This window comes from Luteibacter sp. SVR4-7G, assembly GCF_056755555.1.
Genome location: NZ_JBPGXO010000032.1, coordinates 1 through 52,699, shown reverse-complemented (window position 1 = coordinate 52,699; position 52,699 = coordinate 1). Strand labels below are relative to the sequence as shown.

Annotated in this window: 37 protein-coding genes; 20 read left to right on the top strand and 17 right to left on the bottom strand. The window is 67.1% G+C overall.

What is annotated here, in order from left to right; genetic code table 11:
• Window positions 1-961: 961 nt before the first annotated feature.
• The 3 genes from nagA to ACR9ZH_RS13005 are packed head-to-tail and all read right to left on the bottom strand — an operon-like array spanning window position 962 to window position 3,924.
• Window positions 962-2,107, bottom strand: a complete 1,146-nt coding sequence (gene nagA, locus ACR9ZH_RS13015) for an N-acetylglucosamine-6-phosphate deacetylase (protein WP_481291176.1) — start codon at window positions 2,105-2,107, stop codon at window positions 962-964.
• Window positions 2,108-2,120: 13 nt separating this feature from the next.
• Window positions 2,121-3,155 carry an SIS domain-containing protein gene (locus tag ACR9ZH_RS13010; RefSeq protein ID WP_481291175.1) on the bottom strand — a complete coding sequence of 345 codons (1,035 nt, stop codon included), beginning with the start codon at window positions 3,153-3,155 and terminating at the stop codon, window positions 2,121-2,123.
• Between the two features lie 16 nt (window positions 3,156-3,171).
• Window positions 3,172-3,924: a GntR family transcriptional regulator gene (locus tag ACR9ZH_RS13005; protein ID WP_481291174.1), complete on the bottom strand. Its 753-nt coding sequence runs from the start codon at window positions 3,922-3,924 to the stop codon at window positions 3,172-3,174.
• Between the two features lie 237 nt (window positions 3,925-4,161).
• Here ACR9ZH_RS13005 and zwf point away from each other — a divergent pair, with 237 nt between their 5' ends.
• The 5 genes from zwf to ACR9ZH_RS12980 all read left to right on the top strand — a co-directional run bounded on the left by zwf (window position 4,162) and on the right by ACR9ZH_RS12980 (window position 9,831).
• Window positions 4,162-5,634: a glucose-6-phosphate dehydrogenase gene (zwf, locus tag ACR9ZH_RS13000; protein WP_481291173.1), complete on the top strand. Its 1,473-nt coding sequence runs from the start codon at window positions 4,162-4,164 to the stop codon at window positions 5,632-5,634.
• On the top strand, window positions 5,631-6,332 hold the full coding sequence (gene pgl, locus ACR9ZH_RS12995; RefSeq protein ID WP_481291172.1) for a 6-phosphogluconolactonase: 702 nt from the start codon (window positions 5,631-5,633) through the stop codon (window positions 6,330-6,332). The genes zwf and pgl overlap by 4 nt, the downstream gene beginning before the upstream one ends.
• A 2-nt stretch (window positions 6,333-6,334) precedes the next feature.
• Window positions 6,335-8,146, top strand: coding sequence for a phosphogluconate dehydratase (edd, locus tag ACR9ZH_RS12990; protein WP_481291171.1), 1,812 nt, complete (start codon window positions 6,335-6,337; stop codon window positions 8,144-8,146).
• A 16-nt stretch (window positions 8,147-8,162) separates the two neighbouring features.
• On the top strand, window positions 8,163-8,813 hold the full coding sequence (gene eda, locus ACR9ZH_RS12985; RefSeq protein ID WP_481291170.1) for a bifunctional 4-hydroxy-2-oxoglutarate aldolase/2-dehydro-3-deoxy-phosphogluconate aldolase: 651 nt from the start codon (window positions 8,163-8,165) through the stop codon (window positions 8,811-8,813).
• Window positions 8,814-8,979: 166 nt separating this feature from the next.
• On the top strand, window positions 8,980-9,831 hold the full coding sequence (locus ACR9ZH_RS12980) for an EamA/RhaT family transporter (protein WP_481291169.1): 852 nt from the start codon (window positions 8,980-8,982) through the stop codon (window positions 9,829-9,831).
• 88 nt (window positions 9,832-9,919) lie between these two features.
• Here the strand turns inward: ACR9ZH_RS12980 and ACR9ZH_RS12975 are convergent, their stop codons facing one another.
• Both ACR9ZH_RS12975 and ACR9ZH_RS12970 read right to left on the bottom strand, forming a co-directional pair.
• Window positions 9,920-10,951, bottom strand: a complete 1,032-nt coding sequence (locus tag ACR9ZH_RS12975; protein ID WP_481291168.1) for a LacI family DNA-binding transcriptional regulator — start codon at window positions 10,949-10,951, stop codon at window positions 9,920-9,922.
• Between the two features lie 66 nt (window positions 10,952-11,017).
• Window positions 11,018-12,307 carry a sugar MFS transporter gene (locus tag ACR9ZH_RS12970; RefSeq protein ID WP_481291167.1) on the bottom strand — a complete coding sequence of 430 codons (1,290 nt, stop codon included), beginning with the start codon at window positions 12,305-12,307 and terminating at the stop codon, window positions 11,018-11,020.
• Window positions 12,308-12,654: 347 nt separating this feature from the next.
• Between ACR9ZH_RS12970 and glk the strand changes: the two genes are divergently transcribed.
• The 3 genes from glk to ACR9ZH_RS12955 all read left to right on the top strand — a co-directional run bounded on the left by glk (window position 12,655) and on the right by ACR9ZH_RS12955 (window position 18,937).
• Window positions 12,655-13,683, top strand: coding sequence for a glucokinase (gene glk / locus ACR9ZH_RS12965; protein ID WP_481291166.1), 1,029 nt, complete (start codon window positions 12,655-12,657; stop codon window positions 13,681-13,683).
• A gap of 83 nt (window positions 13,684-13,766) precedes the next feature.
• Complete coding sequence (locus ACR9ZH_RS12960) at window positions 13,767-16,499, top strand: TonB-dependent receptor (protein ID WP_481291165.1); 2,733 nt, start codon at window positions 13,767-13,769, stop codon at window positions 16,497-16,499.
• A 161-nt stretch (window positions 16,500-16,660) separates the two neighbouring features.
• Complete coding sequence (locus ACR9ZH_RS12955; RefSeq protein ID WP_481291164.1) at window positions 16,661-18,937, top strand: family 20 glycosylhydrolase; 2,277 nt, start codon at window positions 16,661-16,663, stop codon at window positions 18,935-18,937.
• 135 nt (window positions 18,938-19,072) lie between these two features.
• Here the strand turns inward: ACR9ZH_RS12955 and ACR9ZH_RS12950 are convergent, their stop codons facing one another.
• Together ACR9ZH_RS12950 and ACR9ZH_RS12945 are read right to left on the bottom strand one after the other, a co-directional pair.
• Complete coding sequence (locus ACR9ZH_RS12950) at window positions 19,073-23,350, bottom strand: DEAD/DEAH box helicase (RefSeq protein WP_481291179.1); 4,278 nt, start codon at window positions 23,348-23,350, stop codon at window positions 19,073-19,075.
• 79 nt (window positions 23,351-23,429) lie between these two features.
• Window positions 23,430-25,349: a c-type cytochrome gene (locus ACR9ZH_RS12945; RefSeq protein WP_481291163.1), complete on the bottom strand. Its 1,920-nt coding sequence runs from the start codon at window positions 25,347-25,349 to the stop codon at window positions 23,430-23,432.
• Between the two features lie 172 nt (window positions 25,350-25,521).
• On the opposite strand from ACR9ZH_RS12945, the gene ACR9ZH_RS12940 reads away from it, so the two are divergent.
• Both ACR9ZH_RS12940 and ACR9ZH_RS12935 read left to right on the top strand, forming a co-directional pair.
• Complete coding sequence (locus ACR9ZH_RS12940; RefSeq protein WP_481291162.1) at window positions 25,522-27,729, top strand: glycoside hydrolase family 3 C-terminal domain-containing protein; 2,208 nt, start codon at window positions 25,522-25,524, stop codon at window positions 27,727-27,729.
• A gap of 60 nt (window positions 27,730-27,789) precedes the next feature.
• Entirely contained in the window at window positions 27,790-28,560 is a 771-nt protein-coding gene (locus tag ACR9ZH_RS12935) for a transporter (protein WP_481291161.1), read from the top strand.
• 613 nt (window positions 28,561-29,173) lie between these two features.
• On the opposite strand, the gene ACR9ZH_RS12930 is transcribed toward ACR9ZH_RS12935, so the two are convergent.
• Together ACR9ZH_RS12930 and mprF are read right to left on the bottom strand one after the other, a co-directional pair.
• Window positions 29,174-29,980, bottom strand: a complete 807-nt coding sequence (locus ACR9ZH_RS12930) for a virulence factor family protein (RefSeq protein ID WP_481291160.1) — start codon at window positions 29,978-29,980, stop codon at window positions 29,174-29,176.
• Entirely contained in the window at window positions 29,977-32,481 is a 2,505-nt protein-coding gene (gene mprF / locus ACR9ZH_RS12925; RefSeq protein ID WP_481291178.1) for a bifunctional lysylphosphatidylglycerol flippase/synthetase MprF, read from the bottom strand. Before mprF ends, ACR9ZH_RS12930 begins: the two co-directional genes overlap by 4 nt.
• 297 nt (window positions 32,482-32,778) lie before the next feature.
• On the opposite strand from mprF, the gene ACR9ZH_RS12920 reads away from it, so the two are divergent.
• A complete protein-coding gene (locus ACR9ZH_RS12920) occupies window positions 32,779-34,743 on the top strand; it encodes an LTA synthase family protein (RefSeq protein WP_481291159.1) in 1,965 nt (654 codons plus the stop codon).
• 125 nt (window positions 34,744-34,868) lie between these two features.
• On the opposite strand, the gene ACR9ZH_RS12915 is transcribed toward ACR9ZH_RS12920, so the two are convergent.
• A complete protein-coding gene (locus ACR9ZH_RS12915; RefSeq protein ID WP_481291158.1) occupies window positions 34,869-36,305 on the bottom strand; it encodes a nicotinate phosphoribosyltransferase in 1,437 nt (478 codons plus the stop codon).
• A gap of 34 nt (window positions 36,306-36,339) precedes the next feature.
• The gene (locus tag ACR9ZH_RS12910; RefSeq protein ID WP_481291157.1) at window positions 36,340-37,041 is read right to left on the bottom strand and encodes a pirin family protein; all 702 of its coding nucleotides are present in this window, start codon (window positions 37,039-37,041) and stop codon (window positions 36,340-36,342) included.
• Window positions 37,042-37,189: 148 nt separating this feature from the next.
• On the opposite strand from ACR9ZH_RS12910, the gene ACR9ZH_RS12905 reads away from it, so the two are divergent.
• A complete protein-coding gene (locus ACR9ZH_RS12905; RefSeq protein ID WP_481291156.1) occupies window positions 37,190-38,185 on the top strand; it encodes an LLM class flavin-dependent oxidoreductase in 996 nt (331 codons plus the stop codon).
• A gap of 4 nt (window positions 38,186-38,189) precedes the next feature.
• Entirely contained in the window at window positions 38,190-38,609 is a 420-nt protein-coding gene (locus tag ACR9ZH_RS12900) for a putative toxin-antitoxin system toxin component, PIN family (RefSeq protein ID WP_481291155.1), read from the top strand.
• 135 nt (window positions 38,610-38,744) lie between these two features.
• Here ACR9ZH_RS12900 and ACR9ZH_RS12895 read toward each other — a convergent pair whose 3' ends face one another.
• Window positions 38,745-39,392 (bottom strand): DUF6348 family protein, encoded by a 648-nt coding sequence (locus ACR9ZH_RS12895; protein WP_481291154.1) that lies wholly within the window; start codon window positions 39,390-39,392, stop codon window positions 38,745-38,747.
• A gap of 27 nt (window positions 39,393-39,419) precedes the next feature.
• Window positions 39,420-40,250 (bottom strand): DUF72 domain-containing protein, encoded by an 831-nt coding sequence (locus ACR9ZH_RS12890; RefSeq protein WP_481291153.1) that lies wholly within the window; start codon window positions 40,248-40,250, stop codon window positions 39,420-39,422.
• Window positions 40,251-40,348: 98 nt separating this feature from the next.
• Between ACR9ZH_RS12890 and ACR9ZH_RS12885 the strand changes: the two genes are divergently transcribed.
• Window positions 40,349-40,969, top strand: coding sequence for a response regulator (locus ACR9ZH_RS12885; protein ID WP_481291152.1), 621 nt, complete (start codon window positions 40,349-40,351; stop codon window positions 40,967-40,969).
• 3 nt (window positions 40,970-40,972) lie between these two features.
• Here ACR9ZH_RS12885 and ACR9ZH_RS12880 read toward each other — a convergent pair whose 3' ends face one another.
• On the bottom strand, window positions 40,973-41,470 hold the full coding sequence (locus ACR9ZH_RS12880) for a hypothetical protein (protein ID WP_481291177.1): 498 nt from the start codon (window positions 41,468-41,470) through the stop codon (window positions 40,973-40,975).
• Window positions 41,471-41,541: 71 nt separating this feature from the next.
• Entirely contained in the window at window positions 41,542-42,516 is a 975-nt protein-coding gene (locus tag ACR9ZH_RS12875; protein ID WP_481291151.1) for a GlxA family transcriptional regulator, read from the bottom strand.
• Between the two features lie 98 nt (window positions 42,517-42,614).
• Here ACR9ZH_RS12875 and ACR9ZH_RS12870 point away from each other — a divergent pair, with 98 nt between their 5' ends.
• The 4 genes from ACR9ZH_RS12870 (at window position 42,615) to bla (ending at window position 47,498) form a co-directional block, all read left to right on the top strand.
• Complete coding sequence (locus ACR9ZH_RS12870) at window positions 42,615-43,262, top strand: HD domain-containing protein (RefSeq protein WP_481291150.1); 648 nt, start codon at window positions 42,615-42,617, stop codon at window positions 43,260-43,262.
• 73 nt (window positions 43,263-43,335) lie between these two features.
• Window positions 43,336-45,549, top strand: a complete 2,214-nt coding sequence (locus ACR9ZH_RS12865) for a TonB-dependent receptor family protein (protein WP_481291149.1) — start codon at window positions 43,336-43,338, stop codon at window positions 45,547-45,549.
• Window position 45,550: 1 nt separating this feature from the next.
• On the top strand, window positions 45,551-46,654 hold the full coding sequence (locus tag ACR9ZH_RS12860; RefSeq protein ID WP_481291148.1) for a PepSY-associated TM helix domain-containing protein: 1,104 nt from the start codon (window positions 45,551-45,553) through the stop codon (window positions 46,652-46,654).
• Window positions 46,655-46,703: 49 nt separating this feature from the next.
• The gene (bla, locus tag ACR9ZH_RS12855) at window positions 46,704-47,498 is read left to right on the top strand and encodes a subclass B3 metallo-beta-lactamase (protein WP_481291147.1); all 795 of its coding nucleotides are present in this window, start codon (window positions 46,704-46,706) and stop codon (window positions 47,496-47,498) included.
• A 106-nt stretch (window positions 47,499-47,604) separates the two neighbouring features.
• Here the strand turns inward: bla and ACR9ZH_RS12850 are convergent, their stop codons facing one another.
• Both ACR9ZH_RS12850 and ligD read right to left on the bottom strand, forming a co-directional pair.
• Window positions 47,605-48,495 carry an acyltransferase gene (locus ACR9ZH_RS12850; protein ID WP_481291146.1) on the bottom strand — a complete coding sequence of 297 codons (891 nt, stop codon included), beginning with the start codon at window positions 48,493-48,495 and terminating at the stop codon, window positions 47,605-47,607.
• 17 nt (window positions 48,496-48,512) lie between these two features.
• Window positions 48,513-51,083, bottom strand: a complete 2,571-nt coding sequence (gene ligD, locus ACR9ZH_RS12845) for a DNA ligase D (RefSeq protein WP_481291145.1) — start codon at window positions 51,081-51,083, stop codon at window positions 48,513-48,515.
• A gap of 136 nt (window positions 51,084-51,219) precedes the next feature.
• On the opposite strand from ligD, the gene ACR9ZH_RS12840 reads away from it, so the two are divergent.
• Both ACR9ZH_RS12840 and ACR9ZH_RS12835 read left to right on the top strand, forming a co-directional pair.
• A complete protein-coding gene (locus ACR9ZH_RS12840) occupies window positions 51,220-52,185 on the top strand; it encodes a fimbrial protein (protein ID WP_481291144.1) in 966 nt (321 codons plus the stop codon).
• A gap of 98 nt (window positions 52,186-52,283) precedes the next feature.
• Window positions 52,284-52,699 (top strand): multicopper oxidase domain-containing protein (locus ACR9ZH_RS12835; RefSeq protein WP_481291143.1); only part of this gene is annotated, 416 nt, incomplete at its 3' end.

Below are 52,699 nucleotides of genomic sequence, written 5' to 3'. Positions count from 1 at the left end.
GAGGCGATGAGCTGCGGACTCGCGGGATCACCGGCAGCCCGTGACCGGGCGCCGGACGGTTCGATTGTCGAAGTGGATCGGCGGCCGCGCCGGTCCCTTTCGCCGCGCGCGCGCGAACGCGCCGGGTCGCACGGCAGGGCGAAAGATGAGAAACGTCTTAGGACCGGCGGGGCCGCCGGTTCGTTAACCGGATCGACAGAAGGTGTCGAAGGCCCGGTAACCGGTGAAGGTGCCGCCGGCGGGGAACCGGCGGGCGAGCGAGTGATTTACCATGGCTGCAGCCTCATCAACTGGGTCTTAGTTGGTTAGGTCAGCGGCCCCTGGGTGTTACTAGCACCCTTGGGCCGCGCTCTCACCGCTTCGATGCGATGGTTGCCTGCGACGCCTTTTGATCAGAAGCTCAGGCAACAGCCCGAACATAGCAAATCGATTTGGGCTTGTCTGTACGACGGAACTCAAACGACGCGCGCGTGTGCGCACGCGCTGCGGGAATCGCCCGCGACGCGCGGCTTGCAACGCGAAGCGCGACCTGCAAGATGTCGCCTCCCTTCCTACCCGTCGCTCCCGCGGAGGCGGGAGCCTAGTAACTCTTACTGCAGGGTTGCGAAAACGCTCAGTGCGTGGAGGTGGTCGCGAGAAGATGTCGCGCGCAGGGCGCGCTCCTACAGGACGGCGTGCGTTGGGGAGCGAGCGGGCGAGGCGCTGCTCTGGCTTTTGCCGCATGCGACCGCAGTGTTGGGAGGAGCCGGTGGCTGCCGTTTTTGGAGCGATTCCGCAGGGAGGCGTAGGCCGGACGAGGACTTAGCGAAAAAAATGGGAGCCGCCGGCGACCCGCCGCCACGCCAACGCAAAACGCGATGGCGAAGCCGAGCCGGGCGCGACGCTCCATGCGGCGAAGCCGCTTAAAGCACGGGCCCGCGCAAGCGGGCCAACCGATACGAAAGCACCTTCTGCGCGGCAATCAACCGAAGACGCGGTTTCCACCGATCCAGGTTTCGACCACGTGCTGGGTCGCGTCCATCACCACGAAGTCTGCGCGGTAGCCCGCAGCTATGTGGCCGTGGGTGGTGCCGAGGCCAAGGAAGGCTGCTGGATAGGTCGAGGCCATGCGCGCGGCTTCGTCGTAGGCGACGCCGACCATGTGCACGGTGTTGCGCACGGCGGTGGCCATGTCGAGCGCGGAGCCCGCGATGGTGCCGTCGGCCGTGCGAACCACACCCTCGTGCACTGTGATGGTCTCGCCCTTGAGCACGAAACTGGGGTTATCCGAGCCCACCGGCGGCATCGCGTCCGTCACCAGCATCATCTTTTCGCGCGCCTTTGCGGCGATCGCGACGCGCAGCGAGGCCGGATGCACGTGATGGCCGTCGACGATCAGGCCGCACCAGCTGCCCGCGTCTTCCAGCGCGGCGCCGACCACGCCGGGCTCGCGGCTCGTGAACGGCGTCATCGCGTTGAACAGGTGGGTGAAACCGCGCACGCCAGCCGCCAGTGCATTGCGCGTGGTGTCGTAATCGGCGGCGGTGTGTCCCGCGGCGACGATGACGCCATTGGCAACAAGTTGCGCGAGCACGTCGGGCGAGGTGCGCTCCGGCGCGAGCGTGAGCAGGGTGACGCCGCCGTGCCGGCGCGCCACCATCGCGATGTCGTCGGCACCGGCGATGCGGAACTTCGCCGGATCGTGCACGCCCTTGCGCTCGGGCGCGATGAACGGACCTTCGAGATGGATGCCGAGGACGCCCGGAACGCCCTGCTCCACCGCGGCGTTCACGGCGTCGATGGCCTTCGCCATCACATCGGCATCGTCGCTGATCAACGTCGGCAGGAAGCCGGTGGTGCCGAACCTCGCGTGTGCTTCGCCGATGCGGCGGATCGTATCGACCGTCGGCGCATCGTTGAACAGTACGCCGCCGCCGCCGTTGACCTGGCAATCGATGAAGCCGGGCAGCAGCGTGCGTCCGCCGAGGTCGTGGCGTTTCGCCGCACGTACGCGCGGATCGGACGGCAGGGCGAGGCCGGTGATCGTGCCGCCATCGACGAGCACGGCGAAACCGCCCTGGAATCCGTTATCGGTAAGTACGCGGCCGTTGACGAGCGCGATGGTCATAGTGGGAAAGTCCTTAAACGGTTTCGGTGACCTTGTTGAGGTGCGGCGGGACGTCCGGATCGAAGCCCCGCTTCAATGCCAGCGCGGCAGTGGCGCGATAGAAACTCTGCACCACGACGAGGGGCGCGCTGATCGGCGCCGTGGCGACCAGGGGCAGCATGCCCTCGCCCTTCGCGCCCGGTGCCGCGATCCATACCTTGGCGCCGCGCTTGCGGAACTCGTCCGCCACCTCGAGCATGCCGGGCAGCGTGTCGTCGTCCTGCGCGAAGAACAGCACGGGGAAATCGGGCCCCACGAGGGCCATCGGGCCGTGCTTCACTTCGGCGGAGCTGAACGCTTCTGCGTGCAGGCCGGAGGTTTCCTTGAATTTCAGTGCCGCCTCGAGTGCGCCGGCGAAACCGAAGCCGCGGCCGACGACGAAGAGGTTATGGGCATCGACGAGGCCGTCGGTAAGTTCGGACCAGTCGGCCTCCCACCCCTCGCGCAGCTGCGCAGGCAGCGCGGCAAGCGCCTCGCCGATGGCGGCGTTGCCGCTCCAGCGCGCGGCAATGTGCAGGATGGCCGCGAGCGCGCCCAGATAGCTCTTGGTGGCGGCGACGCTCTTCTCCGGGCCCGCGTGCAGCGGCACCACGACATCCGCGCAGGCAGCCAGCGGCGAATCCACCACGTTGACCAGGGTGACGACGTACGCGCCGGCGCGCTTCGCCGCCTCGGCGTTCCGCACCAGGTCGGGACTCTTGCCCGACTGCGACACGGCGATATAAAGCGCGCCCTCGAGGTTCTGCTTCGCGTGGTAGATCGAGGTGACCGAAGGCGACGCCGAGGCGGTGACCACGCCGAGCTGGGTCTCGAACACGTACTTCGCGTATGTGGCCGCATGGTCGGAACTGCCGCGCGCGCAGGTGATCACCATGCGCGGCGGGTTCGCGCGCAGGCGTTCGGCCAGTGCGCTCACGACGGCTTCGTTCTCGGAAAGCTGGCGCTCCACGATCCCGGCGGTTTCGTGCGCTTCGCGGAACATCAGGGTGTCTTGCGGAAGTTTCGGCATGTCGGGATCCGGCGGGTCAGTCGCTCTGCAGCTCGGCGACGAAATCGTAGATATCGCCGCGGTACCAGGAGCAGGTGAATTCGACGATGCGGCCGTCCTCGAGGAAGCTGCGCCGCTCGATGTTGAGCCCCGCGCTACCCGCGCCGAGGCGGAGCAATCGCGTCTGTGCCGGGCCGAGCACCACTGCGCGCAGGCGCTGCAGGGCGCGCAGGGGACGGTTGCCGAGCTTGTCGAGCGCTTCGTAGAGCGAGTCCACCACGAGGCTCGGATCGGGAAGGAGATCCAGCGGCACCGCGCTGCGTTCGATGGCCAGCGGCTCGTCGCCCGCGTAGCGCAGGCGGTGCAGGCGGACCACCTGGGTGCCCGGCGACAGGTTCATCGCCATCGCCTCTTCGGGCGTGACCTCGCCGATGCCGCGTTCGAAGAACTCCGACCGCGGGTTGAGACCGCGGGCGCGGAGGTCTTCGGTGAAGCTGGTCATGCGCGACAGGGGCTTCACGATGCGCTCGGAAACGAAGGTACCGGCTCCATGGCGCTGGGTAAGCAGCCCGTCCTCGACGAGGCCGCCGATGGCCTTGCGCACGGTGACCCGGGACAGGGTGAGGGCCCTGGCCAGGTCGCGTTCGCTGGGCAGCGCATGGCCAACCTGGACCTCGCCGTTCTCGATCACGTTGCGGATGGCGCGGCGCAGGCGCATGTACGCCAGCGGCTGCCGGGCCGCCGGATCGTGTTGCAGACGCTGGTATTCGGCGACGAGGGCGCTTTCCATTCCACGAAGATACCAATCCACGACCACTGAGGCAAGGCTGTGCCACTCGCGCCATACCAGCGGCACCCTCGAACGGTCGTTTGCACGATTTAAATTTCATTGGAAACGTTTCCAAACCGTTTCCGGCCCGTGAAGAGGCGCGAATCGTCGCAGCGATTGGTACGGGGCTGGTACGTCCTGGTATGTCACTGGTACGATCCGAAGGCATCCATCCCGATCCCTCAAGAGGCCTCTGTCGTGAGCGCTCCCCTCCTGCCGATCGAACCGTTCGATCTGGTCATTTTCGGCGGCACCGGCGATCTCGCCGTCCGCAAGCTCCTGCCCGCCATGTACCACCGCTTCGCCGACGGCCAGATCCAGGCCAGCAGCCGGATCATCGGCGTGGCCCGCGAAGGACTGGATGACGACGCCTATCGGCAGCAGGTACGCGCCGCGGTGGAGAAGGGCGTGTCGCACATCGTTCCCGCGCAACTCGACGCCTTCATCCGCATGATCGGCTACCGCTCGCTCGATGCGCGCAAGGCCGACGGATGGGACGAGTTCGCGGCGCTGATGGCGGCGGAGCCCACCCACATCCGCGTCTTCTACCTGTCGACCTCGCCGGACATCTTCACCGACATCTGCCAGCGGCTCGGCGCCCTGAACCTCAACGGCGAACGCTCGCGCGTGGTGCTGGAAAAGCCGATCGGCCGCGACCTGGAGAGCGCCAACGCGATCAACGACGCGGTGGCCCGGGTGTTCGGCGAATCGCAGACCTATCGCATCGATCACTACCTCGGCAAGGAAACGGTGCAGAACCTGTTGGCGCTGCGCTTCGGCAACGCCCTGTTCGAACCGTTGTGGAACGCCCAGCACATCGACCACGTACAGATCACCGTGGCCGAAACCGTGGGCGTCGGCCATCGCGCCGGCTACTACGACCGCGCCGGCGCGCTGCGCGACATGGTCCAGAACCATATCCTGCAGCTCCTCTGCATGCTCGCCATGGAGCCGCCTTCGTCCCTGGCGCCCGACGCCGTGCGCGACGAGAAGCTCAAGGTGCTGCGTTCGCTCCGTCCGATCGACGATGGCAACGCGGCCCAGCTCACCGTGCGCGGCCAGTACCGCGCCGGTGCGGCGGAAGGCCAGGGCGTCCCGGGTTACCTGGACGAACTCGGCAGCGACCAGTCCAGGACCGAAACCTTCGTCGCCCTCAAGGCGGAGATCGGCAACTGGCGCTGGGCCGGCGTGCCGTTCTACCTGCGCACGGGCAAGCGCTTGCCCAACCGCGTCTCGGAGATCGTGGTGACGTTCCGAGCGTTGCCGCACTCGATCTTCGATCCCACCAGCGGTCCGCTCCTGCCCAACCGCCTCACGCTGCGCCTGCAGCCGGATGAAGGCGTGAAGCTGTGGCTGACCATCAAGCATCCGGGTCCGGGCGGCCTGCGCCTGCGCCACGTGCCGCTCGACATGAGCTTCGCGGCGGCGTTCGGCGTGCAGCAGCCCGATGCCTACGAGCGGCTCATCCTCGATGTCGTGCGTGGCAACCCGACCCTGTTCATGCGCCGCGACGAGGTCGAGGCCGCATGGAAGTGGGCCGGCCCCATCCTCGACGCGTGGGAGGCCAGCGGCGACATGCCGAAGCCGTATACCGCGGGCACCTGGGGTCCGAGCGCCGCCGTGGCGCTCATCGAACGCGATGGCCGAACCTGGGCCGAGGACGCCGCATGAACGCCAAGATCAACCGCCACGAATTCACCGACCGCCTGACCCTCGCCGACAAGCTGGCGCGGGATGTGGCCTCGAAACTGGAAGCCGCGATCAAGCAGCGCGGCAAGGCCACCCTCGTCGTGTCCGGCGGCAGCACGCCGAAGACCATGTTCGCCGTGCTCGCCGAGCAGGAGATCGACTGGTCGAAGGTGACCGTGACCCTGGTGGACGAGCGCTGGGTGGATACCGACAGCGAACGTTCCAACGCGCGCATGGTGGCCGAGCACCTGTTCCATCATGAATCGCATACGGCAAGCTTCGTGCCGCTGTTCGATCGCGCGCACAAGGACAACGTGGACGAGGCGCTCGACGACGTGGGCGCGCGCATCGACGCGCTCGGCCTGCCGTTCGACGTGGTGTTGCTGGGCATGGGCTCCGACGGCCATACGGCATCGTTCTTTCCCGGCGGCGACAGCCTTGCCGCGGCGCTCGATCCGAACGGCAAGCGCACGGTCGTCTCGATGCGCGCCGAAGGTGCCGGCGAGCCGCGCATCACGCTAAGCCTGCCGCGCGTGCTCGATACCCGCGCGCTCTACCTGCACATCGAAGGCGACGACAAGAAGGACGTGCTCGGCAAGGCACTGGCCGGCGGGGACTATCCGATCGCGGCCGTGCTGACGCAGGATCGCGTGCCCGTGGACGTCTACTGGGCTCCTTAAGCATGACCATCCATCCCATCCTCGCCGAGGTCACCCAGCGCATCGTCGAGCGCAGCCGCGCCTCGCGTGCGGCCTACCTCGCCAAGATCGACGCCGCGCGCGGCAAGGGCGCGAAGCGCCACCACCTGTCCTGCGGCAACCTGGCCCACGGCTTCGCCGCCTGCGCGGAAAGCGACAAGGACGCCTTGCGCAACGGCCACGCGGCGAACCTCGCCATCGTCACCTCGTACAACGACATGCTCTCGGCCCACCAGCCGTACGAGCGCTATCCGGAACTAATCCGCCAGACCGCGCGCCTGCTTGGCGCCACCGCACAGGTGGCCGGCGGCGTGCCGGCGATGTGCGACGGCGTGACCCAGGGCCGTCCCGGCATGGAACTGTCGCTGTTCTCGCGCGACCTCATCGCCATGGCCACGGCGGTGTCGCTGTCGCACGACATGTACGAGGGCGCGCTATACCTCGGCATCTGCGACAAGATCGTGCCCGGCATGCTGATCGGCGCGTTGAGCTTCGGCCATCTCGCGGGCGCCTTCGTGCCCTCGGGCCCGATGCCTTCCGGCATTCCGAACGAAGAGAAATCGAAGGTGCGCCAGGCCTTCGCCGCGGGCAAGGCGTCGCGCGCGGAGCTGCTCGAGGCCGAGGCGCGTTCATACCACGGTGCCGGCACCTGCACCTTCTACGGCACCGCGAACTCGAACCAGATGCTCATGGAGATCATGGGCCTGCACCTGCCGGGCGCGAGTTTCGAAGCCCCTGACACGCCGTTGCGCGATGCGCTCACCCGCGCCACCGTGCAGCGTGTGCTCGCCATCGACACGCTGGGCGAGCATTACCTGCCGCTGGGCCGCATCGTCGACGAGCGCGCCATCGTCAACGGTGTCGTAGGCCTGCATGCGACCGGCGGTTCCACGAACCACCTGCTCCACCTTGTCGCCATCGCGCGCGCGGCCGGCGTGGAATTGCGTTGGGACGACTTCGACGCGCTCTCCGCCGTCGTGCCGCTGCTGGCCCGCGTATATCCGAACGGCTATGCCGACGTGAATCATTTCCACGAAGCCGGCGGCATGGGCTTCCTGATCGACCAGCTGCTCGATGCCGGCCTGCTCCACGACAACGTGAACACCATCATGGGGCCGGGCCTGCATCATTACCGCAAGGCGCCGGTGCTCGAAGGCGCCGCGCTGGTCTGGAAGCCGGTATCGAAGGAAAGCGGCAATCGCGGGGTGCTGCGCTCGATCGACGAGCCGTTCCGCCAGGACGGCGGACTGCGCATGCTCAAGGGCAACCTCGGCCGCGGCGTCATCAAGGTGTCCTCGGTGCCGGACGATCGCATGGTCGTGGAAGCGCCCGCCATCGTCTTCGACGAACAGGACGACGTGAAGGCGGCCTTCGATCGCGGCGAACTGAATCGCGACTTCGTCGCCGTCGTGCGCTTCCAGGGGCCGCGTGCGCGCGGCATGCCCGAGCTGCACAAGCTCACGCCCACGCTCAGCCTGCTGCAAGACCGCGGCCACCGCGTGGCGCTCGTCACCGACGGCCGCATGTCCGGTGCCTCGGGGCGTGTGCCTGCCGCCATCCATGTCACGCCGGAAGCGGAGTCGGGCGGTCCCATCGCGCGCGTGCGCACCGGCGATCTCGTTCGCGTCGATGCCGTTGCCGGCACGATCGAAGTGCTGGTCGACGCACAGGACTGGAATACGCGGACGCCTGACGCCGCCGACCTTGCCGCGCACCACAGCGGCATGGGCCGCGAACTTTTCGCCATGTTCCGCCAGTCCGCCGTCACGGCCGACCTGGGCGCGGGCGTGTTCTGATCCATTCGGAGTCGAGATGAGCAACGAAGCCAAGCAACAGCGTGTCGAGTCAACCCTGCGCCTTGCGCCGGTCGTGCCGGTGGTGATCATCGAGGATGCCTCGAAGGCCGTGGGCATGGCGCGTGCGCTGGTCGCCGGCGGTGTCCCCGCGATCGAAGTGACCTTGCGCACGCCGGCTGCACTCGACGCCGTGCGCGCCATCGCCGCGGAAGTCGAAGGCGCCTTCGTCGGCGTGGGCACGGTGCTCACGGCGCGCGATCTCGCGAACGCGTACAAGGCCGGCGCGAAGTTCGCCGTGTCGCCGGGCGCCGCGCCGCGCCTGCTCGACGCCGCCGACGATTCCGAGCTTCCGCTGCTGCCCGGTGCGGCGACCTCCAGCGAGGCGATGGAACTGCTGGAGCGCGGATATCGCTTCCAGAAGTTCTTCCCGGCCGTGCCGGCCGGCGGAGCGAAACTGCTCGGCGCGTGGGCCAGCCCCTTGCCGCAGATCCGTTTCTGCCCCACCGGCGGCATCAGCCTCGCGACGGCCCCGGAGTTCCTCGCCCTGCCGAACGTCGCATGCGTCGGCGGCTCGTGGCTGACGCCGGCGGACAAGCTGGCTGCCTCCGACTGGGCAGGCATCGAGGCACTGGCACGCGAAGCCGCGCAACTGCCCCGGAAGATGTAGGAGCGCGCGACGCGCGCGACAGCCTTTGAGGCCTTGAGCAGCAGGCCCTGCTGCCTTTCGCGAAAAGCTCAGCGCGCGCCAGGCGCGCTCCTACAATGGTTTGCGTGGCGCTGGACGTGCCTGCTTGTGCGATCCTTCGCACCCCGTCCGCGTCGTCGAGACTTGCATGACTTACATCCTCCTGGCGGTCGTCTTCAGCGTGGCCGTCTCGGCCCTGCTCAAGGTTGCCCGTAAGCACCGCATCGATATTCCGCAGGCCGTGGCCACGAACTACGTCGTGGCCGCCTTGCTCGCCGCGCTGCTGCTCGGCGCCACGCCGCAGGCAGCGATCGGGGCGAAGGCGACCTACGTTCCGCTGGCGCTGCTCGGCATCCTGCTGCCCGCGATCTTCCTCGTGCTGGCCCGCTCGGTCCGTACCGCGGGTATCGTGCGTACCGACGTGGCCCAGCGCCTGTCGCTGTTCCTCTCGCTCGTGGCCGCCTTCGCCTTCCTCGGTGACACGCTCACGGGCTCGAAATCGCTGGGCATCGCGCTCGCCTTCGCCGCGGTGCTGTGCGTGCTCTGGCGCAAGGAGCGCGGCCCGGCGGAACGCGGCGGCTGGCTCGCGCCGCTGGCGGTGTTCGCGGGCTTCGGTGCGATCGACATCTGCTTCAAGCTGGTCGCACAGGTCGGCGCGCCGTTCGCGAGTGCCCTGCTCGCCTCCTTCCTGATCGCAATGGTGCTGTGCTGGATAGCCGTGCTCGCGCGCGCGGCGACGCGCGCTGCCCCGGTCACCCTGCGCAGCCTCGGCTTCGGCGTGCTGCTGGGTGTGGCCAACTTCGCCAACATCCTCTTCTACGTGCGCGGCCATCAGGCCTTGCCGAAGGACCCGTCGCTGGTCTTCGCCTCGATGAACGTGGGCGTGGTGGTGCTCGGCACGCTCGTCGGCGCGTTCGGTTTCAGGGAGCGCCTGGCGATCGTGAACTGGCTGGGCATCGCACTGGCGATCGGGGCGATAGCCGTCATGGCCTACGCGTAGGAGCGCGCCTTGCGCGCGACAGCTTTTCGCTATTAGCAGCAGGCCCTGTTGCGCACGGCCACAAAACATGTCGCGCGCAGGCGCGCTCCTACAGAGGGCGTCGCGGGGCCGTGGAGCCGCGTACGACCAGGTCGGGGCTGAAGCCCTCGTTCTCGATGACGTGATCGTCGCCTTCGCGGTTGAGTTCCGCGATCAGCCGTTGTGCCGCGTGGCGGCCGATTTCCTCGGTGTTCTGGCGCGCGGTGGTGAGTGCGGGCCAGGACTGCTTCGAGAACGGGCTGTCCTCGAAGCCGGCGATGGAGAGTTCCCACGGTACGTCGACGCCACCCGAGCGGGCGGCGGCCAGCACGCCGGCCGCGATCTCGTCGTTGGAGCCGAAGATCGCGGTAGGCGGCTCCTTCAGCGCGAGCAGCTTGCGCGCGCCGCGGAAGCCATCGTCGAAGGAGTAGTCGCCTTCCACCACCAGGCGCTTGTCCACGGCGATGCCGTACTCGCGCAAGGCGTCCTCGTAACCCTGGTAGCGCTCCGGGCTGGACCGATGCCCCTTGCCGCCCCAGAGGAAGCCGATGCGGTGGTGACCGAGCTGGATCAGGTGCTCGGTGATCGCATAGGCCGCATCGCGGTCGTCCACGAACACGCAGGGCCAGCCGTCTTTCGGGTCCTGCCGCGCGGAAATGATCCGGACGAAGGGAATCTTCTGCTCGGTCAGCGCGGCGAGCAGGCGCGGTTGTTCGGACATGGGCGGGCAGAGCACGAGGCCGGCCAGCCGGTTGCGCCTGACGAGGTCGGCCAGCTGGTCCGCGAGTTTGGGCGCCGACGAATCGCAGGGATGGATCTGCAGGCCGAAGCCGCGCTCGCGGCACACCGAGAGCACGCCGTTCTGCATGGCGATGACGTAGTGCGCGTTCGGATTGTCGTAGACCAGGCCGAGGGCATAGGTGCGGGAACTGCGCAGGCTCCGCGCCGCCTGGTCGGGCTGGTAGTCGAGCGCCTCGATGGCCCGCTGGACCTTGTCCCGGGTACGCGCATGCACCGACGGTTCGTGGTTGATGACGCGGGAGACGGTCTTCAGCGAGACGCCGGCGCGTTCGGCCACGTCCTTGATGGTAGGGCTACGCAATCTACGACCCTCGATAGCAGGACGGCCATCCTAGCGGATGGCCGTCACGGAGCGAAGACGGAAGACTCAGTCGCGCACGTGCTGGCCGACCCGGTGTCCGGCCGCGCCGTAGTACAGGATGTACAGGTAACACGGCACCACCAGGCAGACGAACACAGCCTGGAAGTCGAAATGCTGCTTCAGGTGCGCGAACAGCACCGGAATGACGGCGCCGCCGGCGATGCCCATGATCAGGAAGGCCGATCCGAATTCGGTGAGCCGGCCGAGCCCCTTGATGGCGAGCGGGAAGATCGCCGGCCACATCATGGCGTTCGCGAAGCCGAGCGCGGCCACGAAGGCCACCGACACGTAGCCGCTGGTGACGTAGGTGCCGATCGAGAAGGCCACGCCGAGGATCGCCGAGAAGGCGAGGTAGCGCTGCTGCGAGACGAAGCGGGGTATCAGCAGCAGGCCGGCGACGTAACCGACCAGCATCGCGATCAGCGTGTAGGACGTGAAGTGGCTGGTTTCGGCGGGCGACATGCCGAAGCCCTGGCCATAGGTGCCGATGGCATCGCCTGCCATCACCTCGACGCCAACGTAGACGAACAGACAGAGCACGCCCAGCCACAGGTGCGGGAAGCTGAAGAGGCTGCCCTTGTCGTGGCCGATGGCGCGCTCGGAGTTGTCGCTGGACGGCTTGATCTCCGGCAGCGAGGAACGCACTACCCAGATCGCGAGCACGACGAGCAAACCGGCCATCACAAGGTAAGGCACGTGCACTTTCGAAGCGAAGGCGGCGAGCAGGGCGTCTTTCTCCGCCGGTGACGCGGCGGCTGCGATCTGCTTGTCGAGGCCGTCGATGTTGCTCATCACCAGCGCACCGAAGACGAACGGCGCCAGCGCGCCGGCCACCTTGTTGCAGATGCCCATGAAGGCGATGCGCTGCGCGCCGCTCTCGATGGGACCGAGGATGGAGATGTACGGATTGGATGCTGTCTGCAGCAGCGAAAGGCCGGCACCGATCACGAACAGGCCGGTGAGTGCGCCGGGATAGACGCGCATCGTGACGAACTGGCCGAACATCGCCGCGCCGATCGCCATGACGAAGAGGCCGAGGCCCATGCCCTTCTTCATGCCGGTCTTCTTCAGGATGAAGGAGGAGGGCAGGGCGAGGAAGAAGTACGACAGGTAGAACGCCATCGGCACCAGGAAGGCGTTCACGTCGTCGAGGTTGAAGGCAAGCTTGACGAAGGTGATCAGCGGCCCGTTGAGCCACGTGACGAAGCCGAAGATGAAGAACAGGACGCCGATGATGATCATCGGGACCAGGCTGGAATGGCGCGTCGCGTTAACCGCGGCCGTGGTGGACGACATGGATGCTTCCCTCTCGCAGGGGCCGGACCCGCCCCGATCCGGTCTTTATCGGCTTCCCTGCCCAACGTTGTCAATCGCGCCACGACGGTCCTGCGCGGCTCGTCGCACGCCGGGACACTTTCGATGCCGCGCCGCGTCAAGTGGCTTGTTCAGGCTAGACATCGGCATTTCCCGTTGCAACAGCGGGTTACGACCGAGATCCGCCAGTACGAACGCAAACGTTTCCTGCTGCAACGCGTTATGAAAAGTCGCCTGTCCTGCCCATTTGTCCTGTTGACAACGTTGTCAACGGGAGCCAAGACTCGCCGCCATAACGGGGTTGTCACGAAAGTTTAAAGGGGTAGGGCGTGGTTGAATCGGCCAAACAGCGGGAAGTGCCGCGTTCGTCGCCAGCGGGGGCGTTCCTGGCCGCCGACGTCGGCGGTACGCACGCCCGCATCGGGCTGGTTCGCAGCACGGACGCATCCTCCACGGTCATCGACGTGCTCCGCTACGAGCGCTATGCCTGCGCCGACTGGCCCAGCCTGACGGCCGTGCTGCAGGACTTCGTCGGCCGGCTGGATGGCGAGGTGGCGGTGGAACACTGCGCCGTGGCGAGCGCCGGCTACGTGCTGGGCGATGCCATCGTGAACGAGAATCTTCCATGGCCCGTGTCGATCGGCGACATCCGCCAGACCCTGGGTCTCTCCGGTCTTGCGGTGGTCAACGATTTCGAGGCCGTCGCCTATGCCTGCCAGTTCCTGCAGAGGCATGAGACGACGGCGATCATCGAGACGGATGCCGCGGCGACCGAAGGCCCGATCCTCGTGATGGGACCCGGCACGGGCCTGGGCTCCGCCGTGCTGCTGCCCGGCCGTCCGCACGCGACCGTGCTGCCGACCGAGGCCGGCCAGATTTCGCTGGCGCCGGGCAACGCGCGCGAGGTCGCCATCCTCGGCGAGCTGGCCCGCGACCGCGATTACGTTTCCTACGAGACGGCGCTCTCCGGCCCGGGTCTCGTCCATCTTTATGAAGCCGTTTCCAGGCTGCGCGGCACGCCCGCGACGCTGGCCGAACCCGCCGCCGTCACCGGCGCCGCCCTCGATGGCAGCGATGCTGCCGCGTCGGAAGCGCTGGACGTGTTCTGCGGGCTGTTGGGCAGCTTCGTCGGCGACCTCGCCCTGCTGTATGGCGCGCGCGGCGGCGTCTACCTCGCCGGAGGCATCCTGCCGCAGGTGCGCGAGCGCCTGCTCGCCAGCAGCTTCACCACCAGGTTCTTCAACAAGGGCGTCATGCGCGCCTTTCTCCAGCAAGTGCCGGTACGTCTGATGGACCACGGACAGTTGGGTGTGATCGGTGCCGCCGGTCTCTACCTGCACGGTTCGACCGCTCATTGAAGAGCGGGAAAGGAACGCAGGCTTAGTTCAAAAAGCGGGCCGCAAGGCCCATCGTCGATTACATCCTCTGAGGGGAGGACACCATGTCGCATCGTAAGAACCTGCTGACGGCGAGCATCATCGCCGGGCTTTGCTGTCTCACCGGAACCGTGGCCGCACAGGACACGACCGCACCGGCGAGACCGCAGACCGCACAGGAAAAAGCCGACGCCGCCAAGGCGGCCCAGCTGGAAGGCATCACCGTCACCGGCATCCGCGCCAGCCTCGAGAAGTCGCTCGACACCAAGCGCAACGCCGACGCCGTGGTGGAGGCGGTCACTGCCGAGGACATCGGCAAGTTCCCGAACACCAACGTCGCCGAAGCGATGACCCAGATCCCGGGCGTCGTCATCGATCGCCAGTTCGGCCAGGGCGACCGCGTGTCGATCGACGGTACGGACCCCAGCCTCAACCTCACCTTCCTCAACGGCCAGCCGATTTCGCAGACGCCGTGGCAGTACGGCGCGCAGCCGAACCGCGGCTTCGACTTCACCATGCTCGCCCCGGAAATCATCGGTCGGCTGGAAGTCTACAAGTCTCCCGAAGCACGCCTGCCGGAAGGCAGCCTGGGCGGTACCATCCTGCTGCACACGCTGCAGCCGCTGGACCTTCCGGCCAACACGATCCGCGGCTCGTTCGGCCTGAACTACAACGACCAGGCCACCCCGGGCACGCGTCCGAACGCTTCGGCACTGTATAGCTGGAAGAACAGCAGCAACACGTTCGGCGTGATCGGCTCCGTGCAGCACTATGAGGAAAAGATCGACCGCCAGGGCTTCGAGATATTCAGCTACAGCCCGGTGTCGAAGTGGGCCTCGAGCCCCGCCGTAGCGGCCGGCATCGCCGACGGCTCGCTCGATCCGAACGCGAAGGTGCCCGATGAGGTGAACTCCGCGTGGTTCCAGCAGAAGCGCAAGCGCGATACCGCGACCCTGGGCTTCCAGATCCGTCCGACGGACAACTGGGACATCGACATCAACAACCTGTTCGTCCGCGAGAACTTCGACAACTGGAACCAATCGCTGTATCCGTTCACCGGCGCCACGCCGGGTAACGTGACCAGCTTCAACCAGGGGCCGAACGGCGTGGTCACCGGCGGCCATGTCTGCGGCAACGACTCGGTCGGCTGCCCGGCGATTGCGCAAGGCACGTTCGACAGCAACATCCGCAAGTCGGTGGTGCGCACCTCGGCTTTCGACCTGAAGTCGACCTACCGAGGCGACGGCTGGAAACTGGCCGGCGCCGCCGGCTACAGCAAGGCGGTGAACAACAACATCTCGCAGGCCGTGATGGAGCCGGTTTACGCCGGCGGCTACACCTGGGACATCAACAAGGGCTTCGCCTTCGACAATCCCGCCGCCGCGCGCGATCCGGCCAACTGGCACATGGGCGACGTGGACGGCCTCGGTGGCTGGCCCGGCAACTATGGCGACTATTCGGCACAGGCGCGCGACACGTACGCCCAGCTCGATTTCTCCAAGTACTTCGACTCGTTCTTCAATGAACTCGCCTTCGGCTACCGCTGGAACCGCCACGAGGAAGGCATGCAGGCGCATGTCTACGGCGGGAACGCACCGACCAACCTCGCTGCTCTCGGCTTCGGCGGCTTCACCGATACCCTGGACGCTTTCGACGGCGCGCTGGACGGATCGTCGAGCCACGTGATGCCGGACCGCGACGCGCAGTATGCGTGGGTCCGTAACACCAACGGCGGCAACGAAGATCCGGGCACCTATCTCAACGGCACCTACAAGCTCGTCGAGAAGACCAACGCGGCCTACCTGCAGGCGAACTTCGCCGGCGGCGACTTCCACGGCAACGTGGGCATCCGCTACGTGGACACCAAGACCGACGGTACCGGCTTCAACTACAGCGGCGCCCCGGTCCTTCCGGCACCTCCGGGTTCGTGGCAGACCTCGTCGAAGACCACGAAGAACTGGCTGCCGAGCCTGAACATCGCCTACGACCTGGCCGAAGACGTGGTGCTGCGCCTGGCCGCCGCCAAGGTGATCGCGCGTCCGCCGTACAACATGCAGGTGAACAACCTGTTCCTCAACGATTCGGTGCTCACCGGCTCCGGCGGCAATCCCGACCTGAAGCCGTACGAATCGAAGAACTTCTCGCTCTCCGGCGAGTGGTACTTCGCGCCGCAGTCGTACATCGCGCTGACCGGCTTCTACAAGAAGATCGAGAATTACACGTTTGTCGATTCGGCCCCGGAGACGCAGTTCAACTCGGGCCTCTTCACTGACCCGACCACCTTCGCGCGCCAGGTCGCACAGGGTCTCTGCACGCCGGACGGCTTCTGCACCTATAGCATCAGCCGGCCCCGCGACACGGGCTCGGGCAAGGTGCGCGGCGGCAGCCTGAGCTATCAGCAGGCCTTCTGGGATACCGGCTTCGGCGTCACGGCGAACTACACCTATGCCAAGGGCACGCTCGATTCCGGTGGTTCGCTGCCTTACAACTCGAAGAACTCGTATTCGGTGAGCCCGTACTACGAAATGGGCCCGTTCAGCGCCCGCATCACCTACAACTGGCGCAGCAAGTACCTCGCCGGCGGCTATATCGCCGGTGCGCCGCCGGCCACCACGGCCGACTACGGCGATCTTGGCGCGACGCTCGGCTGGAAGCTCAACCAGCAGGTCTCGTTCACCCTCGCGGGCATGAACCTGACCAACGAGAAGTACAAGCAGTACATCGGCATCACCGCGATGCCGGTAGCCAAGTACACCACCGGCCGCCGCTACATGGCCTCGGTGCACTTCGACCTCTGATAAAGCGTCATGGATGCGCGGCCACGGACGGCCGCAAACGCAGCCCTCGAAGCTCCATTCCCCTCGGGTCCGTCAATTCCTCGATTGGGCCCGTTTTTTTGCCCGTGAAAAGAGCTTCCCACATACAATCGAACGACTGCCCGATACGACAGGAGCCCTCGATGCGCCGTTTCCTTCTCCTCGCGATGGCCGCCGGCCTCAGCGCCTGCGCAAGTCAACCGAGGCACGAAGCCGGTCCCATCGACCAGACGCCGCTCTCGCTCATCCCGATGCCCGCGCAATTGCAGCGCGCGCCGGGACACTTCCGGATGGACGCCCTGACGAAGATCGCGGTGACGCCGGGCGACACGCAGGCCAGGCGCGTAGCCAGCCAGTTGCAGGGATGGATCCGCCAGGCGCGCGGCACCGCGCCGGAGATCGTCGAAGGCAAGGCGGGGACCGAATCCATCGCGCTGGTGACGCAGGCAAACATTAAGGGCCGCGAGGCCTATACGCTCGACGTGAGCGCCGACGGCGTGCGCATCGCGGCGAATGACGAAACCGGCCTGTTCTATGGCGCGGTCACGTTCTGGCAGCTGCTGACCGACCCCAATGCGCGCAACGGCGTGCCGGGGCTGCACATCGCCGATGCGCCGCGCTTCGAATGGCGCGGGCTCATGCTGGATTCGAGCCGGCACTTCCAGTCGGTGAGCGAGATCGAGCACCTGCTCGACCAGATGGCGATGCACAAGCTCAACACCTTCCACTGGCATCTCACCGATGACCAGGGCTGGCGCCTGCAGATCGAGAAGTACCCGAAGCTCACCGAGACGGGCGCCTGCCGCAAGGCCGTCGGTCCCGATACCGCGCTCAGCGGCGGCGACGACAAGCCGTATTGCGGCTTCTACACCCAGGAGGAAGCGAAGCAGATCGTCGCCTACGCAGCCGAACGTCACATCACGGTGGTGCCCGAGATCGAGATGCCGGGTCATGCGCAGGCTGCGGTGGCGTCCTATCCCAAGGTTGGTGCGAGCGGAAAGAAGCTCGCGGTATCCTCGGACTGGGGCGTGAATACCGCGCTCTACAACGTCGACGACGGCACGTTCACCTTCCTGCAGGACGTGCTGGACGAAGTGATGGCCATCTTTCCGTCGACCTACATCCACGTGGGCGGCGATGAGGCGGCCAAGGACGAATGGGAGCGGTCGAAGACGGTGCAGGCGAAGATGAAGTCGCTGGGCATCGACGACGAGGAGAAGATGCAGGGCTGGTTCATCGCCCGCATCGGCGACTACCTCGAACGCCACGGCCGCCGGCTGATCGGCTGGGACGAGATCCTCGACGGCAAGGTGCCGGCGAGCGCCACGGTCATGTCGTGGCGTGGCACCGAGGGTGCGATCAAGGCCGCGAATGCAGGGCACGACGTCGTGCTGGCGCCGTCGCCGACACTGTACCTCGACCGCCTGCAATCCACGCTGCCCGACGAGCCGCCGGGCCGCCCGTCCGCGCAGACGATGAAGACGATCTACGACTTCGATCCGGTGCCCTCCGCCATCGCGGCCGACAAGGCGCGGCACGTGCTCGGCGCCGAGGTCACGGTCTTCACCGAATACCTGCCGAACTGGTACCGCACGCAGCACGCGATCTTCCCGCGCATCGCCGCCCTGGCGGAGCGCACCTGGTCGCCGAAGGCGGACTGGAACGGTTTCCTCGCGCGCATGCCCGTGCAGATGTCGCGTTACCGTGCCGCGGGCATCGTGCCTTCCGATGGTGCGTTCGCCGTGGCCATCGCGGCGGAGTCCGCCGACGGCGGCAACGCGAAGGTCACGCTCTCGAACCAGACGGGTTACGGCACGCTGCGCTACACGACGGACGGTTCGGCGCCCACCGCGCAGTCGACGGCGTATACGGGGCCCTTCGATGTCGCGCTGCCGGCCACGGTGCGTGCGAATGCGTTCGACGGCGGCTTCGGGCTCGCCGGGCCGCGCGATCGCGCGATCGACGCGAAGTCGCTGCTGCGGCGGACCAGCGACGAACTGGATACGTGCAGCGACAAGCTCGTGCTCAGGCTGGAGTCGCCGGACACGGTGGATGGCCAGCGGCCCGTGTACAAGGTGGACATCATGGACACCTGCTGGCTGTGGAAGGGCGTGAAGCTCGACGGCCGCTATGGCGTCGCCGTCACCGTCGACCGCCTGCCGTACAACTACGCCCTGTGGAAGGACGCGAAGAACGTCGTCTCGCGCAAGGCGCGCTCGGCGGCCGGGGAACTGGAAGTGCGCCAGGACACCTGCGACGGACCGAAGCTGGCGACGATTCCACTGGCGAAGGCGAAGGATGGCCGCGCCACGCTGGACGGCATCCTGCCCAAGCGCGAAGGCACGCACGATCTCTGCTTCGTGATCACCGGCAAGCCGGGGCCGAAGATGTGGGTCCTCGGCGACGTGCAGCTACGCTGACTCAGCATTGTAGGAGCGCGCTTGCGCGCGACAGTCTTTCGCGACGTGGCAACAGGTCCTGCGGCTCCTCGCGAAAAGCTGTCGCGCGCGGGGCGCGCTCCTACAGGCGCGCGGTGTCCGTGTCAGGTGGCGGGGTCAGGCGGTCTGGAAGGTCGCTTTGCGCTGCAACGAGCTTCGCGCCTCGCGCTCCTCGTCGCCTTCCAGCGGCATCAGCGTTACGAACTTCCCGGCGACCATTGCGGCCAGCGGCAGGCCGTCGCGGATCGCGATGCGGTTGCCGAGGGTGGCCGGGACCTTCGTTCCGGCCATGATCGTGCCGACGAGGTTCAAGGGATCGGTGCCGGCGATGCAGACGATCTCGCCGTCGTGCGCGCGGTGCCGGATCTGCCGCAGCGCCGGCAGAGCCTCCGGCAGCGCGAACTGTTCGCCTACCAGCCCGTCGACGAAGCGGCCGCCGCGGATCTCGCCACGCGCTTCGAGCCGGTGGTAGACGCGGCGCAATTCGCGCCACGGCGGTAACCACGCGGCCTCGCGTTCCAGGATGCGCCAGCTGACCACGCCGTAACGGCGCAGCAGCGTGCGTGCGATGTGCTCCAGGCCGTCGGCATCGTTGCGCTGTTCGCTTGGGCGGCGGGCGAGCGCCCAGCGGCCGGCATCCTCGATGCCGCTCAGCATGTGCCGCCGCGTGCGCCGGTGACGGCTGCCGTTGCGTTTCGAGGCAGGCAGGAGGAGGGCGCGCAGGCCGGCGAAGCTGTCCGCGGTGACGCGGCCGGCGGCTACCAGTTCGCCCAGCGCATCCTCGAGTTCGGTGCGCAGCAGGCGCGTGGCGGAGGCGAGTTCGTCGAAGAACAGTGCGCCTTCGTCGCGCAGCGTTTCCGCCACGGCCTGGGCGCGCGACGACAGCGAGGCTTCCTCGTTGGCCGCCGGTGCCGCCGCCGACCATACGGCCAGCTGGCGTCGCGGCAGGAGCACGATAGGCGTCGAGCGCACGGGACCACCGCTGCCGGTGCCCAGGCGCAGGCGGCTCCAAACCACGCGGCCGGCGCGGCAAAGGTCGTCCAGCCAGCCGATGCCGTAGTCGTTGACGCGCGCCGGCAGCAGTTCGGCCTCCCACGCGCCTGCGGCGGCCTCGTAACCCTCGAGCTGGCCGATCACGCCGGCCAGCGCGTCGGGTCCCGATACCTGGGTGGCCCGGGTCAGGTGTTGCCAGTCGAGCAGGAAGCGGTAGAAGTCGCGCCGCGTTACCGGCTCGATCTCGCGCCGCAGGCGGCCGATGGTGTAGCGATGGATGCGCGCGAGCAGGTGCCGCTCGCACCATTCGGTCTCCGTCGTGCCCGGCGAGAACGGGCCGCGCATGACATAGCCTTCGCTTTCCAGCGTCGTCAGCGCGAGATCGACGTCCGGAAGCGCGACGCCGAGCGACGCGGCCAGCGTCGCGGCAGGCACGGGGCCGAGCCCGCCCAGGCGTCCACGCACGATCTCGACCAGCGCCGCTTCGGCCGTCCATGCCTGCGCCTCGAATTCGGCCGGCGCAACGATGGCAGGAGCCATCGACAGGCCAGGCCGCAGCGCACGCCATACCGGCAGACGTTCGGCAGCAACCCAGAGCGGCACAGCATCGCCGCCCAGCAAGGTCGCACGCGCATCCTTCGCCAACGCGCCGAGCAGCTTTGCCCAGCCCGCGTTGTCGCGAACCTCGTCAAGCGTGACGGCACCGAGCTGAACCAGCGCCTCGTGCATTTCATCGGCGCTGCGTGCCTCGGGCCAGGCTTCCCCGCGTACCGCGTCGATCGCCTCCGCGTCCAGCCGGCCGAGGTCGTCCGCGCTTTCGGCATCGTTCCAGCGTCGCGACTGCACCGCCTGCGTACGGCGCTCTTCCAATGGCGCGTCGTCGAGGAAGGCGTAAGGCGCGGCGTTGAGGATCTCCGAGGCGAGCGGCGACGGCGTGGCGAGGTCGCGTGCGTGCATGGTGATGGCGCCCGACTCCAGGCCGCGCAGGACCTCCAGCAGGCCTTCGCAGTCCATCGCCTCGTGCAGGCAGTCGTCGAGCGTCTGCTTTACCAGCGGATGCTCGGGCACCTCGCGTTCGCCCGCGAGGTTTTCCGCGCAGGCCACCTGGTCGGGAAACACGGTGGCGAGGAGGTCCTCGCTCTTCATGCGCTGCAATTGCGGCGCCACCTTCCGTCCGCCGGAGAAACGCGGCAGGGCAAGCGCGGTCGTGGCGTTCCAGCGCCAGCGCACGCCGAACAGCGGCGCGTCCAGCAGCGCCTGGATCAGCACATGCTCGGCGGAATTCGAATGCAGGTAGCGCGCTACTTCGTCCAGCGGAAAGCTGTGGCTCGTGGACAGTGAGAGGACGATCGCGTCTTCGGTGGCCGCCGCCTGCAGTTCGAAATTGAACTTGCGGCAGAAGCGCTTGCGCAGGGCAAGGCCCCACGCGCGATTGATGCGGCTGCCGAATGGCGTGTGGATGATGAGCTGCGTGCCGCCGGACTCGTCGAAGAAGCGTTCCATCACCAGCGTCTCGCGGGTCGGCAGGGCACCGAGGGCGGCGCGCGCGCGGAACAGGTAATCCACGATCTGCTCCGCCGCAGCCTCGATCAATCCCACCACGTCCACCAGGTGTGCAAGTGCGGCCTCGCGGCCCCCCTCGTCGAATGCCGCGGAGATCTCCGTACGCAGGCGCGAGACGCCCATCGACAGCTCGTTCGTGCGTCCCGGCGCTTCGCCCAGCCAGAACGGGATGTTCGGCGGCGCCCCCTGGGCATCCTCCACGCGCAGGCGTCCCATTTCCACGCGGAGGATGCGGTAGGAACGATTGCCGAGCTGGAAGATGTCGCCGGCCAGGCTTTCCACGGCGAAATCTTCGTTCACCGTACCGACGACGGTCGCCTGCGGTTCGAGCACGACGTTGTAATCGCCGGTATCGGGAATGGTGCCGCCCGAGGTCACCGCCGTAAGGCGCGCGCCGCGCCGTTCGCGCAGGCGGCGGTTCACCGCATCGCGGTGGATGTAGGAGCCGCGCGGACCGACGCGCGTGGTGAAGCCATCGGCCAGCATGCGCACCGTCTCGTCGAAGGTCTCGCGCTTCAGGTGGCGGAAGGGATAGGCGCGGCGGACGAGGTCGTAGAGCGCGTCCTCGTCCCATTCCTGGGAGGCGACCTCGGCGACGATCTGCTGGGCCAGCACGTCCAGCGGCGCCTCGGGAATGACCAGCGTGTCGAGTTCGCCGCGCCGCACGCAGTCGAGCAGGGCTGCGCATTCCACCAGGTCGTCGCGCGAGATGGGGAACAGGCGCGCCTTCGGCGTACCGCCCACGGCGTGACCCGCCCGGCCGGCGCGCTGCAGGAAGGCGGCGATGGAACGCGGCGAGGCGATCTGGCAAACCAGGTCGACGTCGCCGATGTCGATGCCCAGCTCGAGCGACGCCGTGGCGACCAGCGCGCGCAGCTCGCCGCGCTTGAGGCGCTGCTCGGCGTCGAGGCGCTGCTCGCGCGACAGGCTGCCGTGGTGCGCGGTGACGGCCTCCTTGCCGAGCCTCTCGGAGAGGTGCCGAGCGACGCGTTCCGCCATGCGCCGCGTGTTGACGAAGACCAGCGTGGTCCGGTGTTGTTCGACGAGGTTGCCGAGGCGGTTGTAGACCAGCTCCCACATGTCGTTCGACATCACCGGCTCGAGCGGCACCGGCGGCAGCTCGAGGGCGAGGTCGCGACGGCGCGTATGGCCGATGTCGACGATGGCGCAGTCCTCGCGCTCGTTGCCGGTGAGGAAGGCGGCCACCTTCTCGATGGGCTTCTGCGTCGCGGAAAGGCCGATGCGCGTGATGCGCCGCTGTGCGATGGATTCCAGGCGTTCCAGCGACACGGCCAGGTGGCTGCCGCGCTTGCTGGAGGCGACGGCGTGGATCTCGTCCACGATCACTTCGCGGATATCGCTCAGGATGGCCCGGCCGGATTCCGAGCCGAGCAGCACGTAGAGCGACTCCGGCGTGGTGACGAGGATATGCGGCGGACGGCGCTTCATCCGCTCGCGGTCCGCCGACGGCGTGTCGCCCGTGCGGACGGCGGTGCGGATTTCCAGGTCCGGCAGGCCGAGCTTGCGCAGCTCCTCGCGGATGCCGGCCAGGGGCGCCTCCAGGTTGATCCGGATGTCGTTCGACAAGGCCTTCAGCGGCGACACGTAGAGGATCGTGGTGCGATCACGCAGGCCGCCCTGTTCCACGCCCTCGCGCACGAGCACGTCGATGGCCGAGAGGAAGGCCGTAAGGGTCTTGCCCGAGCCGGTCGGCGCGGCCACCAGCGTGTGCCGCCCCGAGCGGATGGCCGGCCACGCGGCCACCTGCGCCTCGGTGGGCGCGGGGAACGCGTTCGCGAACCAGGCGGCGACGGCGGGATGGAAGGCGGCGAGCGGCATCGACTTTTGTGAATTCATTGAATCACTTAAGTGGGGGCCGGCGGCCCCGATGGCAAGCCGGAAGAGTACTCCCTTGCCGTCACAGGGTCTTCAGATACTCGATGATCGCCGCCCGCTCCGCATCGGTCAGCACGTCGGTGAACTCGTGCCCCTTGTTGGACTGGCTATACATCCGCGTGTTGTACATCTTGCGGTCTTCCACCTGCCCGTTGGTGAACGCCGGGGCCAGTATCGTGCCGAGGAGGTTCCAGCTGAGCGAACCGTTGGCGAACAGCAGCGACAGTGCGGCGCGGACCAGGGGTGTGTCGAAAGGGTCGGCCGGAAAGCAACGCTGGTAAGGCGACAGGCTGCTCGCCCCGCACGCGAGGGTGTCGTATTTCCAACCCAGCCTCACCGGATCGTAGCCTCGTGCGAGGTCGGTCTCGAAACCCATGACGAATCCTGGCTGGGCAGGCTTGGACAGGCGCCGCCAGAAGGTGGGCCGTTCCGACGATTTGAGTACGGCCTCCACGGTGGGGACGGAGCCGTTGTGGAAGTACGGCGCCGAAGCCCAGACTCCGTATAGCGGCTGCGCGAGATAGCCGATGGCGTTGTACTCCTCGGCACAGCCCGGCTTGCCGTCGTAGCCGAAAAAGCTGACCTGCATCTGCGCCTCCACCGCGGCGCTGTTGGCATCCATGCGCGCGGGATCGGTCTGGATGATGTCGATGGGCGTCACGTAGCCCGCCATGCCTTCGAGCAGCGGTGTCGCGAGGAACGCCGGATCGTCCACATAGCGCTTCGCATACGCGCCATGGCAGCTCGCACACGAGCCATTGCCCGCTTCCGGCCGGCGCACCGGGTTATGTCTTTCCGGGGCCCACAGGTCCAGCGTGTGGAAAAGCACCGCACCCTCTTCCGCCAGCGCATCGTCGACAGGCAAAGGATAGGTCGGCGCCTTGAGGCCGAGCAGCCAGGTATTGACGGCCGCTTCGTGTTCCAGGATCCAGTCGAAGCCCAGCTGGTATTGGGGCATCGCAGCGTACGGCATATACCAGGATAGTTCGATCCGGGTGGAGTCCGCGCTCATTCCCGCGTCGAAGAATTTGGCCGGGCGATGGCCGAGATTCCACCAGTTCGGTGCGTCTTCGCTGCCGCTCGAGCCGGAAATCCAGAAGCCGGGATTGAAGATCGCGGGCCACGTGCCGGTGTCGAACAGCGTGAGCAAGGCGAACATCTGGAAGTTCGTGATGTTGCCGCTGCCGCGGACCCGGTTGAGGCTGAGCAGGCTGAAGCCATGGTTTGCGTTCCCCCATTCGCTCAGCAGGAGGTTTACGTCGGTCAGCCCGGCATTCCCCTGTATTGGCCCCAGCCCCGGGCCGTCGGCAGGCTTGCCCACTTCGCCGCTGTGGCACACCGCGCAGGTGAGGCCGATCTGCCCGCTCCAGCGACCGTCGGGAAGGCGCGTCTGCGTCATGGCGATGGGCAGTTGCCCACTGCCGCCGTTGGTGAGGTTAGGGTCCTCGCCCGGCAACGGGTACGGATTGCGTGTGCTGCCCAGCGGCGTGCCGTATCGTTCGGCCAGCATCCGGTCGTAGTTCGCAGGCCGCGTTAGCCGGCCCCAGCGCAGCCAGAGCAGGTTGTATTGCGCCGCCGAAATGGAAAACGGCCCCGAGGCCTGCCCGCTGCCGAACTGCCAGCCAGCCTCGGGATCGCCGTTGCCGACCACGATGCGCGCGCCTTGCGCGGCCTCTGCCCGCAAGGCGCCGCACGTGGCGGGCTGGTGGGCCAGGCACGCGTGCCAGCCGACGTTGAAGGCCACGGCGCGATCGTTCGTGGGAATCACGAGCGACCTTGGATCGCCCGGTAGAGGAGCGGCGTCGGGCTTGCCTTCGCAATAGTCGAACCAGTAATGGCCGCCATGCGAACTGCCAAGCAGATCGGAGGATGGCGCAGCAGGCGCGGCGAGACCAAGAAATGCACCCGCCATCCATGCAAGCGATCGTCGATGCGTACTCATGAGGACCTCCATGTCCCGGTATCCCCCATCCATTTCCTGGCGAAACATGCGCCGCGGAAGGTTTCGTCGTCGTGAAACGATCATGTCGTGCCCGTAAAAGGCGAAGGGTGGGCTTGCACTGGGAGCGTTACTTGGCGATGGTGAGGCATTCCCCCGAACCGCAGCCGTGACCATGTCCGAGATCGCACGTTTCCGTATCCTCGCCGTTGCCGTCGCCGCCGGCATGGCCGGGTCCACCCACGCCGCGGCGCCCGCCGCGCATCCCTGGATGGACCGCTCGCTGTCGCCCGACCGCCGCGCGGAGCTGATCGTCGCGGCGATGACCGACGACGAAAAATTCCGGATGATCCGTGCCGACTTCGGCCAGGTGAAGGAGAAAGGTCCCAATCCTCCGGGCGCCTTGAACGGCGCAGGCTTCGTTCCGGCGTTTCCGCGCCTTGGCCTGCCCTTCCTCAACGAAACCGATGCCGGCCTGGGCGTCACCCGTGACGGCAACGACGGCAAGGGAGCGATCTCGCTGCCTGCCGGTCTCGCCACGGCGGCGAGCTTCGATCCCGCCGTCGCCCACGCCGGCGGCCGCATGATCGGCGGCGAGGCCCGGGGCAAGGGTTATGGCGTGCTGCTTGCCGGTGGCCTCAACCTGACCCGCGATCCGCGCAACGGCCGCAATTTCGAATACGCCGGCGAAGACCCGTTGCTGGCCGGCACGATCGTCGGCGCTACGGTGAAGGGCGTCCAGGAACGCAAGGTGGTCGCCACGGTGAAACACTTCGTCATCAACGACCTGGAATCCGGCCGCAACACACTCAGTTCCGACATCGATCCGGTGGCCTTGCGCGAATCCGACCTGCTCGCCTTCCAGCTCGCGATCGCCAAGGGCGATCCCGGTTCGGTCATGTCGTCGTATAACCGGGTCAACGGTACGTACGCCGGCGAGCACGACTGGCTGCTCAACCAGGTGCTGAAGCAGGAATGGGGCTTCAAGGGCTACGTCATGTCCGACTGGGGCGGCGTTCACAGCGGCGCGAAGGCCGCGTTGGCCGGGCTCGACCAGGAATCCGCCGGCGAAGCCTTCGACAAGGAGGTGTACTTCGACAAGCCGTTGCGTGCGGCCCTCGCCTCGGGCGAATTCCCGAAGGCGCGGCTGGACGACATGGTGAAGCGCATCATGCGGACGCTGTTCGCCCACGGCGTGATCGACGAGCCGATGAAGAAGGGTAACGTGCCTTACGACGCCGACCGTATCGTCGCGCGCGATACGCTGGAAGCCGGCGCGGTGCTCCTGCGCAACGAAGGCGGCCTGCTGCCGCTATCGAAGAACCAGTCGGTGGCGGTCATCGGCGGTCACGCCGACAAGGGCGTGTTCGCCGGCGGCGGCTCCTCGCTGGTGCGCGACGTGGCGGGTGACCCGGTGCCCGGCTTGCAGCCGCAGGCCTGGCCCGGCCCGATGATGTACCACCCCTCGGCGCCGCTTACCTTCATGCAGAAGCTCGGCGGCAAGGTGAGTTTCGATCCGGGTACCGATCCCGCCGCCGCGGCAAAGGCGGCGGCAGGCGCGGACGTGGCCGTCGTCTTCGTCACCAAGTGGGCGGCGGAATCCTTCGACGCGCCGGACCTCGCCCTGCCCGACGGCCAGGACGCGCTCATCGAAGCGGTGGCGAAGGCGAATCCGAAGACGGTGGTGATCCTCGAGACCAACGGCCCGGTAAAGATGCCGTGGCTCGAGCGCGTGGACGCGGCGATGGAGGCCTGGTATCCGGGCTCGGGCGGCGGCGAAGCGATCGCGCGCCTGCTTTACGGCGTCAGCGCACCGTCCGGCCGCCTGCCGCTGAGCTGGCCGAAGGACGAATCGCAGCTGCCGCGCGCCACGATCGAAGGCGCCGGGCTCTATTCGAAAGCCAAGCCGGCCGACAACGTGGATTACAACATCGAAGGCGCGGACGTCGGTTACCGTTGGTACGAGAAGACGAAGCGCGAACCGCTGTTCGTGTTCGGCTACGGCCTGACGTACACCAGCTTTGCGTACAGCGGCTTCGGCGTGGACAAGGATGCGAAGGGCAACCCCGTTGCTCATGTCACGGTGAAGAACACCGGCAAGGCCGCCGGTGCCGACGTACCGCAGATCTATGTCACCGCACCGGGCGCGGCCACGCGCCGCCTCGCGGGCTGGACGAAGGTCGCGTTGAAGCCGGGCGAAAGCCGTCGCGTGGACATCGCGCTGGAACCGCTGGCGCTCGCGCGTTACGACGACAAGGCCAGGCGATGGCGCGTCGCGGCGGGCACCTATGCGGTGAAGCTGTCGCGCTCGGCGTCCGATGTCGTGGAAGAGAAGAGCGTGTCGCTCGCCGAAAGCTTCCCGGTAGTGAAGGCACCGCAGTGACGAACCACACGGAAGCGGCCCGTGCACGGTATCGCGACATGCAGCGGGCACAATGCGCGCATGAATCCTCGCATCGCACTCGCCACCGCCCTCTTGCTCTCCTCCGCACCGGTCTTCGCGGATCCTCCGGATTTCGATCGTCCCGGTGCCGGTTTCGCCACCACCGTGCTTCCCGCGGGCACGTTCGCGCTGGAACAGGGCTTGCCCACCTACGAGAGGCAGCGTGAGGACGGCTACCTCGATCGCACGTATACCGCCGATAGCCTGATCCGCGTTGGCGTCGGTGGGCCGCTCGAACTCCAGGTCGCGGGTTCGGCCTGGAACCGGCTGGAAGAACGCGGGATGGGCTCGCGGCGCCACGCCGTTGGCCACGGCGACACGAGTGTCGGCATGAAGTGGGCATCGCCCGGATCAGGCGATGCGGGCAGCTTCAGCTGGGCGGCCCTCGGCAAGGTGACCTTCGCCAACGGCGACGAGGATTTCGGCAACGGCGCGCGCGAGGTGAGCCTTGGCAGCACGATGCAATGGAAGCCCGACGACATCCACCAGGACACGCTGTACGCGAACCTGGACCGCCTCAAGGGCAGGAACACCTGGACCCTGGCCCCCACCTTCGGACGCAAGTTCGGGAAGAACCTGCTTGGCTACCTCGAGGCCGACGCGATCCACGACGCGGAAGACGGCAACGAATTGCAAGTTGGCGGAGGCCTTGCCTACGACATCGGGGACCACGTCCAGCTCGACGCATACGCGCTGCATCGCATCGGCAGGCACGGCCCGTCCGTGCTGGCAGGACTGGGGGTCTCGATGTTCTTCGGCAACAAGGGTTAGCAAAAAAACATGGCCCTCGCGCTCACGCGGAGGGCCATGGCGACCGTCCCTGGGTCCAGTGGCCTGGGCCACCCGACGCGGCCCGGCAGAGCCGGCGCGGCGCCACCGCCGATGAAGGGGGGATCGATCCTCGAACTTAGGGACGGACGGCATCCTGCCGTCGGATCGGTCATCGGCGATTTCTTCGCCTCGCCCGAGGTGACCGGGGAGGCTTAGACCTCATCTTGCGTAGGTCGGCCGCCGACGGATATAGGAGAATTCTTAAATTTGCCGAGGATTTACCTTATTTCGCGGAAAGAAGGCCCGCGATCAGGCTGGCGTGCGGTTATCGTGCGGCTCACGGCGGCGCTCAGGTTGCGCGCGCTCCGGATGGACCTGCCGGCGTGGCGGCTTGGTCGGCTGGGGAACGATCACTCCCCGGCTGGCAAGGCTGCGCAGGTACGCACAGTCGAAGGAGCCGTAATCCCGTTTACCCGGTTGTCGTTGCATCGCCGTTCTCCTGCCGCACTTTCCCGCCCGGACCTTAAGCGTGGGCGCGGGAAGAGAAATTTTGAGTGGCACCCCGGTGAAGATCTCGTGACAGCTCTTCACATTCGTGGAGACGCTAACAGCGTTAAGGGCGCGTGGAGGCGCCGGGTGGCTTACCCGGCATGCGGCGGATGAGTTCCGTCGCCAGTTCCTCGTAGTTCTCGTCGAAGTGATGCGAGCCGGGTTTCCGGAAAACCTCAACAAAACGGGGCAGCTTCGGATCGGTGCACCCGCTATCGTCCGCATCCTCCGCGCCGTAGTAGCAGGCCACCGGGGGCTTGCCACCCAGGGCGGCGATAGGCGGCATGGCATCCGTGTGCACCACGGGATTCAGCCACTGCAGGAAGTTGTGCGTGTGCGTGGTCCACCAGCCCTGCTGCATGTACCCCTCGAGTTCGATCTCGAAGTTCACGTCGCGGCTCGCCGAAAGCAGCACGAGCTGGCTGAGGCGGTCCCGGTTGGCAGGCTTCAGTTTTCCGACGATGGTCGGAAGCACGTCCGCGCCGAACGAATAGCCGATCAGCAGCACGCGGCTCTTGTTCCACTGCCGCGTGTAGCGGTCCAGCAGGCCGTCCAGGTCGTGCGCCGATTCCTCGGGCGAACGGTAGCGCCAGAAATACTTGAACGTGCTGACCCCCGCGACGGGAATGCCACGCTCCGTGAACACGGCACCGAGGCGCTGGTCCAGGTCCCACCAGCCGCCATCGCCGGAATAGATGACGACCAGCAGGTCTTCCTCGCCTGGCGGCGCGGATTTCAGGGCGGGCAGCTCGACGGTGGATTTTTCCATCGACGCATGGGTCCACGGGTGCCACGCGAGCACGCCAAGGACCAGCACGGCGAGGCCGGACCACAGCACGTAGCGGAGCGCTTTCTTCGCGGCCGGCTTCATCGACGCACGACTCCGCCGATGCCGCCCGAGATCAGGCTGGCGACGTTGGCCAGCGCGAGCGGGAGGGCGATGCCGCCGGGCACCGCGATGTAGCGCGGCTCCCACTCGGGATCGAACTTGTCCTTGTAGCGGTGCAGCCCGCGGAAGTTGTAGAAGCGCTCGCCACGGCCGAACACGATGGCGCCGAAGCGGCTCCACAGCGGCGCGGCGCGGCGGTTCTGCAAGCCGGAAAGCGGCGCCATGCCGAGGTTGAACCAGCGATAGCCTTCGGCCTTCGCCCAGACCATCAGTTCGATGAACAGGAAATCCATGATGCCGGAAGGGCCCTCGGGAAGATGGCGCATGAGGTCGACGGAGGCTTCTTCCTTGTTCGCCGTGACGAAGATGTTGGCGAACGCCACCGGCTCGTCGCCCTGCCAGACGACCGCCATCGGCGTGCGGGAAAGATAGCGCTCGTCGAAGAGGCCGAGCGAGAAGCGTTTCTCGCGCACTTTCTTGTCGCGCATCCACGCATCGGAAATGGCCTTCAACCGCGGGAGCAATGCGGGTACGTCCTCCGCCGGCACGATCTCCATGCGCAGGCCTTCGCGGGAAAGCTTGTTGACGGTGCCGCGCAGGGTCTTCTTCGACTTGCCGTCGAGGTTGAAGTCGGCCAGGCGCACGCGCGCTTCCTCGCCGACCTTGAGCAGAGTCATGCCCACTTCGAGGTAAAGGTCCAGGTCGCGCGGCCTCACCTGGTAGAACAGCGGCCAGCCGCCGGCGCGCTCGCAACCCTCGCGGAACGCCCATACGAGCTCGCGCCGGGCTTCTTCGTCCGTGCCTACGGGATCGCCCATGGCGACCCAGCTGCGGCCTTCCACGTCGTACATGATGAAGGCGCGGTCGCCGGGCGCGAACATCAGCATCTTGTCGCCGACCAGGGCGAGGTGCGCCTGCGCCGAATCGAAGCTCTTCACCAGGGGCAGGGCCCGCGCCAGTTCGGCTTCCCCCGGCAGCGCGCGGCGCGGCCGCGCCGGACGGATGAGGTTCGCCAGGGCGAACAGCATCACCACCGCGGTGGCGCCGACCAGGGCGCGCAGGGCGCGAGGGGCGCCACCGTGGCGGAAGCTGAACTCCCACCAGAGGTTGCTGCTGTACTCGACGTGCTTGAAGCTGAAGAACACCAGCCAGGTGGCACATGCCAGCACGGAGGCGATGGCCAGCACCCAGCCGGGCGAGAACGTGGCGCGGAACAACGAGGCGCGACGGTAGAAGTGCTTGTGCGCCGGTGCCAGCGCGAGCGCGAGCAGGGACAGCAGGCCCGCCTCCTCGTAATCGATGCCCTTGAGCAGCGAGAAGATCGCACCGAGGACCAGGAGCACCAGCGTCAGTACGTAGGCCGCATCCAGCCTTCGCTGCAGCCCGCGGGCGAGGATCAGCAGGAGCATGCCCACCACGCTGGACAGGAAGTGCGACACCTCCACCAGCGGCAGCGGCACGAAGCCGCGCAGGATCTCCATGCGGCCCGGAATCGCGAGCGTGGCGCCGGAGAACAGCAGGACGGCGCCGCAGACCAGGGTCAGGCCGGCGAAGAACGGCGGCAGCAGGCTGCTGAACCACGGGGTGACCAGCGCGGCATGGCGCAGCGCGCGCACTTCCCTCCAGATCACCAGCAGCGTAGCCACGCCCAGCGGCAACAGGTAATAGATCAGACGGTAGGCGGCGAGGGAGCCGAGGATGGGCGCTTCCAGGCCATGGTTGCCGGTGGCGCCGAAGCCCGCGAGCATCACCGCCTCGAAGACGCCCAGCCCGCCGGGGACATGGCTGATCAGCCCGGCCATCTGGGCCACCACGAAGATCGCCAGGAAATGTCCGAACCCGCCCGCGATGGCCTCCGGCATCAGCAGGTAGAGCACGCCCGCGGCAAGGCCCCAGTCGAGCGCGCCGATCACGATCTGGCGTGCCGCGACGGCGGGCGTCGGCGCGTGGATCGACCAGCGCCAGATCCGCAGGGGCCGGCGTACCGCCAGCGCGATGACGAACCAGGCCAGCGGAACCAGGACGAGTACCGCGGCGAGCGGAAGGCGCAGGCCCGAGAGCGGGACCTCCGCGGGAATCGGCACCAGCAGCAGGGTGACGCCGGTGAGGGCGGCCAGTCCCAGCCAGAAGCTCAGCGTGGTGTAGAGGACCACGCGCGCCACTTCGCCCGTGGTGAGCCCGGCCTGGACATAGAAGCGGTAGCGGATCGAGCCGGAGATCAGCAGCGACATCCCCAACGCATTGGAGAACGCGTAGCTGATGAAGGAAATGAAGCCCACGCGGGGCGCCGGCAGGCGCTTCCCGACGGTGGCCAGGCCAAACCAGTCGTAGAGGGTCATCACCCCGAAGCCGGCCGCGGTGAGCAGCACGGCAAGGGCCAAGTCGGCGTTCGGCAGCGAGTGGACGTAGCCCGCGATCTGCCGGTAGGTAACCTCGCTGGCCATGGCGTGCAGGGCCCACAGCGCCAGGCAGAGCAGGAGCACAGACAGCAAGGGGCCGCCCGCGCGCCGCAGGAGGGTCGCGTAGAGGGCTCGCCGGGTGCTTGAAGGGTCGGTCGACGGGAGCTCCGTCCGGGTCTCGTGCTCCACGTCAGCCGTGGCTCCGCATTGCTGTGTCGTAAGGTCGTGTAGGTTGCCACATGACGCGCGCTGACGGCATAGCGCATTTTTCTGCGGGACGAAAGCTTACGCTAAGCATCGGGAAAGCCCGATGTAAGCAGGGCTACTTACCCTGCGAGTATGCCGCGCTCCTTTCCGGAGCCGGTCCGCTCGCGAGGTTTCATGCAATCCGTTTCCCCGGCCCCCGGCGCCCTGCGTCAGCGCTTCAGGCCCCTCCTCTGGTTCGGCGTCCTCTTCGTGGGCGTCGCCTTCCTGGTCCGGCTGATTCTCCTGGTCAAGACGCGCCACGAGGTGCCGTTCGACCTGGGACAGTGGGCGTACCTGTTCGCCGTCGGCTTCGGCTACGACCTGATCACCTTCATCTATTTCGCCTGGCCCCTGCTGCTGGTGCTCTGGCTGCTGCCCCGCCGCGCCTATCTGTCGCGTTGGGGGCACGGGGCCTTCTTCGCCCTGTGCAGCGTGCTGGCCTTCGCCGTGCTTTACCTCGGCGCGGCGGAACTCGTGTTCTGGGGCGAATTCAGCGCGCGCTTCAACTTCATCGCGGTGGACTACCTGGTCTACACGCACGAGGTGGTCGGCAACATCCGCGAGTCCTACCCGATCGCCACCTGGACGGCCTTGCTGCTCGTGGCCACCTTCGTGGTGATGCGCTTCAGCCGCCGGTCGCTGGCGGCCCGTGACGACGGCTCCCGCTTCCTGGCCCGCAGCGGCGTGGTCGGGGTATGGCTCGTGCTGACCGTGGCGGTCAGCTTCGCCGTCAGCGGGTCCATGAAGGACCGCTCCAGCAACAACTACGTCAACGAGCTCGCCGGCAACGGCATCTACCAGTTCTTCGCCGCCTTCCGCGAGAACGAGCTCGATTACGCGAAGTACTACCCCACCCTGCCCGACGACCAGGCCTTCGCCAACCTGCGCAGCCTGCTGAAGACACCCGACGCCACCTTCACCAGCAGCGACCCGCAGGACATCACGCGCACGATCACGGCGGACAGGCCGGAGCGCAAGCTCAACGTGGTGCTGATCAGCGTCGAGAGCCTGTCCGGCGATTACGTGGAAGGGCTCGATGTCAGCAAGCACAAGCACCTGATGCCGAACCTCGACGCGCTCGCCGCGAAGAGCCTCTTCTTCACCCAGCTGTATGCCAACGGCACGCGCACCGTGCGCGGCCTCGAGGCGCTGGCGTTGTCCGTGCCACCGACCCCCGGCGAGTCGATCGTGAAGCGGCCGGACAACGAGAACCTCTGGTCGCTGGCCGACGTGTTCAACGCGAAGGGCTACGCGTCCGAGTTCGTGTACGGTGGCTACGGCTACTTCGACAACATGAACCACTTCTTCGCCAGCAACGGCTATACGGCGGTGGATCGCAACGCCATCGCCGACAAGGACATCCATGCCGAGAACGTGTGGGGTGTCGCCGACGAGGACCTCTACACGCTGGTGATGAAGCGCATGGATGCCGCTTATGCGCAAGGCAAGCCGTACTTCGGCCATGTGATGACCACCTCGAACCACCGGCCGTTCACCTTTCCGGCGGGCCGGGTGAAGCTGCCCCAGGGTTCGCGCCGCGCCGCCGTGCAGTACACCGACTGGGCGATCGCGGATTTCCTGAAGCGCGCTTCCACCAAACCGTGGTTCGACGACACGATCTTCGTGATCACCGCCGACCATTGCGCCACCAGCGCGGGCAAGACCAGCCTGCCGGTGGACCGTTACCACATCCCCCTGTTCATCTACTCGCCGAAGCACGTGCAGCCCGGCCGCGTGGACCGGCTGATGAGCCAGATCGACATCCCGCCGACCGTGCTGGGCATGCTCGGCTTCAGTTACACCTCGCGGTTCTACGGCTACGACCTGTTCCGCCTGGAGCCGGGCCGCGAACGCGCCTTCCTCAGCACGTACCAGGAACTCGGCTACCTGCACGGTGACCGTCTCACCTCCCTGGTTCCGCGGATGCCGGTGAAACAGATGCTGCCGGAGCGTTCGACGGGCGACGCCACGCCGGTGGATCACCCCGATCCGGTGGATGCGAAGGACGCGATCACCTACTACCAGACGGCCGCGTACCTCTTCACCAAGGGCCTGATGAAGCGCTCAACCCCCGCCGCTCCCGCGAAGGCAGGACCGTAGCGACTCACACCCCCGTCGTTCCTGCGCAGGCAGGAACCCAGCGACTTGACGCCCGACGAAGCAGTCACTGGATCCCTGCCTGCACCGCGACGACGTTCCGGCCCTTGCAGGAATGAGGTATTCCTTCAGCGTCCGGCAGCAGCACGCTCGCGCACGTCCGCGAACGACCAGTCCCGCTTCAGCTCGCCGTCCTCCCACACGGTAACCATGGCTTCCTCCCAGCCGGGCTCGATCGCTTCGGCGGGAAGGGAGATGGCATCGTCCGGCAGCGGCACGGTGCGATAGCTGCCGTACTCACGATGGCGCAACAAGGTCATGCGCCCGCGCTTGGACATCTTGCCCTGGTCCGTGACCGGATCCTTCCACACATCCCGCCACTGCCCGTCGACGCGCGCGGCAGAGCACTTCAATGCGAACTTCTGCGTGTCGCGCGTGAGCTTCTGCAGCAGCGCGCCGCCCATGCCGAAGGCGAGGTTGTCCGCCGAATAGCCTGCACACGTGATGCGCTCGAGGATCGCGCGGATACTTTCCGGATTGACGCCGTCGCCTTGGATGACCCGGACATGGTTCAGCACGCGATAGCCCCTGGCATTGATCGTACTGCCGAAGGCTTCGTCGAGCAGGCTCACGCAGCGGTGCACGACCTCGACCGGATCGCCCGAGTCGGGCCGCACGACGACGGTGGCGCCCGAAGCGATCACTTCCTCGCGCAGCGTCTTCCCCCAGTGCTCCGAGATGGCGTGGAAGATGTCGTAACTGTCCGACACCACGGCGACCAGCGAACCGGGCCGCGCGAAGCGCTTCAGCATGTTGCGATAGGCATCGACCTCGTGCTCGCGGCCCCAGCTGGTGATCGTGCTGTGTTCGGCCGCGGGAATGGAAAAGCCCGCCATGGGCTCGCCGTAGTAGGCGCGCGCCGCGAGCACGCCGGAAACCGTGTCGGTGCCCATGAAATTGACCAGGTGCGCCATGCCGCCCAGCCCGGCGGATTCCGCGCTGGACACGCCGCGTGCGCCGAAGTCGTGCAATTTGAAGGCAATCTGGCCAGCGGGGTCGTCAGAGCTGCGCTCGAGGTACTGGAGGATCGTGCGCCGTACCTGCCAGCTGATCGTGGACACCGTCACCGGATACCAGAGGCGAAGCAGGAGGGTCTCGAGATAGGACGGCAGCCAGTACGCCTTCGGATCGGTGGACTCGATGGTGAGCAAGGCCTGGTGGGTGGGCACCACGCTGCCTTCGGGAACGGCCCGCACGCGTACCGGCAGGCGGCCGGCGTGCGCATCGACGATGTGGCGCCAGCCTTCCTCGTTGAAGGGTTCGCCGTGCCCGGCGAAGAAATCGCGCGCCTCGTCCACGTGGGCGTGGGTGACGGGATGTCCGAGGCGCGACTTCAGGATGGCCTGGAGGCCGAAGAACACCGTGCTTTCGTAGCTGCCGCCGCGCGACTCCACGTAGAAGAACGTGGCGTCCGTGCGCGGCGGGTATTGCAGCCAGTGACTGGCTTTGTAGCTGTCGGTGTCGAGGATCGGGTTATCGAGATGAGGTGTGCCGTGGGTCGTCATGACCCACAGCATACCCCCGCGTACCGCTGGACCATCAGGCGGCCGTGTCGACGAGTACCAGTTCCGCGTCGGCGCTCGCAGTGACGCGCAGTACGGTCTCATCGCGGATCGCGGCGCCGTCGCCCTTGTTCAGGGTAACGCCGTTCACTTCCACGGAACCCGCGGCGGGCACCATGTACGCGTAGCGTCCCGGGGCGAGCGTGTACTCCACCGTCTCGCCGGCCTTCACGCTCGCACCGAGCACGCGGGCATCGGTACGGATCGGCAGGGCATCCTCGTCGCCGGCGATGCCGCTGGCGAGGGTCACGAAGCGACCCGAGCGTTCACCCTTCGGGAACGGACGGGTGCCCCAGGCAGGAGCCTTCCGTTCGCCGTCGGGAATGATCCAGATCTGGAAGATCCGGGTCGCCTCCGGCTCCGCGTTGTACTCCGCGTGGCGGATGCCCGTCCCCGCGCTCATCACCTGCACGTCGCCCGCTTCGGTGCGGCCCTTGTTGCCAAGGCTGTCCTCATGGGTGATCGCGCCTTCGCGAACGTAGGTGATGATTTCCATGTCGGAATGCGGGTGCGGCGGGAAGCCGGTACCGGCGGCGATGGTGTCGTCGTTCCACACCCGCAGCGCGCCCCAACCCATGCGCTTGGGGTCGTGGTACGAGGCGAACGAGAAGTGGTGCTTGGCATCGAGCCAACCGTGGTTGGCACCGCCCAGGCTGTCGAAACGTCGGACGTCGATCATGTGGTGCTCCCCCGGGATTACCGGACTGGGTGAGTTGATGGGTGTATTTTCCTCCTCTTGTCCGGCCGTGGAGCATCGTTCGCCGGAACGGATTGTTTCCCCCAGGCACCGGTCCCATGTGGGACGGATTCCCCAAAGGTATTCCGCGATGATCCCTTTCTCGGTGCTCGACCTGTCCCCCGTCGTCCGCGGCGCCACGCCCGGCGACGCCTTGCGCAACTCGCGCGACCTCGCGATCCACGCCGAGGCGCTGGGCTTCCACCGCTACTGGCTGGCCGAGCACCACAACATGACCGGCATCGCCAGCGCGGCCACGTCCATCGTGATCGGTTACATCGCCGAGGCGACGAAGACGATCCGCGTCGGCTCCGGCGGCATCATGCTGCCCAACCATGCGCCGCTGGTGATCGCGGAACAGTTCGGCACGCTCGCTTCGTTGTATCCCGGCCGCATCGACCTCGGCCTGGGCCGCGCGCCGGGAACCGACCAGGGCACCGCCCGCGCCTTGCGCCGCGCGCTCGGGCCCAGCGACGACCGTTTCCCCGACGACGTGCAGGAACTGCAGTTCTTCCTGGGGCCCCAGCAGCCCGGGCAGACCGTCCGCGCCGTGCCGGGCATGGATACGAACGTGCCGATCTGGCTGCTCGGCTCGAGCCTGTTCAGCGCGCGCCTCGCCGCGGAACTAGGCCTGCCTTTCGCCTTCGCGTCGCATTTCGCGCCCGACCTGATGATGAAGGCGCTCGAGGTCTACCGCACGATGTTCCGGCCTTCCGATGTGCTGGCAAAGCCGTACGCGATGCTCGGCATCAACGTCGTCGCCGCGGAGTCGGACGAAGAAGCTCGCCGCCTGTTCACTTCGCAGCAGCAGGCGTTCTGGAACCTGCGCCGCGGCGCGCCGGGCCAACTGCCGCCGCCGGTGAATTCGATGGACGGCGTGTGGACGCCGATGGAGAAGGCGCAGGTGGACCATGCGCTGTCGTGCGCAGTCGTCGGTTCGCCGGACACGGTACGCAGCGGACTTGCCGCCTTCATCGAGCGTACCGGTGCGGACGAACTCATCATCACCGCGCAGATCTTCGACCACGAGGCGCGCAAGCGCTCGTACAGCATCGTGGCCGAACAGCACGCGAAGCTGGCCGCCTGATCCAGTGCGGGTCGTCCTCGACACCAACGTGTGCCTGGACGCGTTCGTCTTCGGCGACCCGCGCGCCGAGGCACTCGTCGCGGCGCTGGAATCAGGCGCCGTGCAGGCGGTGACGCGGGAGGACTGTCGCGACGAGTGGCTGGCGGTGCTGGGCTATCCGCTGCTGAAGCTGGACGATGCGCGCCGCGCGGTGGCGACAGCGCGGTTCGACGCACTGGTCGCCGTGCTGCCGACGGCGGAGCCGGCGGTAAGACCGCCGCGCTGCCGCGACCGCGACGATCAGAAGTTCCTGGACCTCGCCGCGGCCTCCGGAGCATCTGTGCTGTTCTCGCGCGACGCCGAAGTGCTGCGGCTCGGCCGCCGTACGCTGCGCGATGGCCTCTTCGCGATCATGACGCCCGAAGACTGGCCCGACACCCTGTAGGAGCGCGCCTGCGCGCGACATGTTTTGAGGCTGTGCCTGCGAGCTGGCGCGTGAGCTTAGGGACCGGCGCGAAAAGATGTCGCGCGCGAGGCGCGCTCCTACAGTGGGCAACCGGGGTGGTGCGGCCCGCGGTATTCAGTCCGAGGGAACCAGCGCAATGAAATTGCGCAGGCTGTAGTAGCGCTCGTGCTGGGGCCAGTCCACCGAGGCGATGGCCTTGTGTCCTGCCGCCCAGGGCTCGTTGTCGAGTAATACTTCGACCTGGGTCTTGCCATTGCCCACGTTGCCGTAGAACACACGGATCCAGTGCACGTCGGCGGTGAGCGGGGCGGTGGCGATGGCTGCCTCGAGTGCCGACAGGCCGTCCTCGGGAATTTCCATCGGCGCATCCTTTTCGCCGCGCAGCGTGAAGTGGCCGATATAAGCGGTGAAGCGCTGTCCGCCCGCGGTGATATCACGTTCCGCAAGCTTGCGGCCGTTCACGACGTGCCAGCACGCCGCCAGCACCACGTGGAAATCGTTACGCGCGAAACTGTCGAGCGCGTCGCGGCATCCTTCCTTGCCTGCGCCGATGCCGCCGAAGCTTTCCTCGATGGTGCGCTCTTCGTCGAGCACGATATCGATGTCGAGGCGGCCCATGCCGCCGTCCTTGCCTTCGTGCCAGATGCCGCGAATGGCAGGGAAATCCTCGCCTTCGGTGAGCAGCCAGTCCTCGTCGGGTTCGAGGGCGACGCTGTTGTCGGCGAAGAGATCGATCAGGTAATTCTGGATGAGGCGGTCCATGGATCGTCCGGTCGGGAAGAAGGGTAATTATGCGTTGCCGACGAGCTTGGCAAGCGCGACCGCGGCGGCCGGGTTTCGTTCCTTCGCCGCGGAGATGAAGTAGATGAACACGTCTTTCGGCGGCCCCGCGCGCTGGACCGCACCGGTGTGCGGCAGCTCGGCGGGGTCGCCGCCTTCCGCCCACGTTTTCGCGCGCGCAGCCCATTTCTTCAGCTCCGCCGCCGGGTAGCCATGGATTTCCGGGGACACGCTGCGCATCAGCCGCGCGTAGACGAAGGGTCCGGTGAGATCGGCCAGCGAGGGATACTTCGGCGAATCGGTGAATACGGTCGCGACGCCGCGCTCGCTGGCGAGCTCCAGCCAGCGCTCGTCCATGAAGCTCTCGTGGCGCACTTCCACCGCGTGGCGCAGCGCCACGCCGCCGTGCTTTTCGGGCAGGAGATCGAGAAAGGCGGCCACATCGTCCGGATCGAACTTGCGCGTGGGCATGAACTGCCAAAGCAGCGGGCCCAGCCGCGCGCCGAGGGCAGCTGCCCCGTCGAGGAAGCTGCGCACGCGCGGGCCGGTGCCGGCAAGCGAGCGCGCCTGCACGATGAGACGGGGCGCCTTCACCGAAAAGATGAAGCCTTCCGGCGTCTGCGCCGCCCACTTTTCATACGTGGACGCATCCGGCGCGCGGTAGTAGGTACCGTTGATCTCGATCGCGCCGACCTTCTGGCTCGCATACTCGAGTTCGCGCTTCTGCACCAGGCCTTCCGGATAGAAGACGCCGCGCCAGGGCGGGAAAACCCACCCGCCCATGCCGGTGCGGATCTCCCCTGTCGCCCGGTCGTTGCTTCGAACGTGTTTCGTCGCCATGGTCGCGATGCTCGCAAGAGTGGAGTGGAGGGTGTGTACAAGCGGCCCGTGGAATCTTTGCGCGATACTCGCCGTTCCGAGTTTCCCGTCCAGCGACCATGCCGTCCATCCGTATCCTGACCGTCGACGACCACCCCCTGCTGCGAGAAGGCATCGCCGCGGTCATCGAAGGGCACGACGGGCTCCAATTGGTTGCAGAAGCAAGCACCGGCGAGGAGGCGATCGAGCGTTACCGCGAGCACCTGCCCGACCTTACCCTGATGGACCTGCAAATGCCGGGCATGGGTGGCATTGCGGCGATCGAAGCCATCCGCTCGGAGTTTCCCGACGCGCGGATCCTGGTGCTCACCACCTATCGCGGCGACGTGCAGGCCTTGCGCGCGTTCCGTGCCGGCGCGCAGGGCTACCTGCTGAAGAGCGAGCTGCGCAGGGACATGCTGGCGACGATCCAGCAGATCATGCAGGGCAAGAAACGCATACCGGAAGAGATCGCGCAGCAGATAGCCGTCCATGCCGACGACGACGAACTCACGCCGCGCGAAACCCAGGTGCTGACTCATGTGGCCCGCGGCGAGGCCAATCGCGACGTCGCCAACGCGCTCGGTATCGCCGAGGAAACGGTGAAGGCGCATATGAAGAGCATCCTGTCGAAGCTCCAGGCCAAGGACCGCACCCACGCCGTGGCCATCGCTCTCCGCCGGGGCATCATCGAGCTTTGAAGATCAGCTGAGGGCCGTCGGCTGCTCGAACGGAAGCGCAATGGCCCCCGTGGCCAGGATGGCCGCATCTGCACGCAGCCCCGTCTCGCCCTCGCCGTCAACGACGACCAGGATGCGGCCGGCCTCGATTTCTCCCTCGAATTTCTGCCGGACAGGGTCCGGCGCCGCGGAGCCGGTCAGGGCCCCGACCCACCCTCCCATCACCGCCGCGGCAGCCGTGACGCCCAGGGCTCCGGCGACGGTGATGCCCAGGGGCGGGATCATGACGGCGACCAGGCCGGCGAGCAGGCCGGTGGCGCCGCCTTGGGCGACCCCGCGCACGGCGGCCGGCATGAAGTCGGTGTGCTCGTCCTTGCGGCTTTCCGGGATGGCTTCCAGTTCGATCTCGTGTTTGGCGATCAACGAGAGGTCTTCGTCGGCCACACCCGCCTTGCGGGCGGCCGCCAGCGCCTGGCGGGCCTGGGGCAGATCGGGCGTGCTGTAGACGCGGCGGGTTTTCATCGCGGCTCCTTCGGCGGGTTCCATCCGCATGGTTTCCCTGGGCCGGTCGACCGGGTGTGAACGGGCGGAACTCAGGCGCGGGCGTGTGCGTGTCGCTTGCGGTATTCGGCCGGGGTGACGCCCACCCGGCGCATGAATGCACGACGCAGGCCGTTCGCGTCTGCGTAGCCGAGCCGCGAGGCCACCCGCTTCGGCGTCTCGTGCCCGTCCTCGAGCAGGCGGCGAGCCGCTTCCACCCGCATGGCCTCCACGAAGTCCGCCGGTGTCATGCCGACGTCGTGGCGGAAGATGCGGGCAAAGTGGCGGGCGCTCATGCCTACCCGCTCGGCCATCGACGCCACCGAATGGTCCTCGCCCGGGTGCGCCGCCACGTAACGCTGCAATTCCTGGAGGGCAACGCGCCCGGCGGGCGCGGCTTCGCCCTGGCGGCTGAACTGCATCTGCCCGCCGGGACGACGGAAGAACACCACCAGCTCGGCGGCCACGGCCATGGCGACGTCCCGCCCCAGGTCCTCCTCGACGAGGGCAATGGCGAGGTCCATGCCGGCGGTCACGCCGGCCGCGGTGCACACCGGGCCGTCGCGGACGACGAAAGCATCCGCTTCGACGGTCAGGGAGGGATGCAGCCCGGCCAGCCGTTGCGCGACCTTCCAATGGGTGGTGACGCGGCGCCCGTCGAGCAGGCCGGTGCGGGCGAACAGCAGGGCGCCGCTGCAGATCGAGCCATAGCGCCGCGCACGGCCCGCGTGACGCTGCATCCAGGCCACGACGCTCAGGTCGACCGCCGCGGTCGCAATATCGGGTGACCCCGCCACCAGCAAGGTATCCAGGCGCTCGAGGTCGTCATGGATGCTGGTGTCGGGCAGGAAGCGCATGCCCGACGAAGCGCTGACGGACAGCGGCGCGGCACCCACCGTCACGACCTGGTAGACCTCCCGGCCCGTCTGCCGGTTGGCCTCGGCGAAGACGTCGGCAGGCCCGGACACGTCCAGCATCTGGACCCCGGGCGGCGCGAGGATGGCGATGATGAGGGGCGGTGTCCGCATGGCGCGCAATATGGCAGAAATTGCTATTTCGCGTCAAATCAAGACGGAGCCCAGCGGGTCTTTAATACCCCTACCCCTCCTCCATCAGGTCCACCGCCATGCACACCATCGAAAACGTCGCGGGCATCGTCGTGCCGGACAGCGCCCTCGCGCGCGAAATCACCGAACTGGTCCGCGATACCGAAACCGATCTGCTTTACCACCACTCCCGCCGCGTCTATTTCTTCGCCGCGCTGACCGGCGAGGCGAAGGCGCTCAAGTACGATCCCGAGCTGCTCTACGCTGCCGCCATGTTCCACGACATGGGACTCACGCCCGTTTATTCGAGCAAGGACAAGCGCTTCGAGGTGGACGGCGCGAACACCGCACGCGAGTTCCTGCGCACCAAGGGCGTGTCTGAACTGGACATCGAGACGGTGTGGACCGCGATCGCCTTGCATACCACGCCGGGCGTTCCGCCCTATATGAAGCCGGAAATCGCCCTGCTGACCGCGGGCGTCGAGATGGACGTCCTTGGCTTGGGCTTCGAGAACGTGGACACCGCGGACCGCGAGAAGGTGGCCGAAATCCATCCGCGCGGGCCGGCCTTCAAGCAGGACATCGTGAACGCCTTCTACAACGGCATCCGCAACAAGCCCGAAACCACCTTCGGCAACGTCAAGGCCGACGTCATGGCGTATAAGGAGCCGGGCTTCCAGCGGACCGACTTCGTCCAGTGCATCCTGCACAACCACTGGCCGAGCTGAGCAAAGATGTATTTGATCTGATAATCATTCGCACTTACGATGGCGGTCTTTGCGCGAACGAAGGCCGCCATCCATGCGTTTCCGTCCCACCGTCCTCGCCCTGGCCGTTGCCGGCGCCGTTTCCGTGCGCCCCGCCATGAGCCAGGAGGCCCCGCCGCCCGCTGCCGCGGAGCTGGAAGGGGTGAAAGTGGTCGGCGACTGGCTGGGCGACGCCGCGCTCGGTAACGTGGCCGACCATCCCGGCGCCCGCACCGTCGTGCGCCGCGAGGAACTGCGCGAGGCCGGGGCGGTGAACCTGCGCGACGCGCTGCGCCGGATCCCGGGCGTGCAAGTACAGGAAAGCAACGGCACGGGCGGCAGCGACGTCTCGCTGAACGTCGGCGTGCGCGGCCTCACCTCGCGCCTCTCGCCGCGCTCCACCATCCTCCTCGATGGCGTGCCGATCGCCGTCGCGCCGTACGGCCAGCCGCAGGTATCCATGGCACCGGTCGGGCTGGGCAACGTCGAAGCGGTGGACGTGGTTCGCGGTGGCGGTTCCGTACGCTACGGGCCGCAGAACGTCGGCGGCATCATCAATTTCGTGACCCGCGAGATCCCGCAGGCCTTCGGCGGCAGCGCCGGGGTACAGTTCCAGGGTTCCGGAAACGGCGGCATCCGCACGAACACGAACGCCTTCGTCGGCGGGACCGCGAGCAACGGCCTGGGCGTCGCGCTGCTCTACAACGGCCTGCACGGACCGGGCTTCCGCGAGCGCGAGGACAACGAGAGCATCGACGACGTGATGCTCAAGGCGAAGTACGCCTTCACGGCCGAGGACACCCTGACCGGCAGCATTCACCATTACGACGGGCAGGCCGGCATGCCCGGCGGCCTCAACCAGGCCGACTACGACGCCGACCCGTTCCAGTCGCGCCGTCCCTTCGACGACTTCCACGGTCGGCGAACCGATTACGTGCTGAAGTACAGCCACGTGGACGATCGCCGCAGCTTCGAGGTGCAGTCGTATTACTCCGACAGTTTCCGCGGCAGCCACATCGAGACGATCACGGAGAACCCGAACGGCAGCTATGCCCACCAGCTCATCGCATACCCGCGCAACTACCACGTGTTCGCGATCGAGCCGCGTTATTCGCAGCTCTTCGACTGGGGCCAGGTAACGCATGAGATCGGCGTGGGTTATCGCTACACGAAGGAAGCGATGCACGAGCGTACGCTGCGCAACAACAAGTACGTCTCGGATCTCCCGTACACGCCGTACGACAGCTTTCCATATGGCGGGCCCTACGTGCTCTCCGGCGACAACACGGGCAGCAACGAGGCGCACGCGTTCTATATCGACGACACCATCAATGCCGGCAACTGGACCATCACGCCCGGTATCCGCTACGAGCGGATCGACAGCGAATGGCAGGCGCATCCTGGCGCCACGGTGGTGGTGAAGGGTCCGACGGAGCGGCAGAAGGATTATTCGAAGCCGCTGCCCTCGCTCAATGTGGTCTACCGCGTGACGGATGCGCTCCGGGTCTACGCCAACGCGGAAACCTCGTTCGGCTCGCTGCAGTACTTCCAGATCGGCCAGAAGGATTCGAACAACCAGTTCGCCGCCGGCCTGGAGCCCGAGACCGCGCGCACCTACGAGATCGGCACGCGCTACGACACGAAGGCCTGGGGCGGCGAGGTCACGCTGTTCCGGATCAACTTCGACCACGAACTGCAGCTCGTGGGCAAGCTGCCGAACGTGCCGGATTCATACGAGGGCTGGACCAGCCTCGGCGCCACGACGCACAAGGGCATCGAATCCGCCGCGCACGTCGACCTCGGCGAATTCAGCGACGCGCTGCGCGGCCTCACCCTCTGGGGCACGGCGACGTATACCCACGCCTTCTACAAGCACGGCTCGTTCGAAGGCCGCGACCTGCCGTTCTATTCGCGGCGCACGGCCAACCTCGGCCTGCGCTACGGCATCGCGCAATGGACCTTCAACCTCGACGCCTTCGCGCAGTCGCGGCAGCACTCGCCAGGCTCGCCGAGCTTCGATCCGGCGCATCCCACGGAGTACGTCACCGAACCGTCGCCCGAGGGCGATCTCGGCAATATCCCGGGCTGGACCACGTGGAACGCGCGTGCCGAGTACGCCTTCGGCCCCTCGGTGTCGAACCTGCGCCTCGGCGTGGGCGTGAAGAACCTGGCCGACAAGCGCTACTTCACCCGTTCGACCGACAACAACGACGGCATCTATGTCGGCATGCCGCGCACGTATTTCGTCCAGGCCTCGGTGGACTTCTGAGATGACGCCGCAGCCACGCCGTGTTCGCCATGCGCTGAAGACGTTGCATCTGTGGCTGGGCCTCAGCCTGGGCCTGTTGCTGGCGCTCGTGACGCTGGCCGGCAGCGTGCTGCTGTGGGAGCAGCCGCTGTTGCAGGCGGGGCATCCCGAACTCGTCGCCCGGCCCTTGCCGGACCTCGCCACGCAGGGGCGGTCGCTGCAGCGGATCCTCGCTTCACCCGGGGGCGGGAAGGCAAGAGGCTTCTCGTTCCCCGACGCCGAACTGCCCGTGTGGGAGGCGTCGGAACGCGGGGGCGACCGCAGCTACTTCGATGCCAGTACCGGCGAACTCCTGTTGCACCGGAGCAAGTCACGCGACGGGCTGCTGACGCTGCTCGACTGGCATACGCACCTGTTGTCGGGACCGGTCGGCGAAACCGTGCTGGGCGTGGTCGCGTGTGCGGGACTGTTCATGCTGCTCTCGGGCGTGTGGCTGTATTGGCCCGGACGCCGCCGCGCGCTGAAGCACCTGAAGCCGCATGCGAATCCACCCGTGCTGCGCTGGGCGAGCCTGCACCGCTTCGTGGGCGTGCTGGCCCTGCCCCTGCTGATCGTGATGATCGGTACCGGCACCACCATGGCGTATCGCGGCGCGGTGCGCAGCGGCCTCGCCTCCGCCTTCGGGGAACCGCCGCCGGCGCGCGCCCCGAAGACGGCGCCCTCGCAGGCGGCGATCGACTGGCCCGCGGTACTCGCCGCCGCACAGGCTGCCGCGCCGGAGGCCGAACTCACGCGCCTTACCCTGCCCTCGAAGGACAACGGGACGCTCGTGCTGCGCATCCGCCGTCCTGGCGAATGGAACCTCGCCGGGCGCAGCTCGTTATGGATGGACCCTGCCACGGCGACCGTCCTCGGCGGCGACGATGCGACGAAGCTCGGTCCCGGCGGGCGGCTCGCGAATGCGCTGTTCCCGATCCACTCGGCGGCGGTAGGCGGGATGGCCTGGCGTATCGTGGCCTGCATCACGGGCACGCTGCCGATGTTCCTGCTGGTGACGGGGTTCCTGTTCTGGCGAGCCCGCAAGCGGCGAGCCTTGCCCCCGATCCGCCATAAGCAGGGCTCCTGACCGCCCCGGATCCACCGTTATCCTCGGCGGCCGTTCAAGGAGAAACCCCATGCGCCGCACCCTGCTTGCCCTCTTTGCCTGCACCGCCCTCCCCGCCTTCGCCATCGATACCGCATCCTGGACGCAGCCCACGCAGCCGCATGCCATCTTCGGCAACACGTATTACGTCGGCAGCAAGGGCGTTTCCTCGATCCTGATCACTTCGCCGCAGGGCCACATACTGATCGACGCTCCGCTCGAGGAGAACGTGCCGCTGATCGAGGCGAACATCCGCAAGCTCGGCTTCCGGCTCGAGGACGTTAAGATCATTCTCAATTCGCATGCGCATTTCGACCATGCGGGTGGCATCGCGGGGCTTGCGAAAGACACGGGCGCCACGGTGCGTGCGACGGCTGCCGGCGCCAGAGAGCTGCGCCTCGGCGGAGACGATGCCAGCGATCCGCAGCACGGTGACGTGCATCTCTTTCCGAAGGTGAACGCCGTGGGTGACGTCGCCGACGGTACGGTGGTGCGCGTCGGCCCGTTGGCCCTGACTGCGCACATCACGCCCGGGCATACGGCCGGCGGCACGGCATGGACGTGGGAGTCCTGCGAGGGCAAGACGTGCAAGTCCATCGCTTACGTCGACAGCCTCACCGCCTATTCCGCCGGCAGCTATCGCTATAGCGACCACCCTGATTTCGTCGCCGAATTCCGCAAGACCTTCGACCGCGTGGCGGCGCTTCCCTGCGACATCCTCATCGCGCCGCACCCGGACCAGGCCGAGGGCAAGACCTGCAAGACCTACGCGGAAGCCGGCCGCCAACGCCTCGCTCAAAAGCTCTCCGAAGAAGCCGGCCGATAAAGGCACGGCGCCCTCGTAGGAGCGCGCCTGCGCGCGACATCTTCTCGCGAAGCGCAACAGGCCCTGCTGCCCACGGCCCCAAAGGCGTCGCGCGCAAGGCGCGCTCCTACAGGGACGACATCGTTGCGATGCGTGCGTCCTTCTCCGCCCAGAGCGCGTTCACCCAGCCCTGGAAGCGCTCGCGGAACGCCGGATCGTTCTCGTAATCGCCGCGCAGCGACGGCAGGATCGGGAGCCGCCGTACGTGGATGCGGATGTCGCGGATGCGCCCCGCCAGCATGTCCATCGTCGTCACCGGCCCGTCCGGGTACACGATGGTCACGTCGAGCATGTCGCCGATCGCTTCGCCCATGGCATCGATGACGAAAGCCATGCCGCCCGCCTTGGGCTTCAGCAGATGCGTGTACGGCGACTTCTGCGCGTCGTGCTTGGCCTGGGTGAATCGCGTGCCTTCGGTGAAATTCATGACCGACACGGGCAGGTGGCGGAATTTCTCGCAGGCACGCCGCGTCGCTTCGCGGTCCTTCCCGCGCAGTTCGGGCTTCGCCTCCAGTTCCTGCCGCGAGTGCCGCTTCATGAAGGGAAAGTCTAGCGCCCACCATGCGGGCCCGAGCAAGGGGACCCAGATGAGTTCGCTCTTCAGGAAGAAGCGCATGAAGGGGATGCGCCGGTTGAACACTTTCTGCAGGGCGGGAATGTCGACCCAGCTCTGGTGGTTGCATACGACGAGGTAGTTTCGATGCAGGTCGAGCCCGTCGATCCCTTCCACATGCCAGCGCGTGCGCGTGAATACCCCGAACAGCCATCCGTTGATGCTCAGCCAGCTTTCGGCGATCCGCACGAGCGCCGCGCCGATGACGCGCTGCGCATGTGCGATCGGTAGCAGCAGACGCAGCAGGGTCAGCGCCAGCAGGGGCAGCACGTGGAACACGGTGCTGACCAGGAGGAGGACACAGACGAGCGGAACGCGCAGGAAGACAGGCAGGGATGCAAGCATGCGTGCAGTCTACAAGGCTATCGGCCTTGCAGCTTCTCGTTTACCGATGCCAGGTCCTGCTTCACCGAGTCGATGCCTTCCCAGGGGTCTTTTTTCAGACGGGCCAGACGCTTGGGCACGCTGCGAAGGTCGAATGCGTTGCCGGATTTGATCTTCCCGAGTTCCTCCCAGCGCAGGGGCACCGCCACCGGGGCGCCCGGCCGCGAGCGGAGCGAGTAGGAGGCGACGGCCGTGGCGCCGCGGCCGTTGCGCAGGTAGTCCACGTAGATTTTCCCGCGGCGGAAGCGCTTGGTGGCGGTGGATACGAATTCCAGCGGATGCATGGCCGCCATGGCTTCGGCGAAGCCGCGCGCGAAGGATTTCACCGTGTCCCAGTCGGCCCCGGGATTCAGCGGGACGACCACGTGGAGGCCCTTGCCGCCGGTGGTGCGCAGGAAGGACACGAGTCCCAGTTCGTCCAGCAGGCCGCGCACCATGCGTGCGGCGGCGACCACGCGTGGCCATTCCACGTCTTCGCCGGGATCGAGGTCGAAGACGACGCGGTCGGCGATATCGGGCGCGTCCACGTGTGAGCCCCAGGGATGGAATTCCACCGCGCCGAACTGCACCAGCTCGATCAGGCCAGCCTCGTCGCGCGGATACAGGTAAACCGCCTGCGCACCGGTTTCTTCCTTGAGCTTCGCGGTGCCGACGTGTTCGAGGCCGGCCATGACGTGCTTCTGGAAAAAACACTGTGCGCCGATGCCGCCGGGGCAGCGGATGGTCGACGTGGGCCGGTCGGCGATCGCAGGCAGCATCCAGGGCATGACGGCACGGTAGTAGTCCACCACCTCCTGCTTGGTGATGCCGTCGTCCGGAAAGACCACGCGATCGGGGTGGGTGATGACGACGGCCTCGGCGCTGGCCGGCCCGGACTTGGCCTTCGCGGACTTGGCCTTCCCGGTTTTGGCCGCTGCCTTCTTCGTGGACGCAGGCGCGCGCCGGTCGGAGTCGCGCAGGTCGTCCGGGGACTTGTCGACGCGGAGGGTTTTCAGGCTCGGCTGCCGCAGGAGGTCCTTGTTCCCGATGCCACGGTAATAAACCTCGGCAACCACCGTCGGCGGTACCCAGAGCGCGCCACGCAGCATGGGGTCCACCGCCTCGATGCGTACCGTCGGCTTCTTGCTGCCGCCCTTGGTCAGGCTCTTGCCGAGTTCGCGCAGCATCTCGTCGGTGAATCCCGTGCCCACGCGGCCCACATAGGTCCAGCCGCCATCCCGGTCAGGCTTCGCCAGGAGCAGGGAGCCGAAGGACAGGCGCGAGCCCTTGGCCGGCGTATAGCCGACCACGGCGAACTCGTCGCTCTCGAGCCGCTTGATTTTCTGCCAGTCGTCGCCGCGGCCGCTGTGATAGGCGCCGTCGGCCCGCTTCGAAATGATGCCCTCCAGCTTCTGCTCCATCGCCATGGCGAAGACGTCGTCGCCGTGGCCGACGTTGTGCGAGCTGTAGGAAAGATGCGGGGGCGCATGGGCGAGGAGGCGCTCTAGCAGAGCCTTGCGCTCGACCAGCGCGGTGCGCGACAGGTCGTAACCCTGCAGGTACGGGATGTCGAAGAGCATGTAGACCAGCGGCGCCTGCGCCTCGCCCGAGAGCGTGCGCTGCAGGGCGTTGAAGTCGCTGCGGCCCTGGGCGTCGAGGGCGATGAGTTCGCCGTCGAGCCGTGCGCTGTCGAGCCCCAGCGCCTCTACGGCCTGGGCAATCTCCGGCGCCCGCCCGTTCCAGGGCAGCGCGTTGCGCGACCACAGGAGCACCTCGCCGCCGGCGATACCGGTGAGGATCCGGTAACCGTCCCATTTCACTTCGTGCACCCAGTCGTCGCCCTGCGGCGGCGTTTCGCGCAGCCTAGCCAGCTGGGGAGCGAAAAAGGCATTGTCCGGCTTCATCTTGCGGGCACCCTTCAGGGCCGCCGCCGCCTTCGTGAGGGTGGCGACCGGCACGCGCCGTGTCTTCGGAGGCGCCTTCTTCCGCGAGGTGGACTTCTTGGCCGCGGCCCGCAGGCTCGGCGTCGTCGCGGCCCGGCGGGTGCTCTCGCGCATCTTGGCGTCGAGCAGGTCGTCCGCCTCCACGTCCCCGGCATAGGCGTCCTCTGCCTTGATGAGGAACCAGGCCGGCTGGCGCTCCTTCTTCGCCCCGCGCACGAGGTGCCAGCGGCCTTTCAGGCGCTTGCCGAACAATTCGAATTCGAGGTGGCCCTTGCGGATCTGCGCTTCGGGGTCGCCGCGCGTCGCCCAGACACCGCGGTCGAACAGGTCCACGTGGCCCTTGCCATAACCTTCCTCGATCTCTCCCTCGAAGCTGGCGTAGGACACGGGGTGGTCCTCGACCTCCACGGCGAGCCGCTTCACCTTCGGGTCGTAGCTGGGCCCTTTCGGGACCGCCCAGCTGCGCAGCACGTCGCCCACCTGCAAGCGGAAGTCGAAGTGGCGCCGGGACGCATGGTGCAACTGGACCACGAAGATCGCGCGACCGCCGCCCGCAGCGGAGTCGTCCGGCGCCGGCTCGCGTGTCTTGGCGAAGTTTCGCTTGCGGCGGTAGTCCTGCAGGCTCATAGGCCGATGGTTGGCGAGGAAGGGTGAACGCGCCGTGCAATGTCGGGCGATGCTGTCATCGCACTTTCAGACTGGTCGTATGGTTTGATGGGGGAGGGCGCGTGACTCTTGCCTAACCGTCAGCAGGATGCACGACATGTTCTCACGCCCATCGACACAGTCCGCCGCCTTCGTTCTCCTGCTTCTTGCGCCTTCTCTCTCCTTCGCATTCGGCCCGTGCAAGCTGCCGTCCGTGCAAGGCGCGCCGCAGAGGGTGTCCTTCGGCATCGTCAGGGTCTCGCCGGAGGCGGCGCCGGGCACGGTCATCGCCAGCCGGACCACGCCCGGCTGGTCGTCCACCAGCTACCACTTCTGCAAGAAGTACACGCGCACCTTCTATCTCCATCAGTTCGCCGGCGCGCCGCTTGGCGGAGGCATCTATGGCACGAACATCGCGGGCATCGGGCTGCGTATCCGGTTCAACTACAAAGGGGGCTCGTACCTCCTGCCGTTTTCCGACAGCTACAGCAGCCCCATCTGGCCGATCCAGATGCTCGACATCGGTATGTCGAACGCCCATTTCTCCGTCGAGCTGATCAAGACGGGGCCCATCGCCAACGGCGGTGCCGTCACGCCGGGAAGGCTTGCCAGCGCGGGATACGATGGCCGGCCGATGGTGTGGCTCGATCTCGCCGACGCCCGCGTCGAGCCGCAGCGTCCCACCTGTGCCTTCCTTACAAAGAGTGTCGTGTTCACCATCGGCAAGGTCGACGGCGGCATCCTCGCTGCCGAGGGCCACAGCCACTGGGCCACGCAGCAGCTGGTTTCCACCGGCTGCAGCCACGCCACCCAGATGCTCCTGACCTTCGCCGGTTCCGCCGACGAAGCCGACCCGACGCTGTTCAGGCTCAACGGCAGCGATGCCGCGAAGGGGGTCGCGGTCGAGGTGCGTAGCGATCAACCGGACAAGCAGGCCATACCGAACAGCCGTGTGCCGCTGGTCCTTCCCGCGTCGCGCGCAGGGCGCAGTTACGGATTCCGCGCGCGTTATCGCAGCACCGGGAAGCCGCTCGCCCCGGGTTCCGCGAATACGAGCATCACCGTCAACGTCGCCTACCGCTGACCACCCTGGGCACCGCATGAAGCCTCGTCCAGAGTTGTCGTGCGCAAGCGTGGCTGGTTAACCTGACGGTTCCGGAACCGCAGCTTTCCCCTTCCCGCATGAGCGACATCGACGATCGTCCCGTGCACCTGCCTCGCCGACGCTTCGTGCAAGGGCTGGTGATCGCCGGTATCGGCACGGGCCTGGGCCTGGGACGTGCCGCCGCCGCAACGGCCTCGATGCCGCGCGTGCAGGATCTCGGCACGGCGGCCGTGGAACTGCGCGTGTCCGAGGCGGCGGTGGATTTCACTGGCAGGGCACGCAAGGCGGTGGCGGTGAACGGTGGCGTTCCCGGGCCGACGCTGCGCTGGAAGGAAGGCGAGTCCGTCAGCGTGCATGTGCGGAACATGCTCGACACGGCCACCTCCGTCCACTGGCACGGGCTGATCGTACCGACTGACCAGGACGGCGTGCCGGGCCTCAGCTTCGACGGCATTCCCGCGCGAAGCGAGTTCACCTACCGCTTTCACCTGAA

Coding starts and splice junctions, on each gene's coding strand:
- ACR9ZH_RS12910 (WP_481291157.1), bottom strand. CDS start 37,041: ATGATCGACGTCCGACGTTTCGACAGCCTGGGCGGTGCCAACCACGGT.
- ACR9ZH_RS12970 (WP_481291167.1), bottom strand. CDS start 12,307: ATGTCGTCCACCACGGCCGCGGTTAACGCGACGCGCCATTCCAGCCTG.
- ACR9ZH_RS12955 (WP_481291164.1), top strand. CDS start 16,661: ATGCGCCGTTTCCTTCTCCTCGCGATGGCCGCCGGCCTCAGCGCCTGC.
- ACR9ZH_RS12915 (WP_481291158.1), bottom strand. CDS start 36,305: ATGACGACCCACGGCACACCTCATCTCGATAACCCGATCCTCGACACC.
- ACR9ZH_RS12885 (WP_481291152.1), top strand. CDS start 40,349: ATGCCGTCCATCCGTATCCTGACCGTCGACGACCACCCCCTGCTGCGA.
- ligD (WP_481291145.1), bottom strand. CDS start 51,083: ATGAGCCTGCAGGACTACCGCCGCAAGCGAAACTTCGCCAAGACACGC.
- ACR9ZH_RS12890 (WP_481291153.1), bottom strand. CDS start 40,250: ATGGCGACGAAACACGTTCGAAGCAACGACCGGGCGACAGGGGAGATC.
- ACR9ZH_RS13010 (WP_481291175.1), bottom strand. CDS start 3,155: ATGCCGAAACTTCCGCAAGACACCCTGATGTTCCGCGAAGCGCACGAA.
- ACR9ZH_RS12860 (WP_481291148.1), top strand. CDS start 45,551: ATGACGCCGCAGCCACGCCGTGTTCGCCATGCGCTGAAGACGTTGCAT.
- ACR9ZH_RS12945 (WP_481291163.1), bottom strand. CDS start 25,349: ATGAGTACGCATCGACGATCGCTTGCATGGATGGCGGGTGCATTTCTT.
- ACR9ZH_RS12950 (WP_481291179.1), bottom strand. CDS start 23,350: ATGCCGCTCGCCGCCTTCCATCCCGCCGTCGCCGCCTGGTTCGCGAAC.
- ACR9ZH_RS12960 (WP_481291165.1), top strand. CDS start 13,767: ATGTCGCATCGTAAGAACCTGCTGACGGCGAGCATCATCGCCGGGCTT.
- ACR9ZH_RS12870 (WP_481291150.1), top strand. CDS start 42,615: ATGCACACCATCGAAAACGTCGCGGGCATCGTCGTGCCGGACAGCGCC.
- pgl (WP_481291172.1), top strand. CDS start 5,631: ATGAACGCCAAGATCAACCGCCACGAATTCACCGACCGCCTGACCCTC.
- ACR9ZH_RS12880 (WP_481291177.1), bottom strand. CDS start 41,470: ATGAAAACCCGCCGCGTCTACAGCACGCCCGATCTGCCCCAGGCCCGC.
- ACR9ZH_RS12940 (WP_481291162.1), top strand. CDS start 25,522: ATGTCCGAGATCGCACGTTTCCGTATCCTCGCCGTTGCCGTCGCCGCC.
- ACR9ZH_RS12935 (WP_481291161.1), top strand. CDS start 27,790: ATGAATCCTCGCATCGCACTCGCCACCGCCCTCTTGCTCTCCTCCGCA.
- ACR9ZH_RS12865 (WP_481291149.1), top strand. CDS start 43,336: ATGCGTTTCCGTCCCACCGTCCTCGCCCTGGCCGTTGCCGGCGCCGTT.
- nagA (WP_481291176.1), bottom strand. CDS start 2,107: ATGACCATCGCGCTCGTCAACGGCCGCGTACTTACCGATAACGGATTC.
- ACR9ZH_RS12875 (WP_481291151.1), bottom strand. CDS start 42,516: ATGCGGACACCGCCCCTCATCATCGCCATCCTCGCGCCGCCCGGGGTC.
- ACR9ZH_RS12850 (WP_481291146.1), bottom strand. CDS start 48,495: ATGCTTGCATCCCTGCCTGTCTTCCTGCGCGTTCCGCTCGTCTGTGTC.
- ACR9ZH_RS12905 (WP_481291156.1), top strand. CDS start 37,190: ATGATCCCTTTCTCGGTGCTCGACCTGTCCCCCGTCGTCCGCGGCGCC.
- ACR9ZH_RS12930 (WP_481291160.1), bottom strand. CDS start 29,980: ATGAAGCCGGCCGCGAAGAAAGCGCTCCGCTACGTGCTGTGGTCCGGC.
- bla (WP_481291147.1), top strand. CDS start 46,704: ATGCGCCGCACCCTGCTTGCCCTCTTTGCCTGCACCGCCCTCCCCGCC.
- edd (WP_481291171.1), top strand. CDS start 6,335: ATGACCATCCATCCCATCCTCGCCGAGGTCACCCAGCGCATCGTCGAG.
- ACR9ZH_RS12980 (WP_481291169.1), top strand. CDS start 8,980: ATGACTTACATCCTCCTGGCGGTCGTCTTCAGCGTGGCCGTCTCGGCC.
- ACR9ZH_RS12920 (WP_481291159.1), top strand. CDS start 32,779: ATGCAATCCGTTTCCCCGGCCCCCGGCGCCCTGCGTCAGCGCTTCAGG.
- ACR9ZH_RS12840 (WP_481291144.1), top strand. CDS start 51,220: ATGTTCTCACGCCCATCGACACAGTCCGCCGCCTTCGTTCTCCTGCTT.
- eda (WP_481291170.1), top strand. CDS start 8,163: ATGAGCAACGAAGCCAAGCAACAGCGTGTCGAGTCAACCCTGCGCCTT.
- ACR9ZH_RS13005 (WP_481291174.1), bottom strand. CDS start 3,924: ATGGAAAGCGCCCTCGTCGCCGAATACCAGCGTCTGCAACACGATCCG.
- ACR9ZH_RS12895 (WP_481291154.1), bottom strand. CDS start 39,392: ATGGACCGCCTCATCCAGAATTACCTGATCGATCTCTTCGCCGACAAC.